Origin of the sequence: Verrucomicrobium sp. BvORR106, assembly GCF_000739655.1 — a bacterium.
Classification (GTDB): Bacteria; Verrucomicrobiota; Verrucomicrobiia; order Verrucomicrobiales; family Verrucomicrobiaceae; genus Verrucomicrobium.
Window position 1 is genome coordinate 1 of sequence record NZ_BATR01000125.1, and the last position, 57,671, is coordinate 57,671.

48 protein-coding genes and 1 pseudogene (1 of these 49 running past the window's edge) are annotated in these 57,671 nt (G+C 60.5%); 23 read left to right on the forward strand and 26 right to left on the reverse strand.

Annotated features, from left to right (window positions below; all coding sequences use genetic code 11):
• Positions 1 to 77: 77 nt before the first annotated feature.
• Positions 78 to 977 (reverse strand): LysR substrate-binding domain-containing protein, encoded by a 900-nt coding sequence (locus BV106_RS23455; RefSeq protein WP_265596009.1) that lies wholly within the window; start codon positions 975 to 977, stop codon positions 78 to 80.
• 101 nt (positions 978 to 1,078) lie between these two features.
• Between BV106_RS23455 and BV106_RS36145 the strand changes: the two genes are divergently transcribed.
• Entirely contained in the window at positions 1,079 to 1,570 is a 492-nt protein-coding gene (locus BV106_RS36145) for a cupin domain-containing protein (RefSeq protein ID WP_051946237.1), read from the forward strand.
• Between the two features lie 29 nt (positions 1,571 to 1,599).
• Here BV106_RS36145 and BV106_RS23465 read toward each other — a convergent pair whose 3' ends face one another.
• Positions 1,600 to 1,920, reverse strand: a complete 321-nt coding sequence (locus BV106_RS23465) for a hypothetical protein (RefSeq protein WP_038168865.1) — start codon at positions 1,918 to 1,920, stop codon at positions 1,600 to 1,602.
• 223 nt (positions 1,921 to 2,143) lie between these two features.
• Here BV106_RS23465 and BV106_RS23470 point away from each other — a divergent pair.
• Positions 2,144 to 3,108 (forward strand): annotated as a pseudogene (locus BV106_RS23470) (crosslink repair DNA glycosylase YcaQ family protein).
• Positions 3,109 to 3,120: 12 nt separating this feature from the next.
• Here the strand turns inward: BV106_RS23470 and BV106_RS23475 are convergent.
• The 11 genes from BV106_RS23475 to BV106_RS23525 all read right to left on the reverse strand — a co-directional run bounded on the left by BV106_RS23475 (position 3,121) and on the right by BV106_RS23525 (position 17,370).
• A complete protein-coding gene (locus tag BV106_RS23475) occupies positions 3,121 to 3,366 on the reverse strand; it encodes a CDGSH iron-sulfur domain-containing protein (RefSeq protein ID WP_038168867.1) in 246 nt (81 codons plus the stop codon).
• A 32-nt stretch (positions 3,367 to 3,398) separates the two neighbouring features.
• A complete protein-coding gene (locus BV106_RS23480) occupies positions 3,399 to 4,835 on the reverse strand; it encodes a DUF1501 domain-containing protein (protein WP_038168869.1) in 1,437 nt (478 codons plus the stop codon).
• A gap of 107 nt (positions 4,836 to 4,942) precedes the next feature.
• Positions 4,943 to 6,001 (reverse strand): cellulase family glycosylhydrolase, encoded by a 1,059-nt coding sequence (locus BV106_RS23485; RefSeq protein ID WP_038168871.1) that lies wholly within the window; start codon positions 5,999 to 6,001, stop codon positions 4,943 to 4,945.
• Between the two features lie 569 nt (positions 6,002 to 6,570).
• A complete protein-coding gene (locus BV106_RS23490; protein WP_038168873.1) occupies positions 6,571 to 7,347 on the reverse strand; it encodes a sterol desaturase family protein in 777 nt (258 codons plus the stop codon).
• A 60-nt stretch (positions 7,348 to 7,407) separates the two neighbouring features.
• On the reverse strand, positions 7,408 to 10,311 hold the full coding sequence (locus BV106_RS23495; RefSeq protein WP_265596010.1) for a PSD1 and planctomycete cytochrome C domain-containing protein: 2,904 nt from the start codon (positions 10,309 to 10,311) through the stop codon (positions 7,408 to 7,410).
• Positions 10,312 to 10,353: 42 nt separating this feature from the next.
• Complete coding sequence (locus tag BV106_RS23500) at positions 10,354 to 12,063, reverse strand: LamG-like jellyroll fold domain-containing protein (RefSeq protein WP_038168877.1); 1,710 nt, start codon at positions 12,061 to 12,063, stop codon at positions 10,354 to 10,356.
• A 6-nt stretch (positions 12,064 to 12,069) separates the two neighbouring features.
• Entirely contained in the window at positions 12,070 to 12,621 is a 552-nt protein-coding gene (locus tag BV106_RS23505; RefSeq protein ID WP_038168879.1) for a sigma-70 family RNA polymerase sigma factor, read from the reverse strand.
• A gap of 193 nt (positions 12,622 to 12,814) precedes the next feature.
• Positions 12,815 to 13,459 carry an NUDIX domain-containing protein gene (locus BV106_RS23510; protein ID WP_038168881.1) on the reverse strand — a complete coding sequence of 215 codons (645 nt, stop codon included), beginning with the start codon at positions 13,457 to 13,459 and terminating at the stop codon, positions 12,815 to 12,817.
• 759 nt (positions 13,460 to 14,218) lie between these two features.
• Positions 14,219 to 15,904: a LamG-like jellyroll fold domain-containing protein gene (locus tag BV106_RS23515; protein ID WP_051946238.1), complete on the reverse strand. Its 1,686-nt coding sequence runs from the start codon at positions 15,902 to 15,904 to the stop codon at positions 14,219 to 14,221.
• Complete coding sequence (locus BV106_RS23520; protein WP_038168882.1) at positions 15,901 to 16,434, reverse strand: sigma-70 family RNA polymerase sigma factor; 534 nt, start codon at positions 16,432 to 16,434, stop codon at positions 15,901 to 15,903. Before BV106_RS23520 ends, BV106_RS23515 begins: the two co-directional genes overlap by 4 nt.
• 159 nt (positions 16,435 to 16,593) lie before the next feature.
• Positions 16,594 to 17,370, reverse strand: a complete 777-nt coding sequence (locus BV106_RS23525) for a ParA family protein (RefSeq protein WP_029190507.1) — start codon at positions 17,368 to 17,370, stop codon at positions 16,594 to 16,596.
• A gap of 60 nt (positions 17,371 to 17,430) precedes the next feature.
• Between BV106_RS23525 and BV106_RS36150 the strand changes: the two genes are divergently transcribed.
• From BV106_RS36150 to BV106_RS23545, 3 genes are all read left to right on the forward strand, one after another.
• On the forward strand, positions 17,431 to 20,709 hold the full coding sequence (locus BV106_RS36150; protein WP_051946239.1) for a DEAD/DEAH box helicase: 3,279 nt from the start codon (positions 17,431 to 17,433) through the stop codon (positions 20,707 to 20,709).
• Positions 20,710 to 21,324: 615 nt separating this feature from the next.
• Positions 21,325 to 22,131 carry a hypothetical protein gene (locus BV106_RS23535; RefSeq protein ID WP_265596011.1) on the forward strand — a complete coding sequence of 269 codons (807 nt, stop codon included), beginning with the start codon at positions 21,325 to 21,327 and terminating at the stop codon, positions 22,129 to 22,131.
• Positions 22,132 to 23,044: 913 nt separating this feature from the next.
• Complete coding sequence (locus BV106_RS23545) at positions 23,045 to 23,572, forward strand: hypothetical protein (RefSeq protein ID WP_038168892.1); 528 nt, start codon at positions 23,045 to 23,047, stop codon at positions 23,570 to 23,572.
• 306 nt (positions 23,573 to 23,878) lie between these two features.
• On the opposite strand, the gene BV106_RS23550 is transcribed toward BV106_RS23545, so the two are convergent.
• On the reverse strand, positions 23,879 to 24,124 hold the full coding sequence (locus BV106_RS23550) for a hypothetical protein (protein WP_038168895.1): 246 nt from the start codon (positions 24,122 to 24,124) through the stop codon (positions 23,879 to 23,881).
• A 129-nt stretch (positions 24,125 to 24,253) separates the two neighbouring features.
• Between BV106_RS23550 and BV106_RS23555 the strand changes: the two genes are divergently transcribed.
• Together BV106_RS23555 and BV106_RS23560 are read left to right on the forward strand one after the other, a co-directional pair.
• Positions 24,254 to 24,625, forward strand: coding sequence for a hypothetical protein (locus BV106_RS23555; RefSeq protein WP_038168897.1), 372 nt, complete (start codon positions 24,254 to 24,256; stop codon positions 24,623 to 24,625).
• 234 nt (positions 24,626 to 24,859) lie between these two features.
• Complete coding sequence (locus BV106_RS23560) at positions 24,860 to 25,060, forward strand: hypothetical protein (RefSeq protein WP_038168898.1); 201 nt, start codon at positions 24,860 to 24,862, stop codon at positions 25,058 to 25,060.
• A gap of 37 nt (positions 25,061 to 25,097) precedes the next feature.
• Here the strand turns inward: BV106_RS23560 and BV106_RS23565 are convergent, their stop codons facing one another.
• Positions 25,098 to 25,796: a DUF3592 domain-containing protein gene (locus tag BV106_RS23565; RefSeq protein ID WP_038168900.1), complete on the reverse strand. Its 699-nt coding sequence runs from the start codon at positions 25,794 to 25,796 to the stop codon at positions 25,098 to 25,100.
• Positions 25,797 to 26,617: 821 nt separating this feature from the next.
• On the opposite strand from BV106_RS23565, the gene BV106_RS23570 reads away from it, so the two are divergent.
• From BV106_RS23570 to BV106_RS23600, 7 genes are all read left to right on the forward strand, one after another.
• Positions 26,618 to 26,869: a hypothetical protein gene (locus BV106_RS23570; RefSeq protein WP_265596012.1), complete on the forward strand. Its 252-nt coding sequence runs from the start codon at positions 26,618 to 26,620 to the stop codon at positions 26,867 to 26,869.
• Between the two features lie 151 nt (positions 26,870 to 27,020).
• A complete protein-coding gene (locus BV106_RS23575) occupies positions 27,021 to 27,851 on the forward strand; it encodes a GNAT family N-acetyltransferase (protein ID WP_038168970.1) in 831 nt (276 codons plus the stop codon).
• Between the two features lie 126 nt (positions 27,852 to 27,977).
• Positions 27,978 to 28,220, forward strand: a complete 243-nt coding sequence (locus BV106_RS23580) for a hypothetical protein (RefSeq protein WP_038168905.1) — start codon at positions 27,978 to 27,980, stop codon at positions 28,218 to 28,220.
• A 242-nt stretch (positions 28,221 to 28,462) separates the two neighbouring features.
• A complete protein-coding gene (locus BV106_RS23585; RefSeq protein ID WP_038168907.1) occupies positions 28,463 to 28,678 on the forward strand; it encodes a hypothetical protein in 216 nt (71 codons plus the stop codon).
• Between the two features lie 493 nt (positions 28,679 to 29,171).
• Complete coding sequence (locus tag BV106_RS23590) at positions 29,172 to 30,641, forward strand: ATPase domain-containing protein (RefSeq protein WP_038168909.1); 1,470 nt, start codon at positions 29,172 to 29,174, stop codon at positions 30,639 to 30,641.
• Positions 30,638 to 33,013 carry an ATP-binding protein gene (locus BV106_RS36155; RefSeq protein ID WP_051946240.1) on the forward strand — a complete coding sequence of 792 codons (2,376 nt, stop codon included), beginning with the start codon at positions 30,638 to 30,640 and terminating at the stop codon, positions 33,011 to 33,013. Before BV106_RS23590 ends, BV106_RS36155 begins: the two co-directional genes overlap by 4 nt.
• 231 nt (positions 33,014 to 33,244) lie before the next feature.
• Positions 33,245 to 36,925 carry a hypothetical protein gene (locus BV106_RS23600; protein WP_038168911.1) on the forward strand — a complete coding sequence of 1,227 codons (3,681 nt, stop codon included), beginning with the start codon at positions 33,245 to 33,247 and terminating at the stop codon, positions 36,923 to 36,925.
• 152 nt (positions 36,926 to 37,077) lie between these two features.
• Here the strand turns inward: BV106_RS23600 and BV106_RS23605 are convergent, their stop codons facing one another.
• The 4 genes from BV106_RS23605 to BV106_RS23620 form a co-directional block, all read right to left on the reverse strand.
• A complete protein-coding gene (locus BV106_RS23605) occupies positions 37,078 to 38,100 on the reverse strand; it encodes a TIM barrel protein (protein ID WP_038168913.1) in 1,023 nt (340 codons plus the stop codon).
• Positions 38,101 to 38,217: 117 nt separating this feature from the next.
• Entirely contained in the window at positions 38,218 to 39,120 is a 903-nt protein-coding gene (lsrF, locus tag BV106_RS23610; protein WP_009962019.1) for a 3-hydroxy-5-phosphonooxypentane-2,4-dione thiolase, read from the reverse strand.
• 110 nt (positions 39,121 to 39,230) lie between these two features.
• Positions 39,231 to 39,857, reverse strand: a complete 627-nt coding sequence (dhaL, locus tag BV106_RS38835) for a dihydroxyacetone kinase subunit DhaL (RefSeq protein ID WP_038168915.1) — start codon at positions 39,855 to 39,857, stop codon at positions 39,231 to 39,233.
• A gap of 221 nt (positions 39,858 to 40,078) precedes the next feature.
• Positions 40,079 to 40,960, reverse strand: coding sequence for an alpha/beta hydrolase-fold protein (locus BV106_RS23620; RefSeq protein WP_038168917.1), 882 nt, complete (start codon positions 40,958 to 40,960; stop codon positions 40,079 to 40,081).
• Between the two features lie 240 nt (positions 40,961 to 41,200).
• On the opposite strand from BV106_RS23620, the gene BV106_RS23625 reads away from it, so the two are divergent.
• Together BV106_RS23625 and BV106_RS23630 are read left to right on the forward strand one after the other, a co-directional pair.
• Positions 41,201 to 41,713 (forward strand): endonuclease V, encoded by a 513-nt coding sequence (locus BV106_RS23625; protein ID WP_038168918.1) that lies wholly within the window; start codon positions 41,201 to 41,203, stop codon positions 41,711 to 41,713.
• A gap of 305 nt (positions 41,714 to 42,018) precedes the next feature.
• Complete coding sequence (locus BV106_RS23630; RefSeq protein WP_081892171.1) at positions 42,019 to 42,678, forward strand: helix-turn-helix domain-containing protein; 660 nt, start codon at positions 42,019 to 42,021, stop codon at positions 42,676 to 42,678.
• On the opposite strand, the gene BV106_RS23635 is transcribed toward BV106_RS23630, so the two are convergent.
• The 7 genes from BV106_RS23635 to BV106_RS23665 form a co-directional block, all read right to left on the reverse strand.
• Positions 42,679 to 44,382 (reverse strand): alpha/beta fold hydrolase, encoded by a 1,704-nt coding sequence (locus BV106_RS23635; protein ID WP_051946241.1) that lies wholly within the window; start codon positions 44,380 to 44,382, stop codon positions 42,679 to 42,681.
• Positions 44,383 to 44,458: 76 nt separating this feature from the next.
• Positions 44,459 to 45,346 carry a PEP-CTERM sorting domain-containing protein gene (locus BV106_RS23640; RefSeq protein WP_038168921.1) on the reverse strand — a complete coding sequence of 296 codons (888 nt, stop codon included), beginning with the start codon at positions 45,344 to 45,346 and terminating at the stop codon, positions 44,459 to 44,461.
• A gap of 92 nt (positions 45,347 to 45,438) precedes the next feature.
• The gene (locus BV106_RS23645; RefSeq protein WP_081892173.1) at positions 45,439 to 46,287 is read right to left on the reverse strand and encodes a PEP-CTERM sorting domain-containing protein; all 849 of its coding nucleotides are present in this window, start codon (positions 46,285 to 46,287) and stop codon (positions 45,439 to 45,441) included.
• Between the two features lie 47 nt (positions 46,288 to 46,334).
• Positions 46,335 to 46,730, reverse strand: coding sequence for a YraN family protein (locus BV106_RS23650; RefSeq protein ID WP_051946242.1), 396 nt, complete (start codon positions 46,728 to 46,730; stop codon positions 46,335 to 46,337).
• Positions 46,717 to 47,421: a ribonuclease HII gene (locus tag BV106_RS23655; RefSeq protein ID WP_081892177.1), complete on the reverse strand. Its 705-nt coding sequence runs from the start codon at positions 47,419 to 47,421 to the stop codon at positions 46,717 to 46,719. Before BV106_RS23655 ends, BV106_RS23650 begins: the two co-directional genes overlap by 14 nt.
• The gene (locus BV106_RS23660; protein WP_038168925.1) at positions 47,418 to 48,452 is read right to left on the reverse strand and encodes a phosphodiester glycosidase family protein; all 1,035 of its coding nucleotides are present in this window, start codon (positions 48,450 to 48,452) and stop codon (positions 47,418 to 47,420) included. The genes BV106_RS23655 and BV106_RS23660 overlap by 4 nt, the downstream gene beginning before the upstream one ends.
• Entirely contained in the window at positions 48,449 to 50,467 is a 2,019-nt protein-coding gene (locus BV106_RS23665; protein WP_038168927.1) for an ATP-dependent helicase, read from the reverse strand. Before BV106_RS23665 ends, BV106_RS23660 begins: the two co-directional genes overlap by 4 nt.
• 185 nt (positions 50,468 to 50,652) lie before the next feature.
• Here BV106_RS23665 and BV106_RS23670 point away from each other — a divergent pair, with 185 nt between their 5' ends.
• The 7 genes from BV106_RS23670 to BV106_RS23705 all read left to right on the forward strand — a co-directional run.
• Positions 50,653 to 51,807: an ABC transporter substrate-binding protein gene (locus tag BV106_RS23670; RefSeq protein WP_051946243.1), complete on the forward strand. Its 1,155-nt coding sequence runs from the start codon at positions 50,653 to 50,655 to the stop codon at positions 51,805 to 51,807.
• Between the two features lie 70 nt (positions 51,808 to 51,877).
• The gene (locus BV106_RS23675; RefSeq protein WP_038168930.1) at positions 51,878 to 52,801 is read left to right on the forward strand and encodes a branched-chain amino acid ABC transporter permease; all 924 of its coding nucleotides are present in this window, start codon (positions 51,878 to 51,880) and stop codon (positions 52,799 to 52,801) included.
• A gap of 11 nt (positions 52,802 to 52,812) precedes the next feature.
• Positions 52,813 to 53,790 carry a branched-chain amino acid ABC transporter permease gene (locus BV106_RS23680; protein WP_038168932.1) on the forward strand — a complete coding sequence of 326 codons (978 nt, stop codon included), beginning with the start codon at positions 52,813 to 52,815 and terminating at the stop codon, positions 53,788 to 53,790.
• A complete protein-coding gene (locus tag BV106_RS23685; protein WP_038168934.1) occupies positions 53,787 to 54,575 on the forward strand; it encodes an ABC transporter ATP-binding protein in 789 nt (262 codons plus the stop codon). Before BV106_RS23680 ends, BV106_RS23685 begins: the two co-directional genes overlap by 4 nt.
• Positions 54,568 to 55,275: an ABC transporter ATP-binding protein gene (locus tag BV106_RS23690; RefSeq protein ID WP_029190501.1), complete on the forward strand. Its 708-nt coding sequence runs from the start codon at positions 54,568 to 54,570 to the stop codon at positions 55,273 to 55,275. Before BV106_RS23685 ends, BV106_RS23690 begins: the two co-directional genes overlap by 8 nt.
• A gap of 543 nt (positions 55,276 to 55,818) precedes the next feature.
• Positions 55,819 to 57,360, forward strand: a complete 1,542-nt coding sequence (locus BV106_RS37585) for an RNA-directed DNA polymerase (protein ID WP_265596013.1) — start codon at positions 55,819 to 55,821, stop codon at positions 57,358 to 57,360.
• Between the two features lie 66 nt (positions 57,361 to 57,426).
• Positions 57,427 to 57,671 carry the beginning of a hypothetical protein gene (locus BV106_RS23705; protein WP_038168940.1) on the forward strand. It continues 1,120 nt past the right edge of the window, so 245 of the gene's 1,365 nt are visible here — the first part of the coding sequence; it begins with the start codon at positions 57,427 to 57,429; the stop codon falls past the right edge of the window.

Here is a 57,671-nt window from a genome sequence, read left to right on the forward strand (position 1 = left end):
AGCTCGGTATTCGACGGCGGAGTCGCATGACTGACGCACTAAAGTGCTGGACTACTTTGCCGCTCTCGCAGCAGCAATCACTCCTTCGGTTTCTCCGCGAACCGTTGGAGCACTTCGACAAAGGCCGCCAGAGCTCCGCTGAGTTTGCCTTTGCGCACCGCGAACCCTACAGGGATGGTGCAGGGCTCGGGGCCAATGGGCAGGTACTTCACCCGGCCGCGCCCTTGGGCTGCGGCCACCTTGGGAGCAAAGGCCATTCCCAGTCCGGACTCTACGGCGGTCAACATGCTGGTCGCTCCGTCCACATCGATCGCCACCTTGGGCCGGATACCCGTCTGACGCACCACGCCGGAGAGCCAGTGGTGATAGTCGGGGTAGCCCCTCCGGGCGAAGCGCACCAGCGGTTGCTGGAGCGCCTCTTTCAGAGAGATCTGGCGTCGCGAGGCTAGGGGAGAATGCAGGGGGACAAAGACGCCCAGAGGCAGGTCGAAGAGGTGCTCAAACGTCGCCCCGCTGTCCGGTTTGAGCACCGGGTCCACCCCCAGCAGAACATCCATCGTGCCTGCCAACAAGGCCGCCAACAGTTCATCTGAGGCGGCATCATGCAGAAGCGTACGAACTCCGGGAGTGGTCTTGCGGAAGGCCTTCAGGGCCTTGGGCAGGAGTTCGATGGTGGGATTGGGCGAGTAGCCGATGCGCAGGTCGCCCTTCATTCCGCCGGGTTCAGACTGGACGCGTTGCACCGCCTCATCGGCCAGCTTTAAGACGGCCCGGGCATCCTTGAGGAAGACCGCCCCCTTGGGAGTGAGCACCACGCGCTGGGGACTGCGCTCCAGCAGCACCACGCCCAGTTCCTCTTCGAGATCACGGATCTGCCGGCTCAGCGGAGGTTGGGAAACGTGCAACCGCTCCGCTGCCCGGGTGATATTGAGCTCCTCTGCCACGGCCACGAAGTACCTCAGGTGACGCAGTTCCATGGTCGCCATCATACCCAAAAGGCATGATGCACCAACGCAAAACGGTATTTTTCTCCATCGAGATCCGCTGGGACAATGGAGGTGTCACAACTTGATCCACCATGACATCCAACAGCGACTCCACCATGCATCTGAGCCCCCCTCTACCCGCGACCTCCGCCGTCATCCGTACTCGTTCCCGCCGCACGCTGCGTGCGCTGGGAGATGAGGTGCAGCTTCACCTGACGGGGGCCGATACGGACGGTCAGTACTCCATGTTCACCGTCATCACCGCGCCTAGTGGCGGGCCGCCTCCCCATGTCCACGACAACGAAGACGAGTGGTTCCATGTGATCGAGGGCAAGGTGGGCTTCTTCAGCGGCGGGACTTGGACGGAAGTCGGCCCCGGCGGTTCCGCCTACCTGCCTCGCGGCGTAGTGCACACCTTCAAGAATCTGGGAGACGCCCCTTCCCGGATGCTGGTGCACACCGCACCCGCTGGATTTGAGGACTTCTTTGCTGAGCTGGCAGACGTCTGCGCTGGTGCCGAAGCTCCGGACATGGAGCAAGTCGTGGCCGTCTCAGCACGGCACGGCATTCACTATGTGCAGTAGGGACCCCTGCGATAGGCAGGCGGCTGACGCTAGTCGTCCCTGCCAGCTTCCTCGGCACAATCTTGGCAATGCTCCGTGCCGTCTTCACGGCTGATGATCTGGGCCACGGGCAGGCGGTCTCCGCATCCGTCACAGGTGCGGAAGTAGCGTCGATCAGCCACGGCCATCATCCGGGCCCGCTCCACGGCCGTGGCCAGGGAGAGCTTGGGCAGGGCTGCAGCCAATGACCAGCGGGAGAAGGGGGCGTCGCCATCCTCATCCTGCGGCTCCTCCACTTTGACCTCGATCATGATGCGGGCGGGTGTCACGCGAACGCGCACATAGTTCTGGATGAGCTGAGCCTCGGTCATTCGCGGAAAGTTTCATCGGCTTGGTCCGCCTTGCAAGGGTGGGCGTAGGTGGTATAATGAACACTCCCTATCTGCCGTGACTGCGCCCCTCTCGCTCTCCCTCTCAAACGCCCGTCGCTTCCACTGCAGGGCCGTACTGCTCGGCGCCATGGTGCCCGATGTGGCGACAGCCCTGCGGCATCACGGCTTCGTCCAGATCGACCCCATCAATGTCTGTGGCCGCATGCAGGATCTCATCCTACGCAACCGCGTGCAGGGCTACCGGGAGGGGGATCTCTTTCGCTTCCTTCACGGTTCTGAGAAAGCTCCGCTGCCGTCTGAAGAAAGGCTGGCGTTCGAGCATCATCTGCCCCATAGCCACATCCTCGTGGCCCTGCCGCTGGAAGCCTGGCCGTATCTGCTGGCGACCATGCGTCATCGCACGGGTACGGACAGCACTTGGTCCGGGAAACTGGATGATCGTGAATCCAAGCTGGCCGAGAGGATCCTCGCCGAGATGGCGGAGCGGGGTGCTCTTGCCTCCGACGATGTTGACGATGATCAACGCTCCCACCACGGCTGGGGCAGCCAGGCCACGCTGGCCAAGGCCACTCTGCAGAAGCTCTTCTTCCATGGTCGCGTCATGATCGCCCGGCGCGAGGGTATCCGTCGCCTCTATGACCTTACAGAACGGGTCATCCCGTCGTCAGTCCTGAGCCAGTCCGAGCCGGATGCGGTGGCGATCAGGCGCTGGTCTGTCCTGCAGAAGCTCCGGCAACGGCGGCTCGTGACGCTCACCAAGCAGGAAGTGCCAGTCGTGGAAGATCTGGTGCAACCCATCAAGGTGGAGGATGGCCCGCTCTGGTATTGCCTGCGGGAGGATTTACCCATCCTCGAAAGCCTGGACGAAGGGGATCGCCTTCCCACTTTGCTCGCTCCGCTGGATCCCCTGATCTATGACCGGAAGGTGACGCGGCAGCTCTGGACTTTGACTACACCTGGGAGGTGTACACGCCCGCCGTGAAGCGGGTACGAGGGTATTACGCCCTGCCACTGCTGTCCAATTTGGAGATCGCCGGGCATGTGGACCCGAAAGCCAACAGGCAGGAGCGCCGGCTGGAGGTGATGAACCGCACCGTTCGTCGTGGCCACAAAGCTTCGGGAGCCGTCAAAGAGCTGGCGAAGTTTCTCGGACTGAAAACCTCGTAGGCAGGTGAGCAGCTACCCGCCCGCGAGATCCGCATGCGATCCATCGCAGTAAGGCGGGTTTTTGGTGCGCTTGCAGTTGCACAGGTTCACCAACGTGGGCTTGTCCACCACGATCTTCTTGGGAGGCAGGCCGGTCCCCTTGTGACTGCCATCGCAGAAGGGCTGGTGACCGGAGAGGCCGCAGGAGCACCACCAATGCACGCCGGGCTCCAGCTCGACGGTGCAGGGCTTGGTGTCACAGATGCGGGGTACTTCCACGAACCCAGCTTACCTCAAAATGGGAGAAGCGTCTAGGCTATGAGTTCCTTGATGACGCTGCCTCCGAACTGCGAAAGCTGCTTGAACCGTCCCGCGTGGAAGTAGGTGAGCTTGTTGTCGTCCAGCCCCAGGAGCCGCAGCAGCGTCACGTGAAGGTCACGCACATGGTGCACACAATCCACAGCCTGGGCTCCGGTTTCGTCCGTGGCTCCGATCGTGTGCCCGGCCCGCACCCCGCCGCCCGCCATCCAGACGGTCATGGCCTTGGGGTTGTGATCGCGTCCATACGCGGTGCCGCCGCGAACGCCGTTGTCCGGGCTGCGGCCGAACTCGCCGCACCACACCACCAGGGTATCCTCCAGCAGGCCCCGCTGTTTCAGGTCTGCCAGCAGGCCCGCGATGGGACGGTCCACGGCCCGGATCAGATTGCCATGCGCCCGCTCGATGTAGTCATGGGAATCCCAAGTGCCGGCATACACTTGCACAAAGCGCACCCCTTGCTCCACCAGCTTGCGGGCCAGGAGACACTTGCGGCCAAAGGCGTCCGTGGGACCACTGCCGATTCCGTACATGTCCTGTGTCTGCGCATTCTCCTTGCTGATGTCCAGCACGCCCGGCACGTGCATCTGCATGCGAAACGCCAACTCGTAGTTCTCCATGCGGGCGGCCAGGTCATCGTGCCAGGGATGTTCCGCCTGATGCCGCTGGTTCATCGACTCCAGCAGATCCAGATTGGCGCGTTGATGCTCTGCCGTGATGCCCGGTGCGGGCTGGAGATCCAGAATGGGGGAACCGCGGGCGCGCAAGGGCGTGCCTTGGAAGCTGGCTGGCAGATAACCGTTGCTCCAGTTGGCCGAGCCACCCTGAGGATAGGAAACCTCCGGCAGCACGATGAACCCGGGTAGGTCCTGGTTCACCGAGCCCAGGCCATACGTCACCCAGCCGCCGATGCCCGGATCACCGCCAAAGCGGTTGCCCGTGTTCATCTGGTACATGGCCGTCGGGTGGTTCACGGAGTCAACTTGACAGCCGCGGTAGAAGCACAAGTCGTCTGCGTGATGTCGCAGGTGCTCCCACTGGTCGCACATGTCGGCACCGCTCTCGCCGTACTTGGCGAAGCCGAACGGGCTCTGTACGTAGTATCTTTTCCCGCCGGACATGGCCGACTGCTGCACATCGTTGCGCACGAATTCCTTCAAATGCAGCCGCTTGAGCGCGGGCTTGGGATCGAAGGTGTCGATGTGGGACGGGCCGCCCTCCATCATCAGAAAGATGCAGCGTTTCGCCCGGGCGGGCACATGGGCTGCTTTGGGCGCGAGCGGTGTCGCCGCGGAGGTTTCTCCCGCAAGAGCCTGCGTCAGGGCCACGCTGCCAATGCTCGCCCCAAGGCTGTAGACAAACTCCCGACGCGTTGGGGCCCAGACTGCCCGGTGACCGGCGCAGGAGAAGGGAGTGGGCGGGGTGGACATGGCAGATACCAGCGGGGCGGCGTCAGGACACGAGGGAAACGACGCCGCTGAGCCAATCTGGACAGGAAATGGATAAAGCCGTGGATTTCCGCCCCCGGTATCAGCGCCTAGGGCGTTCCTTGGGCGGTTTTGACCGTGGTGGCCATTTGGGTGATGGCTTGTTTCTCCACTTCGTCCAACTGGCTGAAGAGCGGTCCGTCCCGCAGATCGAAGGACCGTCGGGGGCGGCCATCCGGGGCCTTGCGGACGTCCCCTTGGTGAAAGCACCATCCGCCCGCACCTGCCCGCACGGCGCCGTGCAGATCAGTGAGGAAGTCATTCACCTCCGGGGAGAATCCGTAGCCCCGGCGGAACGGCTCCTGATGCATCACTGGCAGCTCTTTCCCAAGCTTGAGCGTCGCGGCCCGCCATTCCTTTGTCCGCGCTTCGGTCTCGGCAGGGGAGTTGGCGCCACGAGGGCGATGCGGACTGAGGAAGTCCACCTTCACCTGTTGGGAATAGGCCTGGAGATCGTCTGGGGAGAAGTCGCCAGCAAACGAGGCGGTGAGCAGTCGGTCCGGGTCGATGGATCGTGAAATTCTCGCCAATGCCTCCAGCTCATCGTAGCTACAGAAACGCTTATCAGTCAGGTTGCGTTCGTTACTGAGGTCCAGGTACCAGTTCTTCCAGTCTTTGAGTTCACTCACCAGCGTGCGAACTGCTTCCCCATGCGCCTCGTGTTTCTGCAGCTTGGCGGGTCCAGTCACGCTGTTGCCCCGGGAGAGGCTCACGTCCACGGCCATGCCCCGGGCGTCGCAGTCGGTCAGGAGCGCTTTCAGCCGATCCAGATACGGCTGCCGAGCTTTGCCCGTCTTGGGATGCACGGCGGAGATGTCGTTGTCGAACGATGCCCACGTGGCCCACATCCGGATCCAATTGAACCCGAGGCGTTGCAATTCATCAAGGTCCGACTTCCAGGTGCTGTCCGGAGCTCCCAGTGCTGCGTAGTAGCTACAGCCAAGCAGGAAGGCGGGCTTGCCATTGAGCGTGAACTGCGGCCCCGCGATGCCCAAGCTGGTCTTTGGAGTGAAGGCCGGGGCGGCCGGGCCGTCGCAGCCCGCCAATCCCAGGAGAGAGGTTCCAGAAAGGGCAAGAAAGTCGCGACGGGTGGGGGACGGCGTGGACATGCGTGGGTGGTGGGACGAATACAAAAGGCCCAAGGAATGTCGAAGGAAAGAATGAGTGTGGTGATCGACACGTCCTGAAATGCATCCCCAAGTTGGAGACAGGCGAACGCCGTCGTCAGGCCGCCGCAACTCTTGCGGAGGAGCAGTTTCTTACACACCATACCCAACGTAGACTCCCTGGAAGTGAGTCTATGTTGGGCTTGTAGCCGCATCCTCTTCGAGAAAGAAACACAGGCCTCAAATGTCCTGTGCCTGAGAAGTCCTGGAGCGCACGCATCCTGCGTGCTGTTTGCGGCATCTTGCCGCGAACGTCCGTCAGCGCATGACATCAGGTCCAACCGACGTGGAGGTGTTGATAGCGGTGGGCCGATAGCGGATGCTGTCGGCCTTCCCACCTGATCATCCTCATTGGAGGTACCCAGGGTCTCCGTCCACTTCGTGGCCTTTGCCCCTGGGCTGGGCCCTGCGGGCCTTTCAGGCCCAAATGCTCTGAGGGGACCTAATGAGTGTTGAGCCAGAGTCGGTTCCTTGGCAACTATCCCAAAACGCGCGAGGTTGGTCGCTTCTCCTCAGGCTGCCCGGCTGCGGCCTGTCACTTCCTTGAACCGCTCCTCGTACTTCTCGTGGTTCGTCCCCATGAGGCGGTCCCAGACGTTGAAATACAACCCATAGTTCCCGCGGTAGTACTCATGGTGCATGACATGATTCGTCGGGGTGTTCATGAACCGGCCAAACCACGTATCCAGCCACCAGCGGGGATAGAACTCAAACCCGGTGTGCCCAGCGACATTGAAGGCAATCTGCCATACCAGAAAGATGAAAAAGGCGAGGGGATGCACGGGCATCACCAGCACCGAGAGCGGGAAGATGCCCACCTGGATGGTGGCCTCCAGCGGGCCAAAGGAGTATGCGGCCCAGGGCGAGGGATTGTTGGACTGGTGGTGCACCCGGTGAAACCAGCGGTAGAGCCGCCGATGATGCATGAGCCGGTGCGTCCAGTAGAAGTAGGCGTCGTGCAGGATGATGATGCAGAAGATGCTGGCCACGAACCAGCCCCACCCAAACTTGGGGATACGGCCGTACATGTGCGTCCACCCCTGCTTGGCCATCCAGATGGTGAGCGTGCCCACGATGCCGTAGATGAGCACCGTCAGCAACGAGTAACCCATCTCACGGCGCACATCTGCCGAAGTGGGAAGGCGGGCAATGATCTTGCGGTGAAACCAGCGCCGCCGGAACAGCACATACGCCAAGAGCCAGGCGAAGCCGGCGAAAAGGAGATAACGAATCCCGTTCTCCATGGCGATGCCAGTGATGGCCTTGAAAAAGTCATGCGGGGTCTTCATGGCAACGGAGAATGGGGAACCGGCGCTCTGATTTGGCCCCACCTCAGCGAAGCCCCCCTCTTAATACACGAACGCGAATTCGTTGGAATTAAAGAGCACCAAGGCCACTTCTGCAAGCCCGCGCATCTTTGCAGTCATCTCGCCAGGGACGAGGTCGGGCTGGTAGTCCGCAGAGACATGCAGCCGCTCGGTGAAGGTGAACTTCTCCCCGGTGTTTTCTTCCACCGCCTCTCGAACCACCTCAGTGGGGAGCGTCTGTCTGGGCAGAGTCAGCCCCTCATGCTGCCGGGTCATGGTCTCCCAGTGGCCCAGACATTTCTGCTGCTCCAGCTCGGTGGGAGGGCGACCACAGGTATGCAGAAAGAGCGCCGTGATGGCCTCGGCCTCCGTCACTCCGTTCTGGTGAACTCGACGCGCCAGTTGCAGGGCGCGATCAAACGTGGCGGCACTGTTGAAGAGGCTGAACACCTGCGGCGTGACATTGGAGGCATCCCTGCCTTCACAGGAGAACTCCGGCGTGGGCTCGTTGAACACCTCCATGAAGGGGTCCCGCAAACCGTGCAGCTTGAGCACATAGATGGAGCGACGATGCCGCTGGGCGGGCAGGGGATTCGGCTGCCAGGCTGGGGCGAAGGTGCCCATCACCTGTCGCGGCTGCAGCGCGGCCTCCAGATTGATCTCTGGCCTCGCAGGGATGCCGCCGAGCGTGGGATTCAGCTCTCCAGATGCGAGCAGCATGGCGTCCCGAACCTCCTCGGCGGTTAGCCGCCGCGGCTGGAAGGCAGCGTAGCTCACGCCATGAGGGTCCCGCTCTTTGAGCATCTCAGGATTCGGATGCCCGGCACTGCGTCGGTAGGCCCCACTCATCATGATCACGCGATGCATCGCTTTGATCGACCATCCTTCTTTCACGAGGCGATTCGCCAGCCAGTCCAGAAGTTCGGGATGCGTCGGTTTCTTCCCGGTGGCACCGAAGTTGTTGGGATTCCCCGCGATAGGGCGACCAAAGTGCCACTGCCAGAGGCGGTTCACGATGCTGCGGGTCGTGAGGGGATTGTCTGCGGAGGCGATCCAATCCGCCAGCGCCAGTCGCCGCCCTTCAATGGCTTCTGGAATGACGGCGCTGCGTCCTCCCAGGGCACTCAGCGTACCGGGTTTCACTGGCGTCTTGGGCGAGAAGGGATCTCCACCTGCCAAGATCGCGGTGTTCTCAAGTTCGCCATCCTCCAGCCGGGCCGCCGGCACCCGCAGCGGGGCATTCACAGACTTCAATGCGGGCGTCCTGCCGGCATAGACGGCGAAGGCATAGGGAGCGTACCGCTCCATCTCCCAGCGCAGGCGTTCCAGCCCTTTCCGGGCAATGCGTTCATGACCGTAGTCCTCCACGCTGAATCCGAAGTTCTTCGGCGGATATTCAGCCTCCGGCACGCCTTGTTGCTGCAAGGCATTGCGGGCGGCGTCGAAGAGGCCGACAAACTCCCTGCGGGCGTTTGCCTTCGCTCCCGGCTGGCGGGTCCGGATCTTCGCCAGGGTGGCATCCCAGGCACTGCGCTCCAGGTTTTTTTCCTTGAACCAGGCTTCGGCCGCCTTGAGCGAGACTTCATCGAGACGGCGCAGACTGGCCAGATGCTCTGCCCGGCGCATCTCCAGATATTTGATTTCCTCAAACCCGCTGGTGTTCTCCGCCGGAAGGAAGGGGGCCTCCCGCTCAGAGAGCTGGGTGGTGGCAAAGCAGGCCTGCATGGCGTAGTAGTCCTGCGTGGGCACCGGATCGAACTTGTGGTCATGGCACCTCGCGCATTGCAGGGTGTGCCCCAGGAAGGCCTGCCCCACGATGTCCGTCACGTCATCCAGGAAGCGTTGACGCGCCACCTTGGGCACCTCCATGCCGGTCAGCTCCCAGGGGCCCATGCGCAGGAATCCGGTGGCGATGAGTCTCTCTGATTCAGGTGTCTTGGTCCGGTCTGGTGGGAGTTCATCGCCAGCGATTTGCTCCCGGATGAACTGGTCATACGGTTTGTCCTCGTTGAACGCCCGGATGACGTAGTCACGATACCGCCAGGTGTTGCCACGTTCGTAGTCGTTGGCAAAGCCCGACGAGTCCGCATAGCGCACCACGTCCAGCCAGTGACGTGCCCAGTGCTCCCCGTAGTGGGGGCTGGCCAGAAGCCGATCCACGAGTTTGGCAAATGCCTCCTCCTCGGAGGCAGGGTCTGCCAGGTATTGCGCCACCTCCTGCGGTGTCGGTGGCAGTCCGGTGAGGTCAAACGTCGCCCTGCGGATCAGCGTCCTCCGGTCCGCCAGAGGTCCCGCTTCCACCCCGAGTTCCTTCATCTTGGCACCGATGAGGCGATCAATGGGATTTCCGTTCTCTTGGGGTTCGTCTTTCCCTCCTGCGCGAAGTGGCGCGTATGCCCACAGGTCCTCTGTCTTGTAGAGCCGGTTTGTCCAGTCATGGGACAGACCGCCGCTGGTGGGGACCTTCATGCCTGCCTCACCGGTCACGGCAGACTTAGGTGCGCGGGCGTGATCCTCGGTGATTTCCACGATCCTTTTGGCATCCGGCCAGAGGCCGCCCTCCAGAATCCAGCGCTTGATGACCTCCACCTGCGCCTCAGAGAGCTTGTCGTTCTCCTTGGGTGGCATGGCCAGGCTGGAATCGGTGCGTGTCACCGCGATGTAGAGCACGCTCTCGTCCGGCTTCCCGGGCACGACGGGGTTCTTCTCGCTGTCGCCACCGGAGAAGAACCGCTCCGGCGTCCGCATGTCGAACCCACCCTTGAACTTCTTGGGGTCATCACCATGGCAGGCGAGGCACTTCTCCTTGAAGAGCGGAAGCACCTTCAGCACAAAGTGTTTTTCTGCCTCCGGTTCTGCCGCTAGCGATGCGCCTCCGGCGGAGACTGTCGCCGCCGTCATCAGCGCCCAGAAGTGCTTGTGAGCCCGCATCGAGGAAATAATCAACCCTAAATCACCCTGTCAGAAATCCAAAATGAAGGCACCTGCCTACTCCGGCTTGGAGGCTTCGTAGATCTTCTTCAGTTCATCTCCGGCGAGCGCAATCTGGTAGATGGCAAACTCGTCCATGCAACCATTGAGGTTACGCACGGGGAACTGGTGATCCTGGAGGGGCAGGCCCCAGTTGCCCAGTTCACAGGCACCATAAACGATCTTGCGCCCGGGCTGGTAGAGCGGGGAAACCTCCCGGCTCACCTCCTTGCCATCTACAAACTGGATGGCCTCACCGCTGCAGTTGTCGTAGGTGACCGCGAGCTGGTGCCAGCGGCCGATGTTGGAGCGGTTGAACACGACCGGCGAGTAGTGCACCTGGTTGCGCTTCACCTCGGGGTGCTCGTCGTCCGGGTAGGCGATGGAGAACATCATCTTCCCGTCCTGGGTGATCTGCCAGTGGGGCTCGCCAGCATCATAGCCGTCGGTCAGCAGTAGGGCGTTGAACTTGCGGTCCAGCCCGTCCACCTTCACCCAGCAGGTGAGCGTGAGCGCCTCATATTCGCCATCGATGCGGAGCCGCACCCGATCCCCGGGACGCTTGAACTCCAAAGCATCCTTCATGGGCCAGCGGCCCTGGGTCCAGCGGGCTCCCACCACGCCGCCATTGCGGTCAGGATTGCACGGGTTGCAGCCGTTGCCGATCATGCGCTGCCACTTGCCCTGGCGCTCGAAGGGGAAATAGACCACCAGACGTTCATCGCCGCACATGTCCTTCTTCCACGTAGCCCAAGCATCATACCGCGCCTTGGCGCGCGTGGCGGTGATCGCGTCCAGGCGCTCCAGGCCCATGAAGTCATCCGGGCGTACGCCGGGCAGCGGGGCGACCTTGTTGCCTTCCTTGTAGAGGCCCATGCCCTCTTTCAGGCTGATCAGTTCTTGATTGTTGGGGTGGGCTTCCACCTCGCCTTCGAAGACGTGCACTTCGGAGCTCAGGTCTTCCGGATTCACTTGCACGCCAAACTCCGTGCCCAGATCCACGAGCTTCATGCCCGGGGCATGGAGCAGAAAGCCGCGAGCCGGCGGAGGTACGCGCACGCGCACTTTTCCAGAGTGGCAGATCGCCTCCCACGGGGAGACGATTTCCAACTCCGCATCGCCCTCCATGAGGAGCGTGGCTCCGCTGAAGAATTCCACTTGGGCAAAGCCGCAGGCCAGTTTCAGCATGCCAGAGTTCACCGTGTCCCCGGTGCGGCGGCTGTTGTCGTCATCCAGCCATTCTGCATTCACCACATGGGTGAGGATCGCACAGCCGCGATTCGTCTCCTCCTGCACCAGATCCTTGCTCAGCGCGTGGCGACCACCCCAGAGGAAGGTGCCGGCAGAGAGCAGCACGGCCAGTGACGCGGCCGCGGCCCAGGAGATCCAGTACTTCTTGCTGCGAGACTTCGCGTCCTGACCCGGGAAGGGCATGACCGCCGCTTCGCCTTCGCCATCATGATCTGGCAGGCCTTCCGGACTCCATGCCTTGAGGTCGGCCGTGACGCTGGCGTTCTCCCGCAGCACCTGTTCCAGGTTCACCTCCTCCCGCAGCATCCGCCGTACTTCGCTGCAATCGCGAAGCATCGTCTGCAAGAGGTCAAAATCAGCCGGAGTGATGCTGCCGCTGAGCCATTCACCGATGAGGCGGCTGGCCTCGGGGAGTTTCCCGGGGTTGCACCCTCCACCGGTGCCGTTGTTGCTGTTGCTGTTTTCAGAGGTCGCCATGGTGGATCAGGTCGCAGCCTCCGCCTGCATCTGTTTCTCCGCGCATTGCAGCAGGGCTGCCCGCATGCGCTGGATGGTTTTGTAGAAAGCCTGGGCGCTTTTGCCCGCCTGCGCGGCCACCTCGTGGAACTTCACCCCCGGCTGGTAGGCCAGTTGCAGGAGCTCCTTCTGGCGGGAATCGAGCTTCTCCAGGCACTTGCCCAGAGCAGAGCGGTGGCGCTCCAGGGAGTCCACTTCCTCCAGACTCTCCTCGGCCAGCAGATCCAGGATGTCGTCGTTGAAGACCAGCCGGTCCCGGGACTGTTTCCGCAGGTGCTTCAGCGCCTCAAACCGGGCAATCGCCGCTGCCCAAGCCATGAAATTCGTGTCTGGATCGAACTGCGAGAACTTCCGCCAAGCCACGAGACTGGTCTCCTGCATCACCTCGTCCACGTCATCCCAATCGCGAACAAGCGTCCGCAGGAAGCCCCGCAACCGCCCCTCGTGGTGCACAAAAAGGCGAACGAACGTCTCGTAGTGTTCGGGCGGGGCAGGGGCGGCGGAGGCGTCAGAGGACATGCGCAGTTGCAGGGTTACCGCAGCGGGTGCGGGAATTGGACGGAGATCTAAACTTCAAACCTCAAATACGAACGATCAAGGTAGCCCCGAACTTCCAAGCATCGGAGAGACACGCGTCAGGGAGTCCATCCCACGCATCGCTTTGAACCCGGAACCTCAAGACCTCCTTGAGGTTTGAATTTTGAACCTTTCGCTACGCCTTGCGCTCCATCAGATGGCGCACACAGATGGCCGACCAGGTCTCGAGATTCTCAATCACCGCGACCAGCTCGTCCAGACTGAGGAACTGCAGGTCCTGGATGGCGTCTTCGTTGGAGGTCACTTGATCGCTCTCCAGATCAAAGAGGTGCACCACGCCGAGGTGGACCTGGCCGACCTCATTGGAGTCGTCATTGATCAGGCCGATGACCTGCTGGGTGTGAGTGCCCGTGAGCACCAGTTCTTCTTCAATCTCGCGCTCCACGCCGTTGAGGTAGGTCGTCTTGGCCAGGGAGTCTTCGCGTTCGTCATGCGGGTTGATGTGGCCGCCGATGCCGATGCTGCGCTTTGCTACGAGGCGTTTTTCACCCGACTTGCCGCCCCGGGTGTAAATGAGGTACTTGCCCTGATGGTGGAAGATCGCGTACGGGATGATTTGCTTGTGAGTGGGGTCCAGTTCCGCGGCGGGGCGGGGAAGGAAGAAGTTCGCCCCCGGAGCCAGGATGGCCTCAAGGTAGCGGTCCACCTCCGGCTGAAAGCCCTGGAATGCACCCAGTTCATCGAACAGCGCGCGGGGGATCACGAGGACGTGTTCGACAGTGGCGGGCGTAGCAGCGGGGGAGGAGGCAGGCGCGGACATGGGCCCGTTCCTACGCGGACCCGGGGCAGGGAGCAAGGGGAATTCAAATTCAGTGGGCAGTGGCCAAAGTAGCTGAGATGGCCCAATCTGCGCTACGCGATCTCCACTCTCCTGCCGGCCCCTTGGACTACTCCTTGACTGAAGTCACCAAGTGACAACCACCGTTTCGCAGCAGGGTTGGAGTACCGTCCCGCATGCGGGCCCAATGCCATCAGGGAGACGGACAGTCTTGCCGGGTTGGCGGCCCGAGGGCGAAGACATGGCGCGATGGCGCATCCGCCACACCGGTGGTGGAAATGCCACCTCAGAAGGGCCGAAGGTCCGGCGTAATACCAGCCTCGGGCAACGCCCGAGGAATCGATGACCCATTAACCCTTGAGGGCTGAAGGCCCGGCCTCATCAAGCCTGCCCACGACGAGCATCCCTCAATGACCCCGGGTCTACAGTCCTCAACATCTAAAACCAACGCCAACCTTGGGCATTGCCCAAGGCTGCCATCACGCCTGGCTTTTAGCCCTCAGATCCTTCTCAAAAGGGACGTCATCTGCCTCGCCACTTTTTCCCTGATGGCATTGGTCCCGCATGCGGGACAGAACTCCAACCCCGGTGCGAACTTACTCCAAAAGTCGGGACACGCACTGCTCTGCTCCTGTCGTGTTAACTCCGTTCCGTCGCAGAGCCACCCTGCCGATTAACCATCGGCGGCACGGCAGATTAACCATCTGCGCTACAAATCTTCAGGTCTGACGTCTGGTGTCTTCAATTCGGCTTCCCGATCTCAAAGATCCGCTCGATCTCCTTCGCGCTCAGAGCTTCCTTGAACATCAAAAACTCGTCCATCCGGCCGTTGAAGCTGCGCACCTCGGTTCGGGGCTTGTTGCCTTCTGGAAGGCCCCAGTTGCCCAGCTCGCCGCTGCCGATCCGGATGCGAGTTTCAGGATCCACTTTGGCTTCCTTCAATTCACTGACTTGCCGGCCATTCACGAAGTGGCGCATCAGTCCGGTGCGTCTGTCGAATGTCGAGGCCACATGGAACCAGAGGCCCAGATTTTCCGGGCCAAAGAGCACCGGGGAATTCAGCACATGTTGGCTGCCGCCTTTCTCCAAGTGCACGCCCAGAGCCACCGCGCCGGACCGGATGATCTGCCAGTGGGGATTGCCCCGCGTCCAGGTATCCGTGAGGAAGAGGCTGTTGAAGTTCCGGTCCACCCCGCCCACCTGCACCCAGGCTGCCAGCGTAATGGCGTCGTACTCGCCCGCCACAGCCAGTCGCACCCGGTCGCCGGGTGATTTGAAGTCTAGCGCCTGCTTGCCCCGCCAGCGCCCTTGGGTCCATTGAGCTCCCACGACGGAGCCGTTGGTAAACTCGGGTGCATCGGGCTGCTGGTTCCGCAGGGTGCGATCCCACGCATTGAGCGGCTCAAAGGTGTAGCCCACGAGCAGGCGGGGATCTTCCAGAAACTTCTGGAGGCCCACACGCCATTCCAGCTTGCGACGTTCGTCCGCATCCTGAGACTGCGCATGCAGCGAGGCGATATCCGCGAAGGCCTGGGTGTCCGCACCTGTGATCCCTGCACCATCCTCTGCGTTCCAGCGGGCCCCAGTCTTGAGGTTCAGCTTGTCATCGCCAGCTCCGGGGTACACCTCCACCTCACCGTCGAAGACATGCACGTCCGACTTGCCAGAGTCACTCACCTTGAGGCCAAACTCAGTCCCCAAGTCCACCACCTTGGCATCTGGCGTCATCAGCTTGAACCCGCGAGCGTGGGGCGGTACATGCACCCGCATCTGGCCGAACCGGCACTTGGCCTCGTTCACGGAGACGATCTCCAATTCGCTGTTGCCCTCCAGCGTCACCGAAGCGCCGCTGTAGAATTCCAATCGCGCTAGGCCACTCTGCAGCTTGACCTTCCCGGCTGGCACGGACATGCCTACCTGCCAGGCGCCGCCGTCGCTGGCCCACTGTGCGCCCACCACATCCACGAGCACTGCGCAGCCTTCATCAGTCACCTCGGCCTGGGCCAACGGACCATCACCCCGGTGGAGTCGAGGAGTGAGAAAGAGCAGACCCAACGTGCAGGCGCAAAGCACCAGCGAGGCTGCGAGAGCCAGTTTGGCGGAGGCGGGCCAGGCCCTTCTGAGAGCTCCTGGGGTGCGTGATGCCCCTAGGCCGCTCGCGTTCAGGTGCGCGCGCAATCCCTGTGGAGAGTCGCCTTCTTGATCGCCGGATTCCTGGGATTCGTCCGCGAGTCGGCAGAGCGTCGCCCCCATGCCCAGCCGTTGCACCAGGTACCGGCGGGCGAGCTCGCTTCCCAGCAGCATGGTCTCCAGCGCCTTCCGGTCCGGCTCGGCGAGCTGATGCTCCTCCAGATCGTGGAGCCACGCGTTCAGCTTGACCGTGTCCTCGTCAGAGAGGCGGTTGTGATCTCTTTCCTCGTGGCTCATGACAAGGCCTCCTCCTTCGACAGGGAATTCGTCACACAGTCATGCAGCACCTGCTTGATCCGCATGAGCGCCTTGTAGGCCGCCTGGAGCGATCGACCGCTCACCATCGCCGCCCGCTCCACGCCGCTGCCGCGCTCATAGCGGGTCAGGATCATGCGCCGGTCCCTTTCATTCAGCTTTTGCAGGCATTGGGCCAGGCAGATCTGCATGGCAGACGTTTCTTCCTGCATGTTTTCCGCCGTGTGAGCCACCGCCTCCAGTACCTCGTCATTGAAGACCACTTTTGATCTCGCATACTTCTGCCGGGCCTGACGCACCTTCCACCAGGCGATGCGCATCGCCCAGGCCAGAAAATCCGTGCCCGGTGTGAACTCCTGGAACTTGTCGTAAATGGTCAGGCAGGTCTCTTGCAGGATGTCCTCCGCATCATGGCGGTGCGGCACCAGCGTGTAGATGTATGCAAAGATCTGCCGCTCATGCCGCATCAACAGCGGCACCAGAGCGCGGTGGGGATCTGAGGCTGGGTCCATGAGGATGGATAGCACCGAGTGGCACGTTTTGGACGCAAAAGGTGCTGAAGCCTCAGGTAAATGTTAAAAGGCGACAGGTAAGCGGTAAAGTCCGGGTGCCTTGACACCCACGACTACGCTTACCACTCCATTGAATTACTGAATTACCGGTTTACCGAATCACCGAGAATCCCCGTGTCGGCGGAGGAACTCCTCGGCCAGGGACAGGTAGGCCTGGGCACCGCGACCGTTTGGTTCGTACTCGATGATCGACTTGCCAAAGCTCGGGGCCTCACCCAGACGGATCGTACGCGGGATGATGGTGTCATACACCACCTGGGAGAAGTAGTTCCGCACATCGGAGACCACCTGCTGGGAGAGGTTCATCCGGGAGTCGAACATCGTCATCACGATGCCCTCCAGCGCCAGGGCTGGGTTGGCCCCGCTTTCGCGGATCTGCTGGACGATCTGCACGATTTTGGAAAGCCCTTCCAGGCCGAAGTACTCGCACTGGATCGGCACCAGCAGTTCGTCCGCCGCCGCGAGAGCGCCCGTCATGAGCACCCCCAGGGAGGGCGGGCAGTCCATGATCGCGTAGTCAAAGTGGCCGCTGTAGCGCAGGGGCTTCATCACATCCCGCAAACGCGTGAGGTGATGGCCGGTCTGGGCCAGCTCCACTTCGCACCCGGCCAGTTCCTGGTGGGAGCGGATGATGGAAAGATTCGGCAGACGGGTGCTGCGGATCACCTGGGTGGGATTCACGTCGCTCACCAGACAGGGGTACAAGCTGCCCCCTTCCTCTTGAGCGATCCCCAGACCGCTGGTTGTATTGGCCTGTGGGTCAAGGTCAATGAGCAGCACGCGCAGCCCTCTTGCTGCCAAACAGGCAGACAAATTCAGAGACGTGGTGGTCTTTCCCACACCTCCCTTTTGGTTCGCGATCGCAACTATCCTCATACGCAGCTTGACGGGCGCATTCCATCATCACAAACCTGCATGACAGCAAGATAAATCCCCATGCAGGTGACGGAAAAGTGGCTCGGCGAAATCGGAGGCTGGCAGGCAATGAAGTCTGCCAGGGAATACGTGCGGACTGGTGGCGTGGCGGAAGCCACCCATCAAGGCCAGGTCTATCAGGGCCTGGTAGGGCAGGGGGGCCGGCGATACAAAGCCACCCTGACCGTGAAGGATGCGCGGACGGTGGACTGTCGGTGTGCTTGCAGTGATGCCCAGAGGGGGCTCATCTGCGCCCACGGACTGGCCGTCGCGCTTCAAGCGATCACCGGAGGTCCAGTCGCCTCTGCGAGTTCGTCGGTCGGCGATGCTCGTTCCGGTGCCGCAGGATCGAGTCGACCGGGTCCGGGTGGTTCGGCCAATCCTGCTTTTCATGCCGCGACCGGGAAAAGTGCCGATGCTGTTCAGAAGATCGCCTTGGATCTTAACACGATCCCTGCGGGAAAATTCACCGTCTCCATCCCGCTGTCCCACCTCGGTCAGTTGCCAAGGGGAACCGTCCCGGTGTACCTCGATTTCCAACCTGGCGGCGAGACCAAGGAGCTGGAAATCGCCCAATGGCTTTTCACGCGAGGACTAAAATGTCAGTCCATGCCGCTCCGACTTCCTGCAGCAGATCTAGGAGAGCTCTTCATCACGTTGAAGGGGCATCCTCGAGTCCAAAACGGACTGCCCGCAATGAGCGCTAAATCTTCAGGCGGTGTGCAAACATCACTGAAAGCACTGATCATCAATGATTTGCATCTATCTGATGAAATTGTGCGTGTTAATGTATCACAAAGTATTGTTTTTCAGGTATTAAGCACTGCTTTAACCGTGCAAAGTGTCGGAGCGGTGTCAACGGTGGTCGATGCAGGCACTGGTACGATTATGCTTCCCGACGGTCCTCATGTGAGTAACTTGCGGCCGTTTCTGGACGAGCTTTTTACGCGCCGGAAGGTGGAGCGCAGTCCCCGTTGGGTGGCGGCAAACCTCGGAACGCTCGGGGAAATTCTGGATGTCGAAAGCCCGGCGGCGCCTCTCGCGAAGGTGCGGGTGGTGCCGGCGGATCCTGTCTTTGGGCTGCGACTCGATGGTTCATTGCGGCGCGTGGAGGCATCCTTAACGGTTCATCCTGTGCCTCAGGCGAGCCACCCCGTGACGCTCGGTGTGGACTTCGGTCGGGAGTGGCGTGAGACGGATCTCTATCCCATTCCAGATCCTTCAGGTGACCCGCTGCGGTTCCGGCATCGGAATCTTCTGCGGGAACAGGGGGCTTGGCAGCGACTGGAGTCGGCAGGCTTCCGCATGGACCATCAGGGCGTGCTGGCGATCAATGGCGAGTCGGAAGTGTTGCGCTTCGTGGCCACCGAGTTGCCGCGCCTGAAGTCGCTCTTCGAGATCCATGAGGGTGACGGCTGGCGCAATGCCACACGCGGTCTGGCGACCATCCGCCCCCAGATGCGCACCAAGGAGGATCCTCGCGACTCGTCCGCCGGTGATTCTCGTCAGGGCACGGGCATGGACTGGCTCAGCCTGGAAGTGGCCTATGAGGCCGCCGACGGTTTCCGCATCGCCCGGCAGGAGGTCCTTCGCCTCATTCGCAGTGGCAAGCGGGATGTTCGTGCTCAAGATGGCCGTCGTTACCTCCTGGACATCGAGGGCTGCGAGGAATTGGAAGAGACTCTCCAGGATGTGGAGTCGCGCTTTGGCCAGGGTGGCCAGACCATCGCGGTCAGGTCGCGCCAGCTCGGCGTGCTCAGTGACTTCCTGCCTACGGGCAAATCCGCGGTGCCGCAGAAGGCGCGGGCGTTGGAACTTCCTGAGATTAAGGCGTTACTTACAGATCTTGGAAACACCTTGCGACCCTATCAGCTTGAGGGTGTTCAGTGGCTTGAGCAACACACCCGTTCAGGGGCGGCAGGGCTCTTAGCGGACGAGATGGGCTTGGGTAAGACGGTGCAGACCTTGGCCCTGCTTCGCATCATTCGCGCCCGGGTTAACGCAGCAGGAGGAAAAGGGCAGGGGGGTGAGCCGGTTGGGCCTGCCCTCGTGGTGTGTCCCACCTCGCTTTTGTCGAACTGGTCAGAGGAAGCGGCCCGCTTCACGCCGGAGCTCAAGACCCACGTTTCTCATGATGTGGGTCGCAAAGAGAAGCTGGGAAATCTTGCCGATTACGACGTGGTATTCACATCTTATGCTCTGATTATCAGAGATTTGGAGTATTACGTAAACCTAAAATTTTCCGTCGTTGTATTGGATGAAGCTAGCTACATCCGCAACCCTGATACGGCCGCGGCCAAGGCGCTCTGTCAGCTCAAGGCGGAGGCCAGATTTGCGCTTACGGGCACCCCGGTGGAGAACTCCATCAAGGATCTCTGGTCCATCTTCGCCTTCATGCTGCCGCGGTACCTGCCGGTGCTGGAGGATTTCCAGTCCCGGTTCGTGAAACCACTCAGTCAGGCAGAGGGGCGGACCACCCAGTCGCGCGCCATCATGGAGCGCCTGCGCCGACTCATTCGGCCGTACTTGTTCCGGCGCACCAAGCGTGAGGTGGCCAAGGATCTTCCGGAGAAGATCGAGAAGGTGGTCTGGTGTGAACTCACCCGGGAGCAGAACGAGGTGTACCAGCGCCTGCTGGAGGAAGGGCGTGAGGAGATCCGCTCGGCTCGCAAGCGGACTGGTCAAGGCTCGGCGCGCATGACCATGTTCACCGTGCTCCTGCGTCTCCGCCAAGTTTGCAACGACCTCCGGCTCCTCAAGCTGGGTGATCATTTCAAGGGTCAACCGGGCGGCAAATGGCCGATGCTGGAAGAATTGCTGCAAGAAATTATTGACGGCGGAGGCAAAGCATTGATATTCAGTCAGTTCGTTGGAATGTTACGTTTGGTGCGTGATAAAGTTCAGAGCTTGGAGATCGCTCACAGCTACCTGGACGGCGGCACTCAGGACCGTGGTGGTCAGGTGTCAGCGTTCCAGTCGGACCCTGAACGGAAGCTTTTCCTCATCAGCCTCAAGGCAGGCGGCTACGGCCTCAACCTGACGGCGGCAGACCATGTGCTCCTGGTGGATCCCTGGTGGAATCCGGCCGTTGAGGCCCAGGCTATTGACCGGGCGCACCGTATCGGTCAGGGCAGGCCGGTGACGGCGTACCGTCTGGCCACGAGAGGGACCGTGGAGGAGAAGATCCTCAAGCTCCAGGAGAAGAAGCGTTCCATCATGGACATGACTTTGGAGGATGATCCGACTGTGATGGCCGGGGTGTCGGATTCGGAGCTGGAAGAGATGCTCATGGGCGCCTGATGCCAGCCGCATCGTGATGGATTGTCTCAGTGTTGCGTCTCGCAGTTTCACCAAGACTGCGGGCGCAGCCTCGGTCTGCGCCGGTTGCCACGGGTCGCTGGCGCGATTCTGAGAACAGTCTTCACGTGAGGCGGTCCGAATCGGCCAGAAGCTTTGTGAGCCCAGCGCCGGACGGCGTCAAAACCTTGAAATCCCGAGGCCTCAAAATCAGGCGTTTATACCAAATGTTGCACGTGGAACACTGCCTCACAAAGTGACCTGGATGAGCCTCAGACCTGCGAATTGGCCAAGTATCGGCTATAGCCGACTATAGCCGGAAACTGTCAGAACTGAGTGCAGATTGGGTGTTTAGAGGCCATTTGAGGCCTTCGGCGGGGAATGCTTATAACTAGATACAATGTAAGTAATGTAAAATAGACTAGTGTCGGTATCGGAGTTGAAAGCTGTTCCTTGCATGCTTGGAGCGGCCCCCTATTTTTGATCCACCGCTGAATGTGGTCAGCTAGTTTTCACTGGCGGCCGTCCGTGCTCCAACAAGGGTGGTTTTTTATGACTTCGGAAATTGAAATCGCTTGTTCCTTTCTAGGCCTCACTCTTCGGCCGCCCGTCGAAGGCATGAGCATCGACGATCTCATTCTCCCGTTGAAACCCAAAACTTGGGAAGAGGCTGACCAACTAGAGCCCACTGAACTCCTCTACCGTACTACGCCCGTAAAGGTCTGCCACTACATGAGTTGCGAGCGGTTTGTGCAACTCTTGAGATCGCAGCGATTGGTGTTTACACCGCAGACACAGCAGGACAAAGATCCGGCAGATGGAGGGTGGCCAAACGCGAATCATGAGGAGGCAACGGGCTTGAACAAAGAGTACTATGAAAAATTTCCGATGGTCCGGAATTTCGCCATGCTCGCCAAAGAAAGCGAGATTGATCGGCGATTAACATACCTCCACTGCTGGTTCGAGGGAGCCTATGAGTCCAAGACAATGTGGTCTGAATTTGCGGGTGATGGTACCGGGGTCTTGCTTTGCGCGACCACCTCCGAGCTTGTCCAGGCTCTGTCCCCTTTCAGTGCTGATTACCGATTCGCGATCGACCAAGTGAAATACGTAGATGAGGATGTTCCGCTGTTGGAATTCGTTGGCGGGCTTGCTGGTCGGAGAAAGTTTCCGAAGTTTGAGCACGAGAGCGAGATTCGCCTTATGGCTACACGACTGCCTCCAGTCGATCTCGCCAGTCTCCCTACAATACTCAAGGCGCCGATCAGATTGCAGGATTGCATCAGGGCCGTCTTCTTGGGACCGGCAATGTACAAGCCCCGGCGAGAAGTTCTGAAAAAGTGGATCAGGCGTGTGCTTCCGAAGGCTAATGTTTTGGATTCTAACTTCACGGGAAGTTTTTATTCCGAGGGCCTCAATTTTTGATTGAGTTTTAGTGGCACTGGGAAGTTGTGGGGACGCTGTTAGCGCAGCCTGGCTTTGGTGAGCCCCGTCACACTCACCGAGCACAGTCTGCAACATCGTTGCGAATTCACAGGCACAATATGCCTTCGATTCCATGGCGAAATCGGGCACCATCCGCCGCATGATCGGCGGACTTATGTTGTACTCAGGCAAGATGCCGTCAGCCCGTTGAAGCGGGCTGCGCTCCGTCTGGATGTGGTCCAAACCACAATCAGAGTCGGAAGCTTGGCACGCAAGCCCCCCTCCTCCGCTCTGGATTAACGAGGGCGGAGCATGAGCGGAAATAGCCGGACGGCTCCCCTTCTCTATTTGGTGACCTGCTGCCTCGGATTGTGCGGCGGAATCACCCGCCGTGCCCTGCCAACTCCCCGTCGAGGGGCGCGGCGTCAAGACTTTGGCGGTGGAATCCGTTCGATGGATGATCGGACAACCGCCCGCTGCATCAACCCCGCTGACCTTCAGGGTGCGGTGCAGCGTCAAATTTCCCTGAGATGCCAGTCCGCCCACGATGGCGGCAAGAGCCTTGGAAACTGCCAGTGCGCTCCCCGCCGTGCTGGTCGCACCCCATGCGGGGCCAATCAACTCAACAACCAAAACTAAAGCCGTGGTAATCAAGCCAAGGCGGAAATTCAACGTGTTGAAAACGCTGGAGTTCCCCCAACAAGCAGAACCCGGTCAGATGGTCAGCATGTACCAGCTCAGTGGCGAGGGTGACCAGGACGACGACGCGAGTTCCTCGGAAAGCCCCTACCCTATGACCTTGCCAATTCAAAAAGGGGGCTCCCAAGCGCCCCTAGACAAAATTTCACAATTCCTCTAAAAGTGAGCCACTCGCTTCGTATCCACCCGCGTCACCTAAGCCACTGTACGACCAATGCTTAAGCACATCACTCTCGCCACTGTCGCCCTCCTGTCATCGGTGAGTCTTTCAGTCGCCACTGATGCGGCAGGCTATACCGAGCACCTGGGATCGCTCATGGAGGGAGGTCGTGGTGCACTTCGAAAAATCGAAGGTAACGAAACCCTAACCACATTGGCTTCATTCAAACCCCCTGTTGACATTGTCATAGAGGGAAAGACCAATTCGGATAACCTGAGAATTACCTACGCAGGAAGGTTCATTTTCAACTGGGAGATCACACGTACCCAGCTTCGAGTAAGTGGCGGGCCTGCTGACGGAAAGCACAAAGCGGGCGCTGGAGTCATTCCGACGAACAAATTTGTCACTATCCGCTGGGTAGTAACCCCCAAGAAGCAGACCTTATTCGTCGATGGCCAGCCTCGCTACGAGCACGAAGGCGATTACTCAACCATTGAGTCTCCTGTGAGCATTTCCACCTACAATGCCGCAGTCACTATCAAGTCAATAAGAGTGAAGCAACTCCCTCCTGGAACTGAATAGCGCTTGGCACGCAAATGGTCCGTATGGCGTCATGCCCCTTCGCGTTGACGTAGGTGGTAGCCTCGGCAATGGAAGGTCTCCACAATAGCCCGTCTCGCCGTGGTTCTGCGGCGGTGTGGCGGACCGATGGAGCGCATTGGCATCCGAGAACAATTGGAACCCGCTGCCGCGCTTCGATCATTCTCAGCTCATTTTCAAAACCAAGTGGGCCAGATTACCTCAGGTGAAATTCATCCCGGGTGCTGCCTACACCAAAAAACTGTGTGCCCGTTCGGTTGGTCCAGCGGGCTCAGGATGTCGATAGACTCATTTGCCCGGCCACATCGCCCCCATCTGGTGCCCCCGCACAAACAAAGCGACCCCCTGTAGCATAAAGAGGAGCCGCAGGAGGATCATGAACAGGTTTCTAGGCAGGTGCAGATCCGGGGTATCGCGAACCAGGAAGAACAGGGCCAGGCCGGAACTGACGAGCAAGACAACCCCGAGAATCTGCAGCGTAGTTCCCCAAGCCTTCATCGAGGCCAATTTGGCATCTTTTTCCGAAGCTGACATCCTTTTTGGCTGCCTGGAATCGCTAGTTCATGCCAGCCCGACGTTGCCGTGGGCATGCGGCGGATTCTCAAGCATGCAGTCAGAACCGCAGCTTGCATCCTGAAACATCTTGGCTGTCTATGGTCTCCCATGTCCTTGTACGAGTACCGCATCGTCTTCAAGAATGGCGAGGAGCGTCGCTTCCAGGCGGAGAAGCACCAAGACAATGGCCAGAAGTTGATCCTTCAGGCCTCAGCGCGGGACGAGATTCCGTTTTCGCTTGATGAGGTGGAGGAGTACTCTTGGAAGCTTCGTGCTGAACCCCACGAACTCTACTTGGAAGACAACAGCTACCTGGAGGTTCTTGCCGACGACTACGTGTGGACCGATGATTTTGTCGTCTTCTACATTAACGGAGAAGAGGTGTTTCGCATCGAAGAATCCAAGGTTGGTTGCGTGGGTCCTCTAGTCTATATGAGATCCCACGCGAACAGTTTACCCCGAGTTCGAGAACTGAGTTGAGCCGTCCTCATCAGATGCTCGAGAGGATCGCTTGGCTCGTTGAGACTGGAGAGCGACGCTGCCACCCACTCTGCATCCAGAAGCAGGGCAATCTCGGGCAAGTCCATACACATAAAGGAGAGCGGTAGGTGCAAAATTGGGTCGATATATGCACTTATGCGCATTATTTTCGAGTGCAGCGGCACGTGCTGTGGTGATATCACCCGATCCCGTGCAAAGGCACCGACTCCCCGCATGAAGTTTTATCTCATCGTCACCCACTCCAAAGGTCCAGAAATTGTCGAAGGGATCGGGTGTGAATCCACGGTCCGGAGCCTGCGGATCCTGGTGCGGGGTGAGAAGAAGCGGGAGTTTGACCGTGAAGACGTCTTTACGTGGAAGGAGTGCGCGAGCCGGTTCGAGGCAGAAGAGACCCAACGCGTGATGGGGCTCTAGGCGATCCCCTTGGAGTGATGGGAGCTGATCGGCCTTCTCACCGCGACAGTCCCGTGGCTGGGGTGACGGCCTTCCGCCTCAGGTAATGAAACCAGCCATAGGCCACGCCGAGGAGGCTGATGACGCCCCCGGAAATCAGCAGCCAGGGGATGTCCTGCAACTCCACGGTGGACGGGCGAATGGCGAACAGGCAGAATCCCAGGATGGTCATGCTGGTGGCGACGCCATAGCCGAAGAGTTGGAGTCCTCGCGACCGGGTCTGCCAAAGCGACCGCTGTTGCAGTTGATGAGCTGAATCTGGTCGGGCGTAGTTCCTCCAGAGCAAGCCCCAGACGCACAGGGAGAAGGCTATGCTCCACTTGGGCCAGCCGTATTCCACCAGGGCGAACTCGGGATGGTGCGAGTCATAATAGATCGGGATCGTATCTCCCGGACGCAGCGCGCCTCCCAACTCCCCTGCCCCCGATTCATAGCCGTGACGGCTGAACCAACCGGCCCGAACACGATCCGATTCATACTCCCGGCCCTCCACCTCATAGCGGTAGCGAATGTCTGACTTGGAATTGCCGTGATGAGAGACCTTGGCTGATGCCAGCACCTTGCCATGCGTCAGGCCATCGCGGGCACGAAACAGGTGCCAGCTGGAGACGACAAACTCCAGGGGCATCATGAAAAGCAGCACGCCAAACAACGGGCCGAAAATGAGCAGCCCGATCCACCAGGAGAGTTTCCTCACCCTGCAACTCTGGACTGGGACAGGTGAAGGTCAACTGGGTAAGTTCCAAGGAGGAACGGCAGGCTTATCTCAACTCCCCCTGCACTTTCTTTGCCGCGCCCAACTTTGAGCAGCAAAGGGAGCCCGCCTTTCGCGGTGGCTGCCAAATGGCCTCCCCGCAATTGAGGGGGGTGCGCAGTGGGGAGATCTTCATAGCATGCAAAAAGGGAACGGTAAGGTCGCTCATTCCGCGTAGCGGCCTTACGGTTTCCAGGACTGCTAGCGGTCCGGGCGCCTTGGGAGGGTTGGAGTCTCTCCCAAGGCGTTTAAGGATTGGCCTTCAGTGCATCAATCGATAACGAATTGACAAGCGATGGTGCAGCTTTAACCCAGGGATGCCTGCATGGGTGGTCGGTTGGATCTTGATCCCACCCGCAAGGCATTGCATGAAGTTCATTTCTGGATTCAAGGGTTAAGGAAGGATAGTCTTGCTCACTTTTCTTAGCCAGTGTGGCACTCCCGTTTCATCATGCGTGAGGTACTCTTGATGACTTGGGCAGAAGATCCCAAGAGTCGATAGCGCTCCACATTCCACCTATGGTTGGCCCTTCCAGAGGTCTGCCCTATCCAGGCCGTTCACCCCTGCTCCGGCGAGGTGTGAACGGGACAAAACGGCTGCGCATGCAACCAGAGAGGTTTCTGTCTCTCCCGCCTCTCTTCTAATCTGCCTATTTTGCGATTGTTTTGGACCCTAAACGTGGTACAACCTTAGATGTATATCAGGGCAACGCCTGACCACTGCAGGTAGTCGTTGTCCCGACGGGAGAACGACGATGAATGGGGTGGCGGGATCTTCAGCGACGAAGCGGGTGTACGTGGTGGTCACGACCTCCAAGGGTGCCGAGATCATCGAAGCCTGTGCGATCGTGGAAGATGGACTGTCTTTTGTTTTCCAGCGTCAGGGGGAAGTCTGGCGGGAGTACAGCCGGCGGGATGTTCTCTTCTGGGATGAGTGTGCGGCTATGCCGGATGCCGTGCAGATGGTGGCAGAACTGAGAGGCGGCACCGTGAGCGCTAAAACGTGCCCCGTTTAGCCTGCTGTTACGCCGGAGGTTGCCAACCGTTCTGGAACGATTATTCCCGCTCGCGGTACAGGCAGAACTAGGATAAGGTGCGGCGCAACCGCCTGCGAACGTCCACTTGTCGTTCACCATGTCGCACTCCAAGTCTGTCGCTATCGTGACCATGAGTCCGTCTCAGGTCCCGTACGCGATGCATCTAGCGGCCGCGGAGGGGTGGAATCCCGGGCTGCATGATGCGACCTCTTTCCATGCTGCGGATCCCGAAGGATTCCTAATGGCGGAGCTAGAAGGTGAGCCAGTGGGGTGCATCTCGGCTGTCTCTTATCCGGGCGGTTTCGGCTTCATCGGCCTCTACATTGTGGAGCCGGAGTTCCGTGGCCGCGGCATTGGTCGGGCGCTATGGCGACAGGCCATGCAGCGCCTGAATGGGGTCAACATCGGTCTAGATGGCGTGGTGGCCATGCAGGAAGCGTACGCCAGATCGGGATTCAAACTGGCCTATCGCAACATCCGCTACGCTGCCTCCCACCTCCCCTCGCCCGGTCCATTGCCGGCTGGCGTCCGCCTGGTGCCCGCAGCGGAGGTGCCCTTCGAAGATCTGCGGGCCTATGATCGGCGATTCTTCCCGGCAGATCGGGAAGCTTTTCTCCGCAAATGGATCCGCCAGCCAAGTGGGTGGGCTGTAGCCGCCCTTGGAGCTGATGGCCTCCAAGGCATGGGCGTTATCCGGTCATGTCGGGAAGGGCACAAAGTGGGCCCGCTGTTTGCCGACAATCCGGAAATGGCAAAAATCCTCTTGCTGACTCTGGCCAGTCGGCGGAATGCAGACGCTCGGGTCATCCTGGACGTGCCGGCGGTGAATCCCGCAGCCATCTCCCTGGCGCAGGAGGTGGGAATGGAGGTGATCTTTGAGACCGCCCGCATGTACACTGGGGATCCACCTTTGGTGGATCTGGAGGGGACATTTGGGGTCACCACCTTCGAACTGGGTTGACGAAGCGGGCGATGCACTTAAGAAGTACGCTTCGCCGAGTGGGTATCATTAGGCTTGATCTTTATTGATTCCTAGGGTATTTTGTCTTCAGTTGTGCATTATCCTCCATAAGTAATAATTACCAGCATGGCGCGTTTTGTGGTGGTAACATTCGACGGTGGATATCACGAATTCACGGCTGAGACCGTGGATCCTTACGGGCCGCAACTCTTGTTCAAGGAGAACGACGCCCTGCTAAAGAGCTTCTCCAAGACCGAGGTGATCTGCTGGGACACCGATCTGACCAAGCCTCCGCTGGGTGGGATGGGACCCACCTGGAGCAAGCTGCGTCCCCTGCCCGGCTACGCGGAGCCGAAAGATCCGGAGTGAGTCGGCCCGCTTCGCGGGAGACACCAGACTGTTAGATGCCAGACGCCAGGCAGCAGACCTGAGATCAAGGGCCAACGCGGCACCCAACCCCCAGATTGGCAATCTGTGGTACCGCCGGTTTTGCAATCGGGCATCGACTCTGCCCAAGCGAGTCTGGTGGAAGTTGCCTGATACTGATGATCAGCCAGCATTTAAGTTGCGCATGAAAACAATTATGATTTATAGTGGCACCTCGATTTGCCATGAAGTTCATACTGGTTGTCACCAATTCGAAGGGTCCTGTGATTTTCAGGGGGCGCAAGGGTACGAATACCCGGGGCGAATTGACCTTCTACTCTGCGGATGGACGGACGAGTTTTGAGACCACCGATGTCCTGCTCTGGCAAGAGTGCGCTACGGCAGCTGCCGCCGATCAGGTGGTGGAAGCCCTTGGACTGGGCGACGAGGTGCCGGGCTAGTTTTCCTTAGGGTGTGGAGGCAAAAATGCCCAGGGCATTCCTCCCCATCGGAGTGCTTCCAAGTTGCTGTCCAGAGGGGTGAGCAGACCCCTTGCTGTTGGTAATCAACAGGTAGGAGATCTCATGGCCGACCCGCAATTCAGGTTGCGCGCATACGGCCACTGCTCGGAAGGGCGCGATTCAGGAAACATAGCGCCCACGGTATGACTCCTCCCCCCCATGCACCGGTTCCCACCAAGACGAATGCGTCCTCTCCCCCTTAGGCCCAGTATTCACACGCGCCTCGCCCGAAGCGAGTTCTGGCTCGGTCCTCGAGGCTGAGTTTTGCGGCGTGTGCCTGAGGATGCGAAGCAGCCAGCCCTCCCCGGCCAGTTTGCAGGGTTACGTGGCCACTCCGGCGACCGATCCATCCACTCAACCCCTCACTCCCATGACAGCTCTCACTGACAGTGATCCAAAATCTCTTTCTCAAACATCCACCTCACGTTGCGAAATGGGAGTGGAGGGTCTTGATGTGGTCCTCTGCGGGGGACTGCCTCCCCACCGCCTCTACCTGGTAAAAGGTGACCCCGGTGTGGGCAAGACGACGCTTGCCCTGCAGTTCCTCATGAAGGGGGCCAGCCAGGGTGAGAAGGTGCTGTACATCAGCCTTTCTGAGACCAAGAACGAGATCCTGGCCGTGGCAGACTCCCACGGCTGGGACTTGTCGGCGGTGAATCTCTATGAACTGTCCTCCATCGAGGAAAAGATCCGGGGGGACAGTGAGAGCACGTTCTTTCACCCTTCCGAAGTGGAGCTCAACCGCACGATCGGGGCCCTGATCGAGGAGGTGGAGCGCATCTCCCCCTCCCGGGTGGTCTTCGACTCCCTGTCCGAGATGCGCATGCTGGCGGAGACGCCCCTTCGGTACCGACGGCAGATCCTGCAACTGAAGAGCTACTTCGCCGGACGCCACTGCACCGTGTTGCTGCTGGACGACCGCACCTCTGGCACCCAAGATCTCCAAGTGGAAAGTGTGGCCCACGGGGTGATCAGCATCGAGGCTTCCTCCCCCAGCTACGGCGTAACGCGGCGGCAGCTCAATGTGCTAAAGATTCGCGGCTCCAAGTACCTGGAAGGCAGTCATGATCTTGTGCTGCGCCGCGGGGGCATGGTCGTCTTTCCGCGCTTGATCGCGGATGGCTCGCATCGTGAATTTGACAGGGTGAACTTCCCCAGCGGCATTTCCGAGCTGGATACCCTGCTGGGCGGTGGCCTGGGGCGTGGCACCAGCACCATGATCATGGGCCCTCCCGGCACGGGGAAATCCACCGTCGCCATCAAGTTCGCACTGGCGTCTGCCGAGCGCGGAGAGAAGGCGATGCTCTTCATTTTTGACGAGACGAGGGGCACCTTGCTCGACCGGGCCTCGCAGCTCGGGATGGACCTGGAACCGCACATCGAGCAGGGCATGCTGGAAATCGTGTCGGTGGATCCAGCGGAAATCTCTCCCGGAGAGATGGGCCACCGCATTCGCGAGGCCGTGACACGCAATAGGGTGAGGCTGATCGTGATCGACAGCATCAATGGCTACATCAACGCCATGCCCGCCGAGCGGCACCTCAATCTTCAGTTGCATGAGTTGCTCGCCTATCTGAATCAACTGGGCGTGGTGACCATCATGGTGCTGGCCCAGCAGGGGTTGATTGGTTCAATGAAATCTGCCGTGGATCTCACGTATCTGGCGGATACCGTGCTGCTCCTGCGCTTCTTTGAAGCCTACGGCCGGGTGAAGCAGGCCGTGTCCGTGATCAAAAAGCGCAGCGGCACGCATGAGCGGACCATTCGCGAGATGCAAATCACTGCGGACGGGATCACCGTGGGCCAGCCATTGTACAACATGCAGGGGGTATTGACGGGGGTGCCGGAGTTTGTGAAAGGCGCAGAGATTGAGGAAACCGAGAACTCCCTGCTCCAGTCATGAGTGACACCACCCACGGACCGGCCCCCTTTGCCAGTGGCGGCACGGATCCTCCACCCATGCTGCCGTCGGCTACTCCCGCCCTGCCGGCCGCCATGGCCGCCAGCCGCATCCTGTTGCTGGCACCCACCAGCAACGATGCACGGCTCACTGCGGGCTTTCTCTCCGCCGCGGGGTTGGACGCCTTCATCTGCTACAGCAGCGAAGGCCTGGCCGAGGCAATGCGGGTGGGGTGTGCGGCCGTGCTCGTGGCCGAGGAGGCTCTGCACACCGAGTGTGTGAACCTTCTGGTGCAGGAGCTTCATGCGCAGCCCTCCTGGTCAGACCTGCCCATCCTCATCCTGACCGGGAATGGCGAGGCCACCCGCTATCGCCAGCGCTACCTGGACCTGATCGGCCCGGTGGGCAACGTGTCCATCATGGAGCGTCCGGTGCGGCCCACGACGCTCGTCAACAGCTGCAAGGTGGCCCTGCGCTCGCGGTTGCGCCAGTATCAGGTGCGGGACCTGCTGGAGGAGCGGCAGGCGGTGGTCGCCAGTATTAGCGATGGCTTCGTCACCTTTGATACCAACTGGCGCTGCACCTTCCTCAATGAAAAGGTGGAGGTGCTCGCCGGACGGAAGAAGGAGGAGCTGATCGGGCGGTGCATCTGGGAGGTGTTTCCTGAAGCCCAGGACCTGCCTATCTACCAGGCGGTGCAGTTCGCCATGCTCCAGCAGCAGAATCTGGATTTTGAGCAGTATCACGCCACGCTGAACCGCTGGCTGGAGGTGCGGTTCTACCCCTCCACCCGGGGTATCTCCGTCTTCATCTCAGATGTCACCGAACGCCGCCGCGCCCAGGATGAACTGCGGGAGAGCAAGGCACGCCTTGAGTTTGCCCTGAACGCCGCCCAGATGGGTGACTGGGATTTCAACCTGGCCGACAACACCTCGCACCGATCCCTGCGGCACGATCAGGCCTTCGGCTACACTGAGCCAGTCAAGGAATGGGGGCTGGAGACTTTCATTGAGCACGTGCACCCCGACGACCGCGAGGAGGTATCGAGGAAATTCTTTGCCGCGATCGTGAGCAATGAACCCTGGCGTTTCGAGTGCCGCGTCGTCTGGCCGGACGGCAGCGTCCACTGGATCGCCATGCACGGCGGGCTCTACCACGATGCGAGCGGCAGATTCCCCCGCATGATCGGCATCGTCATGGATATCACAGCGCGGAAGGATGCCGAGGTGGCCCTGCTGCAACAAACGGATGCCCTGCGAGAGGCGGACCGGAAGAAGGACGAGTTCCTGGCCATGCTCTCCCATGAACTGCGCAATCCCCTGGCGGCCGTGTCTCATGCGGCCACGCTGATCAAGGGGGCGTTCGGGTCGGATGATCTCCACTGGGCCGCTGGCGTGATTGATCGACAGACCCGGCAACTGGCCCACCTCATCGATGATCTCCTGGACGTGTCGCGTATCACGACCGGGAAGATCCACCTGAGGAAGGAGATCATCGATACCGCTGTGATTCTGGAGCACGCATGTGAATCCGCCGGGCCTCTGGTGAGGGAACGCGGACACCACCTCACTCGGAGTTGCCCGCCGGGAGAACTCTGGTTGGAAGCGGATGCCACCCGCATCGAGCAGGTGGTGCTCAACCTCCTCACGAACGCGGCCAAGTACACGCCCAACGGGGGCCAGATCGAGCTCTCGGCACAGAAGCAGGGAGCAGAGGTGGTCATCCAAGTGAGAGACAACGGCACCGGCATCGTGCCCGAGCGACTGCCGGAGATGTTCCAGCTCTTCACCCAAGGGGAGCGCTCGATCGCCCGCAGTGAAGGTGGCCTTGGCATCGGGTTGACGATCGTACAGAAGATCGCTGAGATGCATGGCGGCCATGTGGAGGCAGAGAGCCCCGGTCCCCACCAGGGCAGCACTTTCACCGTGCATCTGCCCCTGGTCGATTCCCCTTCCCCAGTGGCTGTGAAACCGCGTACTCCAGCTTCTGTAGAGCCGTCCCTCCACCGTATCCTCGTGGTGGATGACAATGTGCACTCCGCACAGGGGCTGGCCCGACTGCTCAATCGGGCGGGGCACGAGACCACGGTGGCGCATGATGGGAACCAAGCTTTGACGATTGCAGAGGAGTGGGCACCGCATGCCGTGGTGCTCGATATCGGGCTGCCCGGGATGGACGGCTACGAGGTCGCAAGACGCATGCGTGACTTCGAAGGGTGCCGCCATGCCTTGATCATCGCCGTGACCGGCTACGGTCAGGAGGAAGACCGCCAGCGCTCACACGAGGCCGGATTTGATCATCACCTGGTGAAGCCGGTGGGGATTGCGGAACTGAAGGCCATCCTGGGTCAGGCAACGGCCCCTGCGCATGGCTGACTGCCGGATCGATAAACTACGGGACGAAACCATTCCCACACACCAGGGTGGTATCGATCTCTTCCTGCAATCTGTCCTGCCCAAGGTTTGGCCAACAGGCTTGCAATCGATGCAGGCATTCGCCTAACATCGCCACTCCCTCTCTGAAAAAAACTGGCAGCAGACGAAGCGCGGATTTCGTGGTCCGTGCAGTTCGGCGGCAGCCATGGGCAATCCCCCTCCCAAACTCTCATGAAGCGCGCAATCCCCCGTTGCCTGGCCACAACCTTCCCTCCGCGGCTGCTGTCTGGCCTTCTCATTTGGACGCTGCTGGCTGGAGCCGTTGTTTCCCAGTCCCCTCCCGCTGGTGATGACATCACCACGGGCACCCGCCCCGCCGCCTTACAGTTTGAACCGGTCACATCCCGCGTCCCCGGCATGATCCGCTGGATGTGGGACCCGAAACAGACGGTGCCGCGGATTGAGGAGGCTATGTGGCTGACAGACGGCAGCCGGATGTACGCACGCAGCGACAAGCAGCAACATCGGGTTCAGATCTGGGAGCCCGTGGCGGTGGATCCTGCCTCACCCGCCAGGCTCGACCTCAAGGGCTACCTCCCGCTTGGGGACACCTGGGCAGCCTCCCTGGACGGGCAATGGATCTTTGGCGAGCGTCGGGGCCTTCAAGGCAACACGATGGCTCTCTATCGCACGGGTACTTGGGAAGGCATGTGGGAGGCCCGGAACAACGTCGTGGGAAACCTGGAGCAGGCTGTTTTCACCCGGGATGGAAGGCACCTGATACTTGTGACCAAGCACCAGAAGTCCGTCCAGGTGCATGCCATAGATCCCGCGAGTGGCCGGCGGGTGCGCCACCTGGACCGGGCCCTTCCTGCGCAGGGCGAAGGTTGGAAGGGATCCGAGTTCCGTGTCTGCGTCACAAGAGATGCCGTCTTGCTGCCCCCGTTCTACCGAGACGACCTGACGCTTTCCCGCTGGAGTCCGGCAGATGGCAAACACGTGCCCGTCTCCAAGCCGATGAGTGACAATTCGAAGCTCAAGATGACCCTTTCCTCCAACGAACGCTGGCTCGTTCTTTGGAACTCCGCGGGGTATCGGACGATGGAGCTTGAGGGGGGCCTCTATGGCCGCGGTTTTAGCGGCAAGGCTGAGGATGCGTACATTCAGAATGTGCAGGTCTCTCCTGATGCCACGACTCTGGTGGTCTCAGGCGGGTGCAAACACCAGGTCATTCGCCTGACAGATCAACAGCTGCTGACTCATTCCACCACGGAATGTTTGTGCGGGCTCTTTGCCGCAGATGGACGCACATTTTGGAATACCTGTCGGCCGTTGACGCCCATCAGTACCAGAACCTGGCAGCGGGCCGACAAGACGCAGTCTCCGCCCCAGCGGGCGATCGAACAGGTGGGCTTCAGTCCAGATGGCAACTATCTCGCGAGCCGTTATGCGAAGCAGATCGACTTGTGGAGGCTGGATGGCCAGTCCCTTGCACCATCCGCCATCTTGACTGGACCAAGGGATGCGGAACTAGGGCCCTTTGCCTGGGACAGGAACACCAACCGCATCATTGGCGGAGATCTTTGCGCCTTTCTCCAATGGGAGATGCCCAAGGCCCTGAACGCGGGGTCCATCCGCGTGCCCGTGCAGGGCACACAGCTCTTTGAAACATTTGCCACGGCCGAGGAACAGCGGAGAGACGGACCGGCCTTTGCCTCCTCCCAGCAACTGACCGTGTCCCCTTCCACCGGAGATTGTCTGATCTCGCTCAACCACCATCACGAATACACCGAAATCCGGCATCCTGACCGGCCCACGGTGGGCCGCTCGATCAAGGTGGGCACGCCGCAAGAACACCCCACGCACGAGGCTGTTTTCAGCACAGACGGCAGCGAACTCTTCTACCTGGGGGATGAGCAACCGGTATACAACCAGCTGCTGGCTTATCATCTGGCGGATGAGAAACTCCGCATCTCCGCCGCAAAACTGCCCGCCGGCAGCCTGGTCGGGTTCGATCCTCAACAACGCCAGGTGGTTCTTTTCGGCCCGTACAGGGCCTCGGGCCTGATGCTGGTGGACGCCGCCAAACTGGAGTTGAAGCTCAGATATCATCCGCCGGACAAATGTTCGTGGTCCAAGCCTGCTGCCCTCAGTCCGGATGGTCGCAGATTCGTGTGCGGCTTCCAGGATGAGACCGGATCACAGGCCGCCTATCCCACGCAGTTCATCGTCGCCGACATCGACACCGGCAAGATCCTGGCCGTCGTGCGGCACGCAGACCCGTTGGTGGAAGATTGCGCCTTCTCGCCTGACGGTACCAAGCTGGCCTTTGCCCACGGGAGCGGCAATGTCTCCTTGTGGAGTGTGGATGAGATGCTGAAGAATTGTCCCGCCCCGTCAGGGTTGACCCTGCGTCGTTTTGAGCCCGGGCAGAGCCTGGAGCCGCCGCGTGCGTCCCCGAAGCCTCAAGAGCCCTGGAAGACGGGGCCCCTCACGGAAATCCGCCAACCTGTCAGTGGCGGTGATACGCTTCAAATCACGGCCGACGGAGCAGTCTTCTTGCCGGAGAACCGGGCCTCCATCGGCCAGGTGCTGATCAACGGCGAGCCTTTGCAGGTGAAGGGACATCGCTACCGGCAGATCGCAGGCACGAGCGGCACCTCCTATCTGCATGTGCAGACGGAACTGCGGTCAGCCATGCCCAAGGTGCGGCACCATCGCGAACTGCAGATACCCTCCACCGGCGGGGCCTCAGTGTGCGATGCGATTGACAACCTGGGGCTCACCCCCGTGTCCTTCGACCTCAGCATCGTTGCAGCCATGGGTGGGGACCTTGCAGACTTGCGTGATTCCTCGAATCGCCCACCAGGCGGCCAGGGCAAGTATGTCAACCTTCCCGAAAACGCCGTCCTGGGCACCCAGATCGAGAGCGGCGGAGTGAGCCGCCTGACCGCCCTGGCCCTTGCCACCGCTGACCCGGAGCAAAAGCCCGTGCTAACCTGGGATGCTGCCCGCAAGGCTATCCTGTGCACGTGGACGGTGCATCTGGAACCGTTTGAGCGCTGCCACCTGCGGTACGGTTTCCTGCAACGGCATGCCAAACTCTCGGATGAACTCCTGGTCACCCTGCCAAAGATGGTCCTTCAGCCGTGGTCAACCGGCATGGACACCTTCCATATCCGAAAGTTGAACATGGAGGAAAAATCCGTGTTCATGGGGAGCAGACGCCCGACCGATGGCACTAGGAAAGATGCCTTGGGTTATGGATGGCGAACTCATGCCCGCACCATGGACGGGATGTGGTGCGAAGTAGGGGCGTCCCAGCTTCTGGGGTTGTGGTTCGATGGAGAACCTTCCTCCTATGGCATGGTCTTGAACTACGAGTCCGGTGCCCCAGCGGCCACCAGTCCGACCGGCATGGAAAAGGTGGTGGAATGCTCCTCCGCAGCAGGCCCCATGCGTGCCGCCCGGCGGGTGAGATTCAATCCGCAAACGGCGAGTCTCCAGACGGTGGACACTCTCTACAGCGCTGCCCAGGAGCCTGTGACGGCCAAAACGGATCTGACCGTGCTCACCACTGGCCGGATCAGCGCCGTACTGGATGCCCGGGGGAACAAACTTGATGTCACCAAGCCCATCGCAGCCTCCCAACACGGCAACCGGTTTGCGGTCGTGTTCGAAAACGAACGGGAGCCCGCCGTCCTCGTGGCGTTGGCAGACCCTGATGGAAAGCTACGCCCCACCCTGCATCTGGCCGCCGGGAACGGCCTCTTCATCCGCTATGAAACCACCCTGAAACCCAACGAGAAAGTCCCGTTGGTTCATGCCGCAACTCAGCGCCGTCTCGCGGATTCCCTGTCGATTGAGGAGGTTTTTGCAGCCTGGGACAGCGCTGCCCTGTTGGTGCCGTAGGGCTAGTCGGCATCGGTGATGCTCGCGTGCGACAGCTCCACCATGGTGACGTCTGAAACCACAGGTTCCAGCCTCAAATCATAAACCCCGCCTGGCACCAGACCAGACGGGGTTTATGAAACAAACTAACGATGGAGTCCCATCAAGGCGGATCAGCTCCAGCCGTGGGCTTCGCGCACCTTGATCATGGCGGCCAGGATCTTGTTCCAGGTGTCCTGGGTTTCCAGGACGGCGTTCGGGAACATGCAGCCATCCCAGCAGATGTGCTGGATGCCGCGGGAGGCGGCGTCCTTGAGCCAGTAGCCAGCGGCCTGGGTGATGTCGAGCTTGCCGTTCGGATCATCAGCCTGGCAGTGGCGGCCGGTCTTGTCGTGGGAGCCGGTGCCGTGCACGGTGCCGTCGTTCTGGGCGACGTGGAAGTCGATGGTCCACGGGCGCAGAGCGTCGGTCATCTTCGTGTAGGCGGCTTCAAACTCGGCCTGGCTGTAGCCTTCCTTGAGGAGGGCGTGCTCGGGGGCGTTGTACCCGAGGAGGTAGAGGTAGGTGTGGGCAAGGTCAGCCTGGAAGCCGACGGTGCCGGGCATGCCAGTCTGCTCCAGCAGGTCCAGCATGTCCTTCCAGGAGTGCATGCCTGCCCAGCAGATTTCGCCCTCAGCGGCGAGACGCTCGCCATTGGCGGCGGCGACCACACCCGCTTCGCGGAAGGTCTCGGCGATCTTCTTCGTGCTGGCGACCGGATCGGCCACCCAGGCACCGGGGCCACCGGCGGAGTCGATGCGGATCACGCCGTACTGGCGGACGCCATGCTCATTGAGGATCTTGGCGATGCGGCAGGCCTTTTTGACTGCGAGCACGAACTTGGCGCGCTGGTCCGGGGTGCCCATGGCGGAGTCACCCACGGTGCCCGGCCAGACCGGAGCCACCAGAGAGCCCACATTGAGATTCTTGCTGGCGATGAGGTCCGCCATGCGCTTGATGTCATCCACACTGCCGTCGGGGTCCGTGTGGGGGTGGAAGAGGAAGAGGTCCACGCCCTCGAACTTCTGCCCGTTCACTTCCGCATTGGCGGTGAGTTCGAGCATGCGCTCCAGGCTGATGGGCGGGTGGTCCGTGCCGGGCTCTTTGCCGACGAGGCCGGGCCACATCGCGTTGTGCAGTTTGGGTAGAGTAGCCATGATTCGGTAACGGGACTGTGCGATTCGAATGATGTTTTGACGAAACAGGAATGGTGCAACGTCCGGGTTGCGCGTGGCAAGCCTTTCTGTTGCACCATTCAGGAAACGAGGCGGATCTTACTTCACGCCCTGGGCCTTGAGCTCGTTGTAGAACTCATAACCCTGCTCGGCGGTGAGGCCTTCATGCACCACGCCGCGGACGGCGCGCATCATGGCCACAGGAGCGTCGGACTGGAAGATGTTGCGGCCCATGTCCACACCGGAAGCACCCTGCTGGATGGCGTTGTAGCTCATCTTCAGCGCGTCCAGTTCCGGAAGCTTCTTGCCGCCGGCGATGACGAGCGGCACGGGGCAGCAGCTCGTGATGGTGTCGAACTCTTCTTCCGTGTAGTAGCACTTCACCATGTGGCAGCCAAGCTCCGCCATGATGCGGGTGGCAAGGCGGAAGTACTGGGCGGTACGGGCCATCTGCTTGCCCACGGCCACCACGCCCATGACGCCGATACCGTAGCGGTTCGCGCCATCGATGAGGTCGGTCATGTTCTTGATGGTCTGGCGCTCATGCTCGCTGCCGATGAAGACCTGCACGGCCAACACGGAGGCGTTGAGACGCACGGCTTCCTCGATGGAGCAGGCGATGCTCTCATTGGAGAGGAGGTCAGGCTGGGCCATGCTGGTGCCGCCGGAGGCGCGAAGGGCGATCGCCTTCTGCGTGGTAGCGGGGATGACGCTGCGCTGAATGCCGCGGGTGAGCATGAGGCAGTCTGCATACGGCTCAAGCGGGAGGATCGTCTGGTCCACACGCTCCAGACCCGTGGTGGGGCCCTGGAAGTAGCCGTGGTCGAAGGCCAGCATCACCGTGCGGCCGTCCTTGGGGTTGAACACGCGGCTCAGGCGGTTCTTCAAACCCCAGTCGTACTGGTGGGAACCTTTGAGGAAGAAGCCAGGGGCGGCCTGGGGAGTGTCGGTGAAGTACTCTTTTTCCTTTTTCTCTGCTTTGGTGCCGTCAAGGTCTGCCATGGTCTTGTAGTTAGTAGGGTCGGTTGGGTTGGGGTCTGATGAAAACGGACGTTGGAGGAAGTTCCCATCGCACTGAAAGTGCGATTTAGGACAAATCGGCCCAAAAAAGTTTAAGCAGCGATGTATTCTTTCATCGCGCCGACGATGACGGTGAAGGACATCGCCCCGGCGTCTGGGAAGCCGATGGCACCCTCGCCGAGGGTCTTGGCGCGGCCGAACTTGGCCACCATGGCTTTGCTGGCTTCGAGGCCTTCCAGCGCGGCAATTTCCACGGCCGTCACGGCGTCGATGAGGGAGGCTCCGGCCACTTCCTGCGCCTTAACTGCGGCAGGCTCCAGGGAGTCCACAATGGTCTTGTCACCCACGGCGGCACCGCCGCGCGACTTCACGCCATCCAGGCCTGCCTGGAGCAGGAGCGCCAGACCGGCGGCGTCGAATTCTTCTTTGCCGGCCAGAGCCTTGCCGCCATTGCGGAACATGGTGCCAAAGATCGCGCCGGAGGCACCGCCCATGCTGCTCATCATGGCCATGCCCACGCTGGAGAAGGCTTTTTCGACGGACTCGCCGCTTAGCTTCTCTTTGGCAGCGTTCATGCCGCGCTGCATGCCCAGACCATGGTCACCGTCACCCAGATTGCGGTCCGCCTCGGACAGCTCGGGCTCGGCAGCAATGATGCGATCCGCCACGAGGGTCAGCATCGCTTTGACTTCGTCTTTATTAAGTGTGGTCTTGGGCATGGTGGCGCGGATAGAAGGCGGGGTGGTGGGTATTGTCAAATACGCAAACGCGGGACACGCAGCATGACTCAGATTCGGGGCAATCAGAAGCAAAAACGCGTGCGTAGCCCCTTCAATAACCGCTCTTGCCCATTTTAGGACTTTCCTGCCACCGACCAACCCAGATTCTTTCGGTTCGCAAAGACCATTTCCCAGCTGGGGGGCAGCCCGGATGGCCGCGATCAAGGGGCGGTGGCCAAGTCGATGAGCTGGTCCACCACCGGGCCCAGCCATCCTGTGTCCCAGCGATGTTTCACCTGAAGGTTGGGGAGATAGGCATGTAGGACCTGATGCTGGTCGAGCAATGCGTGCATGCCTGTCCCATGCGCCTTCCAATCCGGCCCTACGCCCAGAACCAAACGTCGGCGATTCTTCCATGCGTCGGGGGCTTGCTCAATCAGCCGTGGCGGCAGGACGGCCAGAAAAGTTTCCTTGGTCCCAAACACGTCCTTGATGCCGATGGGCCCCCACTCCTTGCCGTGATTCTCGCCATTCAACAGGAACGGGGCGTCCCAGGTGGCGGCATAGCCGAAGAGGTCCGGATGCCGCAGCAGCAAGACTGAGGCCCCCCACCCTGATTTGCTGAAACCCAGGAGCCAGCGATGTTCCAGGTCCGGGAGCGTGGGGTATCGCTGATCGATGTCGGGTACGAGCGTCTTCACCACGAAGTCCTCCTGGCGCACCTTCGGATCGGTGGCGTGGTTGCCATACCACGGCACGACCTTGAAGGAGGGAGCCACGCAGATGACTTGGTGCTTGTTGGCGAGGTTCAGCTTGCGCGCCTCATCGAGTCCATCGCCAAAGCGAAAGCTGCCCTCCGATTCCACAGGCAGGATGTAGAGCACCGGGTAGCGCTTTCCCGTGGCGAGAGGATCAGGGAGGATCACTCGTACCGGTGTGGGTCCTGATTGGAATTCGGAGGGCAATGCGTAGCTCCAGATGCCCGTGGTGGCGTCCTTTTGCGCGGGCTCTGAGGTGACCTGGGCGGATGCAGCGGAGGGCGTGGCGAGCCAGGCAGCGAGGAACAGGCTGAGGGATGAGATGGTGACAGCACGAGATCCCATGGTGGTGCAAGATTAATAACGTGAGGTGGGGCATCCGGTCTTGCACATCGTCGAAGTGGTACAGGAGGCGGGGGTTCCCAGCCCGGCTCAGTCGTGCTTCCCTTGACTCTCTTATCGCCTCAGCCACCCGGCATACCGCGGGGCCGGAGACCCCGCCTCCTTTATCGGCTGTTGGAATCGATCGAACAAGTAACCTCCTGTGAATTGAAGTGCGTTGCCTGCCGCTCCACAGTGGCGACCATGTCTCTTGTCGCTCCCATGTTCTGTCTGGACGTCCACTACGCTGATGCCAGCGCGACGGTGGCGGCGGTGGTGTTTGCCAGCTGGACGGACGCAGTAGCGATTAAGGAAACTACCCTCACCCTCCCAGTGGCTGCGGGCTATGAGCCCGGCGAGTTCTACAAACGGGAACTCCCCTGCCTGATGGCTGCCATTGAATCTCTGGACGAGATGCCTGGGCTGATCCTCATTGACGGTTACGTATGGCTGGGGGCGTCACGTCCCGGCTTGGGAGCTCGGCTGTATGAGGCTCTGGATGGAAAGGTGCCAGTCGTCGGCGTGGCCAAGACGGCATTCCAGGGACAGACAGAGGCGGTCGAAGTTTATCGGGGAGGGAGTCGGCGGCCGTTGTTTGTCACCGCAGCTGGAGTCTCCGCGCAGGAGATGGCAGAGCGTGTTTCCCAAATGCACGGCGAGTATCGGCTCCCTACGCTGATCAAGCGGGCGGATCAGCTATGTCGGGGGCGAGTGTGACCTGTCGCCGAAGGAAGAGGCTGCTCGAACGAGGCATGTTCGGCGGTCGGGAGGTCTGGAGTGTTTTGCGCTTATCCCTCCGCTCCCGAACCGACGGGGACCGTCGGACTACTCCCGCAGCGTCGCTTTGGGTGTAGTCCGGACGTGCCGTTCGGCTCAGTCGCCACGGGGGCTTGCGACCAATCTGCTGATTTGTGATCAGCAGGTCTCGGAGCTCCCGACCAAATCAAAACAGACCTTTCGGTCTATGGGCAAAATTCAAGAAATCAGCCACGCTTGCCGGGTTCTCCAGCAACCCGTTGCGCATGCCCCATCTCCGAGTCCTTCCCCCTGTCGCCGGCATTTCCATGGCTGAGCGTGTCAGAAACTTGCGGCACCGTCTCCGACTGGGGCGCCCGCAGCTGGCGGTCCGCCTGGGGGTATCCCGACAGTACATCACCAAGCTGGAGGCCGGAGCCATGCCTTCAAAACCCGTGCTGCTGCTCATGGAGCACCTTGAACGGGCGGCTTTGTCACCAGGGCCAGCATCTGCTCCCGCGGCAGAGCGCACCCCGGCCCAGGCGGTTCTTCGGTTGATTCCCCTGCTCAGTTTGAACCAGGCGGGAGCGCTCGTCTCCCCGGCGACCCCGAAGCCCGCAGCCGTGAAGCACCTGGCCTTCGTCACCGAGGATGTGCATTCATTCGCGCTGCGCTTGGAGGCTGGCTCGGAGATCCCTCAAGATCTTGAGAACAGCCTCGCCATCGTCTCCCCCTCAGCCCGCCTCCGGAACGGGGACTTCGTGGTCGTGAGACTCCGGGGAGATGCCGGTGGCCCGGCCCTGTTGCGAGTCTTCCATTCCCAGAGTGCGGACCAGTCCGCGACGCTCACTGCCCTGCGCCCCGAGATCCCACCCATGCATGTGACGCGGGAACAGATCCGCTGGATGGTCCCTGTGGTGGCGACCTTGCGGTATCCCCTCGGGTGATCACCGACTGACCTGACCCTGGCTGCTGCCCGCCTCACCTGTCTGGGGCGGCGTTTCCGCGGGCGGGGCTCCCACGTGTTTGCGCAGGATGCGGCGCACTTCCTGGATGCCTTGAGGGTTCTGATGGGCGCCGTGGTTCGAGGGGACAATCAGTTCCGACTCCGCGCCGTCCAGATGCGAGCTGGTGTAGGGCACCACCCCGTCACTGCAGGTAGGTGGACCGCCGCGACCGCGATTCCCGCAGATGGTGTGATACGGCACGCCCGGTGTCATGGGCAGGTCCATGGTGGCTTTCACAAAGGGGTTGGCCGGTGAGAGCGTGTCGATGCTGTTGGGCAGTCGTCCCATTTGCAGGGAGGTCTCGTCCAGCAGCAGTACATCCGTGATGGTGCCAGCCAGGGCAACAAGGTTCGCTGGTGCCTTGACCAGACGGGAGCCGAGGCGGCCCACCCAGCCCATGGCCAGCTTGCTGCCCCGGTGCGGGGCGGAGATGAAGATCGCGCGGTCAACGTCCTGGCGATGGCTGAAGATGAGCGTATTGGCCACTAGGGCCCGATCCTCCGCAGAGAGGCGCGTCTTCTCAGGCGGTACGCGGAAGAATTTGTTCCAGACGTCGTTGTGCGTGTCGATCAGCATGAGCCGGCCGATGACGCCGCCCATGCTGTGCCCCACATAGACCATCGGTTTGTGGTTGGGGTAGGTCTTGGCCGCCTTGTCGAACTCCTGCCGGAGCAGTTCTGCGCTGTAGGGGTAGGGATAGCCACTGGGGTAGCTGTACATCCAGACCTGGTACTTCTTCCGGATCACCGGGTCAGCCCGCAGGGCATTGAGCATGGGCGTCCAGGTCGCCGGGGTGTCCATGAGCCCATGCACCAGCACGAGCGGCACCCGCTGGGGATCGTAGGGACGCATGCGGATGAGCCGGGCCGTATCCGCATAGCGGCCGGGATCGATGAGCCGACGCAGGCCGAGGCGCTCCGGCTTCTCCCGTGTCAGCAGCACGGCGATCGGCGTGGTGTAGTCGGCCGCCAGATCAAAGGTGTGGCCAGCCACCTTCACATCATCCGTGTCGAGAGGATCGTAGAACTGGATCTCGCAGGTGTTGCCCTTGAACCGTGCCACCGCCGTGACGCCGTAGTAGATCCGGGCCCCCATGGTGATGGCCTCGCCAGGGTCCAGGTCTGCGCTCTTGCTGATCGCCACCAGCGTGGCCCCCACCCCGGCACGGGTGACGCGTTCCTTGAGGTACTTTCCTCCCACCTCAAGCTGATCGTCCGGGAGAAACTCGTACAGCGAGGGATTCCAGTTGGGCCGTGAAATGCTGGTGTGGCTGAGCGTGAAGTCGCCAAACTTGGCAGGCTGGGACCAGGGATCCATCTTGTGCATCCGGATGACGGCAAACACTCGCTGGAGGGCGTAGTTGTACACGCGGAGCGCCTCCTTGTCCCCGGCATCCCGCTGCAGACGATCCTGGCTGTCCTTGAGCACGCTGAGGCAGCGCTGGATGGCGCGCTGGGGGTCTTTCTTCGCGCAGCGGTGGGCTTCGTCGAGAGCCTCGTTCGCGCTCTTGATGCGCACATCCACCTTCGTGGAGTCCGTCAGCCGGGCACGCGTCTCACGGAGGGCCGCGATGGGGGTGCAAGACGGGCCGGAGAGAAGAATCCCAGCGAGAATCAGGACGAGAAACTGACGGCAAGGGGGCATGCGCGCCAAGCTTACGTTGAGAGGCAGGGCGGCACAAACCCGGCGTTAGGCAATTGTGCGCCCGGCCGCATCTTCTTCAAGCTGTCTTCAGGCGACGGCGACGCAGAGCCAGGATGGCGGAGGCTCCCAAGACCAAGACCACACTGCCAGGTTCCGGCACGGGAGTGATGATTCCCAGAATCTCCTGACGGTAGCCGGATACGAGCGAATCGATGCTGACCTGTTCGTCACCACCGGGAAGTGTGATAGTGCCCGCCACGGAATGCACCCCTACCAGCTCCAGGACACCATTGTTGATGATGAAGGTCGGAGCCCCGGAGTCCCCGGACTGGAAAAAGGTGTCGTACAGCACGTCCGCGTCATAGATCGCAGTGGCGGACCAGCCGTTCACCACGGAGACGCTCCGCTCCGCCACCCCCAGGATGCCATCATCCAGATCCAGCACGTTCGTGCCGACGCGGAAGTTTTGGTACGAACCCTGGCCGGAATTGCCCACCACAAAGACGTCTTCCCCTTCCAGGATGTTGGGGTTCGCCAGCGGGTTGAAGATTTCGTACGTCGTGATGTTGCTGCTGATGGAGGAGGTCAGGCGGCCGATCCAGATGTCGCTCAGGCCCTGGTCTGTCATGAGCTGGATGCCAAAGGAGGTGTCCACCGTGTAGTCCTCGAACCCACCCGAAAGGCTGTCACTCAGGTAGAAGCGCACGTTGTCCGTACCTGCCACGGGATGGTAGTGCCCTACGGAGATGAAGTACTCGTCGGAGATCATCGTGACCCACCGACCATCGGAGGTCTGTCCCACTCCGCTCCAGTCGTACCCGGCCCCGATGAAGTTGGCGCTGCCGTTCAGGCGCTCATTGGCGTTGGCGTCATAGCTCGCCACCTGGAGAGCGGCCGACAGCGTACCCAGCGTGCACCAGAGGCCGCACGCGAGGGTGAGGGCTGATTTGGCCAAGAAACGCATGAGTCAGGGCGGCTTGGGGCTGCGCTATGATATTTCCAATCAACGCAAAAATATCATTTAACCCTGACAATGCCAGACAATACTTGGGAATATCAGACCGGGAGGCGCTTCCGCCGCACCCCCATCGACCCCAGGGCCAGCAGGAGAAATGCCATCTTCCCCGGCTCTGGAACCGTCGAAAACGGGATGCCCGCTGCCGTCAGGCTGGCCAGATAGAGGGCAAGGAGGTCATCCACAGAAGTCGTGCCCCCTACCCCATAGTGCGTGCCCAGCAGGACAAGCTGGCCGTTGTAGATCGTGAAGGTGGGGCTGCCGGAGTCTCCCGATTCCAAGAGGGCCTCGCCGAGGGTTGGGTCCTGATCCCAGACCAAGCCCTTCTTAAAGACACCGGGAGCAACTTCCACATCCAACAGGCCTTCGGAGATATTGGTGCCGATCCTTGGTGACCCGCCACTGCCGTGTCCGTAAACCAGGAGAGAGAGCCCTTCGAAGTCGTCATAGTCCGAGGAATCGAAGATCGCGTACGAGGCGATCGAGGGCGAGACGGTGGTGGTGAGGCGACCGATCCTCAAGTCCCCCAAGGCGTCCGATACCTCACCCGTGGGAGCAAACGAAAAGCTGGTGTCCACCGTATAGGTCAAAATGGTGCCATCCGCCGCTCTGAAGGAAATCGACAATCCGATCGGGTAATGTCCCGAGTACACAAAGTACTGGTCACTGATCATCGTGATGGACTTCTGCGGCTCACCCGTGCTCCAGCCCACGCCGGAGAAGTCGTAACCGGCACCTACAAAACCCGCGCTGGAGTTGACCACAGGAGTTGTGGGATACCCCGACGCAAACCGGTCATGCAGCGCCGGGTCATACCCGACGATGGTGACAGCCTGCGCCGCAACAGCAATGCACAAGTAGATAAAGGAAATAACAACGTGACGGACCATGCGATTTCTCAGGGGTTTTTATCTGAGAAACCATAACTGTCCCCTTGCTAATCCGCCACCCTAAACGCGCCTTCCAGTACGGAAATCTTGGGTTTTTCCCCTTCAGAAAGAATGACTTCCACAATATCGCATCGAGTCTTAATGGATTCTTTCTCTTTGAGTAGTCGCATCCACGCCTGCGCCCCACGGAGAATAAGTTTTTCCTTTACGGAGTCCACCGCGGCAGCAGGGCGGCCATAGTCAGTGCTGGTGCGCGTCTTCACCTCCACGAAGGTCAGCACCTCGCCATGGCGGCATACGATGTCCACCTCCCCACCCTTCGGGCCGCGGAAGTTCCGGTAGAGCACTTTCCGTCCATTCTTGGCCAGCCACTTGGCGGCGAGGTGCTCGCCCCAGTCTCCGATGACTCTGGACTCGACGCGTTGACCCTTAGAGGTCGTCAAACACAAACGTGAGTTGAGAGACGGGCGCGAAAGAGCGGCGATGCAACGGGCAAGGACCGTGCCGGCGGAGCGCTTCCAGGTGCTCAGGCGTGCCATATCCCTTGTGTTGATCGAAGCCATATTCTGGGTAGTCCAATGCCGCGCGGCGCATGAGGCGGTCCCGGGCCACCTTCGCGATGACGCTGGCCGCCGCAATAGAGAGGCTCAGGGCATCCCCCTTGACCAGCGCGCGATGCGGCACAGGAAAGTCGGGCACGGGTGTCCCGTCAATCAAAACCGCCTGTGGCAGGGTGGACAAACCCTGTACGGCCCGGCGCATGCCCATGCGGGTGGCCTGGAGGATGTTGATGCGGTCGATCTCGTCCACCTCGACCATCACGTGGCACCACACCACATCGGTGCGCCCCATCAGCTCATCATAGATGCGCTCGCGCCGCAGCTCATTGAGCTGCTTGGAATCATGCAACTCTGCGTGCGTGAAATCGTCCGGCAGGATCACGGCCGCCACACTCACCGGTCCGGCCAGAGGCCCCCGCCCTGCCTCGTCCACCCCAGCCACCAGTTGGTGACCTTCCTGGCGCAGCTCCAACTCATAGCGGAAGGTGGGGCGCGCCGATCCCAGCAACGCCTTCCCCTTCGCCACCGCTTTCTTGCGGGCTGCGGCTGAGCGTTTGGCGGGAGACTTCTTCACGGGGCGGTGACAGTGGCGTTGTTCGCAGCAGCCGCGGGCCGCGCGACGATGTAGACGGGCGAGCGCTGCAATTCGAGCATTTGCGAACCGAAGTCAATGAGCGTGTTAAACGCGGTAAAGTGCCGGGCCGCCCCATGAAGTCGGAGGGAATACTGCAACGCCCGTCCCCCGTCCAACAGGGTGGCATGCTGGACATTGAGCCGCTGCGCCAGGGCGGTGACCTCGGAGACGTTCATCACGCCCCCGGTGCCGGAGAGGATGAAGACGATGTTCCCGTTCTGCTTCATCCCTGCGAGGGCCCGGTAGGTGACGCGATTGCCGTCAAAGTACCGGGTGCTGGGCAGGTCCACGTAGGAGAAGACCGTGTGGTTCTTCATCAGGGAGGGATACCCCTGGGAAGCCTCCTGCAGGACACCCGGCGCCTCTTCAAAGAGGGACTTGGGGCCGAACCAGGGCTTGCCCGCTTTGACAAAGAAGTAGCCCGTCCAGGCTGGGAAGGTCGAATTCCGCTGTGTGCCCTCATGCACCACCAGACCCAGGGGCTTGCCCGCGGGATCGCGGAAATTGGCCGTGATCGCAAATGAGGCCCGCTCGGTGTCGAGCCGCTCCTTCGCGGTCGTCAGGGCAAAGCCGTCCTTGAAGCTGGTCTGGAACTGATAGCTGGCCGGATTGATCTCGATGACATTCACGGTCTCGCGCACGAGGAAGCCTGCGAGACGTTGCCCCCAGGTCCGGGCCTCGCGACGCAGCACCAGCGTGCGCCAGGTGATGCCGGTGTCCTCATCCCGCCGTACGAGGGCGCGATCCATCTCTGCCACGGTGAGGGCGGAGACCGGTTTCCATGAACCGCCGCCCAGGCGCACTTCCAATGGCGCGCGGGAATCGCGAAAGGCCAGGAACACCATCGTGCTCCGCAGGTTGAAGACATAGTCCACCGCCAGCACCGCCACCAGCCCCAGCACCATCAGGAGGCCCAGGATCCGCCATGCACAGCCACGTTTCTTCTTCAGGGGTTTTCCGCCGGACCTCACGCGAACACACTTCGCACGTTCCAGGTCTCCATCAAGTCTTTGGGCAGTTCTTGAAGGAATCGGGAGGGACGCTGCAGCACCTCGCCATCGCGCGCCTGGTAGTTGATCACCGGATAGGTCAGGTACAGCTCGTCCTTCGCCCGGGTGACCGTGACGTAGAAGAGACGGCGCTCCTCCTCCAGCCCCATCTCGCCGGATTCCTCAATGACACGGTTGTTGGGGAACATGCCCTCCGCCAGCCACACGGCAAAGACGGCCTGCCACTCCAGCCCCTTGGCCTGGTGCGCAGTCGTCAGCGTGACCGCCTCGGAGTCGCGGTTGTTCGCATTCGGCTGCTCGTCCGTGTCCACCCCACTCACGAGCGCGAGCTGGCTGAGGAATTCGGACACGTCCTTGAACCGGGTGCTGTAGTTGCTGAGCTGCTCCAGGTCCTGCTTGCGCTGGTCGGCGTTCTTGAACTTGGTGCGCATGTAGTCCTCATACACGCCCTCCATGACGCTGCGGATCATGGCCGATGGCGCAACAGGCTGGCCATCGGGATCCAGCAGCTCCTCCAGGGTGAAGGAGGTTTGCTCCCAGATTTTGGCCGCCTTCTTGGGCGCAGGCAGCTTGCGGAGACACTCGCCAAAGTCGCCCTGCGTGACCGGGCCGGCCACCGCGGCGCTTTGCAGCCAGTGGGCCCACATCTTCCCCGCGCTGGCCGTGCCCACCCCGGGAATAAGACGCACCAGTCGCATGAAGGAGACCTCGTCCTGGCGGTTCACGGCGAACTTCATGAACGCGGCCACGTCTTTCACATGCGCCTGCTCGAAGAATCGCAAACCGCTCGTGATCTGGAATGGGATGCCCCGGTTGGTCAGCTCCATCTGGATTTCCAGCGAGTGATAGTGAGCCCGGTAGATCACGGCCATCTCGTTGAACTCCATGCCTTCATCCCGCAGTTCCAGGATACGCTGGGCCACGAACGAAGCCTGGGCGCTGGCATTGTCCAGCGGCACCAGGGCAGGCAGCACCTCCTTGCCCACGCGGGCTGGCATGAGCGCCTTGCGGAACTGGCCCTGGTTCACCTCAATGGCCCGGTTCGCCAGATGCAGCACCTCGGGCACGCTGCGGTAGTTCACCTCGATCTTGTACACCCGCGCGTTCGGATAGCGCTGGGGGAACTCCAGGATGTTCTTCAGGTTCGCCCCGCGCCAGGAGTAGATGGACTGGGCGTCATCCCCCACCACCATGAGGTTCCCCTCGGGCCCGGCCAGCAGCTCGATCAGCTCGCTCTGAAGCAGGTTGGTATCCTGATACTCGTCCACCAGGATGAAGCGGAAGGTCCGGCGATAGCGATCCAGCAGATCCTCATTCTCACGGAAGAGCCGGAGCGTCATCGTGAGCAGATCGTCGAAGTCCACGTTGTTCGTATCCAGCTTCTTTGCCGTGTAGAGCTCGCGGAGCTTCTCGATGCCCTGCACCACCCGCTCAAAGTACGGGTACTTGCCTTTCACCACTTGGGCGATGGTAGAGCTGGTATTGTCTGCCAGGGAGAAGATCTCCCCCAGCACCTCCGGCTTGGGGAAGCGGTAGGTCGTGGTGTCCACGCCGCTGCTGGTGACCACCGTCTCCATGAGGTCCTTCTGGTCCTCCCGGTCCATGATGGAAAAGCCCTGCCGCAGCCCCAGGCGGTCGCCGTGCTTCCTCAGCAGGCGGTTGCCGATGGAGTGGAAGGTGCCGCCCCAGAGCCGGTTCGTCTCGATCGGCAGCAGATTCTGCACCCGGTCCAGCATCTCGCGGGAGGCCTTGTTGGTGAAGGTCACCAGCAGGATGTTTTCCGGGGCAATGCCATTGTCCAGCAGGTAGGCCACCCGGTAGGTCAGCACCCGGGTCTTGCCGCTGCCTGCGCCCGCAATCACCAGGGACTGCCCCGCTGGAGCCGTCACGGCCGCGAACTGCTGTTCATTCAGCTCCGCACGGTAATCGATACGATGAGGAGCCGGGGTGCCATGAAGCGTGTAGTCGCGGGCCATTAGAGGGGGGCAAAAAGAATCGGGGACAGGAACAAAACCGACCCCGATCAAACCACCATTCCGCCGCGAGGCAACCTCTGTGGGAAAGATTCCTTTTTCCTACAATTTCCCACATCGCAAATGAAGTGGAGTACGTACGGCTTTTCCCCTTGCCCGTGGAACGGCGGCTGCTAAACAGTCCCTCCATGCAAATCCGCAACCGTGCTTTTCTCCTCCTTGGATTGTTTGGCGTCGTCACCGCCGGTCTGACTGGCTGTAAAAAGGGCGGCGACGCTGCTGCTGATGCCGACACCATCGTGATCGGTGAGGTGGCAGCCCTCACGGGCGGTACGGCCACCTTTGGCCAGTCCTCCCATGCTGGCACGCAGATGGCGATTGACGAGGTCAACGCTGCTGGCGGGGTGCTGGGCAAGAAGATCAAGCTCGTGACCGAGGACGACCAGTCCAAGCAGGGTGAGGCCGGTATTGTGGCCAAGAAGCTCGTGAGCCGTGAGAAGGTCGTGGCCCTCCTGGGTGAAGTGGCCTCCGGCCGCTCCCTGGAAATGGCCCCCATCGCCCAGAAGGCGGGCATTCCCATGATCTCCCCTGCCTCCACGAACCCCAAGGTGACGGAGACCGGTGACTTCATCTTCCGCGTGTGTTTCATTGATCCCTTCCAGGGCACGGTGATGGCCAAGTTCGCCCTCGCCCGTGGCTGGAAGAAGGTGGCCGTGATGACGGATGTCACCCAGGACTACAGCGTGGGGCTCTCCCAGTACTTCAAAGAATACTTCACGAAGAACGGCGGCACCATCGTGGGCGAGCAGAGCTACGCCTCCGGGGACAAGGACTTCAAGGCCCAGTTGACCTCGGTCAAGGAAGGCGCGCCCGATGCGATCCTCGCCTCCGGTTACTACAATGAAGTGGGCCTCATGTCCACGCAGGCCAAGGAACTCGGCATCCAGGCCCCCTTGCTGGGTGGCGATGGCTGGGACTCCCCTTCCCTCGTGCAGGTGGCAGGCAAATCCATTGAGGGCTCCTTCTTCTCCAACCACTTCTCCAACGAGGACACCGCTCCCCGGATCCAGGAGTTCGTCACCAAGTACAAGGCCAAGCACGGCACCATCCCTGACGCCATGGCGGCTCTGGGCTATGACTCCGCCATGATCCTCGTGGACGCCATCAAGCGTGCGGGCACGACCGAAGGCAAGGCCCTGCGTGACGCGATCGCCGCCACCAAGGACTTCGAAGGCATCACCGGCAAGATCTCCCTGGACGCCAAGCGCGACGCCAACAAGCCGGCGGTCGTCCTCACGATCAAGGACGGCAAGTTCGTCTACGTCGAAACGGTCGCTCCCTGATCCTCCCGCCGACCTCTCGTTAACTCATCTGACCTGACACCGCAGCCCCACCCTTAATCGAGAGCGCACCTTGGATCAGTTCGTTCAGCAACTCCTTAACGGCCTGTTCCTCGGTGCCATCTACGCGTTGATCGCGTTGGGGTACACGATGGTGTACGGGGTCCTGCGGTTCATCAACTTCGCGCACGGGGATGTCTTCATGCTCGGGGCCTTTGGCGGACTCTATGTCCACAAGGCCCTCGCGCCCCTGCTGAATGCCCTGCCCTGGCCGCTCGCGCTCGCGGTGGTGATGCTCGCCTCCATGGCGATCTGTGCGGCCCTCGGTATCGCGATTGAATACTTCGCCTACCGGCCGCTGCGCAATCGCCCGCGGCTCAACGTCCTGATCACGGCCATCGGGGTCTCGCTCTTCATTGAGTACACCGGTCAGCTCGTCTTCGGGGCCACGCAGCAGCCGTTCCCGGCGATCATCCCCCGGCAGAACATCAGCGGTCTGGGTGGTCTGACGGTGACCATGACGCAGGTCATCGTCGTGGTGGTCACCACCGCCCTCCTCATCGGCTTGCGTTACATCGTCATGCGCACCCGGCTGGGGCTGGCCATGCGCGCCCTTTCCTTGAACCCCACCGCGGCCGCCCTCATGGGGGTGAATACCAGTGTGGTCATCTCCTTCACCTTTGGCCTCGGCTCCGCGCTCGCGGCCGCTGGCGGCATCCTGTACGCTTCGCTCTATCCCTCGGTGGATCCCTTCATGGGCATTCAGCCGGGCATCAAGGCCTTCGTGGCGGCCGTGCTGGGTGGCATTGGCAACATTCCCGGAGCGGCCCTCGGCGGCATGATCATCGGCGTGGTGGAGACCCTCGTCACCGGCTACAGCCAGAAGCTGGGCATCCCCTCGGGCTACAAGGAGGGCGTTGCCTTCATCATCTTGATTCTCATTCTGCTCTTCAAGCCTTCGGGGCTCCTGGGCAAGGTGGAACGTGAAAAGGTCTGAATCTGGTCACGATGCAACTTCTCCTCAAGTATCGCACTCAAGCGTTTCTCCTGCTGGCCCTGCTGGTCAGCTTTGTGGTCTCTCAGGCCTCGGACAATATTGATGGCTATGTCCTCCAGATCATGCTGGTGGCAGGCATCAATATCATCCTGGCCGTGAGCCTGAACCTGGTGAACGGGCACACAGGCCAGTTCTCCCTCGGGCACGCCGGTTTCATGGGCGTGGGGGCCTATATGTCGGCCGCTGTTTCTGTGGAGATGGGGCCTTCCATCCTTGGGCTCCTCGGCGGTCCCAGCACCCTGTCCCACGGCGTGACCTTCGTCATCGCCCTCCTGGTGGGCGGCCTCTGCGCAGCCGTGTGCGGCTGGATGGTGGGCGTGCCTTCCCTCCGTCTCCGGGGCGATTACCTGGCCATTGTCACCCTCGGGTTCAATGAGATTATCCGGGTGGTCTTCCAGAACACCTCCAGCAGCGGGCCTTTCGGCGGCGCGCTGGGCATGCGGGGCATCCCTGACTACAGCACCTTCTTCTGGGTCTTTGGCATCGCCGCCATCTGCATCTACGTGGTGGCCAGCATGGTGAACTCCACCTACGGCCGCGGTTTCCTGGCGGTGCGGGATGATGAAGTGGCCAGCGAGTCCATGGGGGTGAACACCGTGCGCTACAAGGTGGTGGCCTTTGTCCTGGGTGCCTTCTTCGCAGGCCTCGCCGGTGGACTCTACGCCCACCTCTTCGGCGCGATCGATCCCAAGGGCTTCGGTTTCCTGAAGTCGGTGGACATCATCATCATGGTCATCCTCGGCGGCATGGGCAGCACCCTCGGCGTCGTGGTGGCCGCGATCGGCCTGACCACGCTCAATGAGCAACTCCGCGATGCGGAAAAGTTCCGCATGATCGTGTTCTCGATCCTGCTTATCGTCATGATGATTGTCCGGCCCCAGGGCCTTCTGCCTGTCACCTTTGAGAAGAAAAGGAGGAAGTCCGCATGAGTTCAGTCCTTGAGCTCAATGACGTCTCGATCCAGTTCGGCGGTCTGCGCGCGGTCGGGGGCCTGACGTTCTCCATCCAGCCGGGTGAACTCGTCGGGCTCATCGGCCCCAATGGCGCCGGGAAGACGACGGTGTTCAATCTCATCACCGGGGTCTATCAGCCCACGAGCGGCAGCATCAAATTCGGCGGTGTCTCCGTGCCGGGGCACAAGCCCCACCAGATCACGAAGCTGGGCATTGCCCGTACCTTCCAGAACATCCGCCTGTTCTCCTCGCTGTCGGTCTTTGACAACGTGCGCACGGCCAAGATGATGCACCTGCGTCACGGCATTGCCCATTCCCTCTTCCGCGGACCGGCGTTCCTGGATGAGGAGGCGATGATCGAGAACGAGGTCTTCGACCTGCTCGATATCTTCGATCTGGGCAAGGAGGCATCCACGCCCTGCAAGTCCCTTTGCTATGGCGATCAGCGCCGCCTGGAGATCGTCCGCGCCCTGGCCACCAAGCCCAAGCTCCTGCTGCTGGATGAGCCCGCCGCCGGGATGAACCCCACGGAGAAAGAGGAGCTCATGCACCTCATCCAGTTCATCAAAGACAAATTCCAAATCAGCGTGCTGCTCGTGGAGCACGACATGAAGGTCGTCATGGGCATCTGCCAGCGCATCGCCGTGCTTGAGTACGGGGTGAAGATCGCTGAAGGCACGCCCGCAGAAATTCAAAACAACCCGAAAGTCATCGCCGCCTACCTGGGCACCGAGGATGGAAAGGGCCCGCTCGATGCTTGAAGTCAACCAACTCGAAGTCTCCTACGGAACGATCAAGGCTCTGCACGGGGTGTCCCTGAAGGTGCCGGAGAAGTCCATCGTCACGCTCATTGGGGCCAACGGCGCGGGCAAGTCCACCACCCTGCGCGCCATCTCCGGACTCATCCGCGCTGGTGGCGGCCAGGTGAAGTACGACGGGAAGGAAATCACCAACCAGTCCCCTCACGCCGTAGTCTCCAAGGGCCTCTGCCATGTGCCGGAAGGCCGCATGGTCTTCGCCAACCTGACGGTGGAGGAGAATCTCAGGATGGGCGCGTATCTCCGTCGGGACAAAGCCGGCATCAAGGAGGACGTGGACTACGCCTTCACCATGTTCCCCCGGCTCAAGGAGCGCATCTCCCAGCTCGCCGGCACCCTCTCCGGCGGTGAGCAGCAGATGCTCGCCATCGCCCGGGCCCTCATGAGCAAGCCCAAGTGCCTCATGCTGGACGAGCCCTCCCTCGGCATCGCCCCCATGCTCGTCCGCGCCATCTTCGACCAGATCGTCAAGATCAACAAAGAGCGCGGCTTGACGATTCTGCTTGTGGAACAGAACGCCAACCTGGCGTTGGCCATCTCCCACTACGGTTATGTGTTGGAGACTGGGAAAGTGATCTTGGAAGATTCTGCGGCCGCGCTGAGGCAGAATCCGCAGGTGCGCGAGGCTTATTTGGGGGATTAGAGTCGGTTGGGTGGTCGCTGGCCGACGCTCTGAAAGGCGGGATAGCGGGTGCTTAAGCATACTCTCCCGTATGACACAAGTCCGCTTTGCGCCTAGCTCCCTGCCTCGCGGCGAGATAGCTCGTTGGTGAGGCAGCGAAATCACCAAGTTCACTGGGGAGTCTCGTTCAACCTTAGCCTGCAACCAACCAGCGCCTGAAAACTTCAAATAGAGGTCAACTGGCGGCAATCCTGATCGATTTATTAGACGATAGAGGTATTCCCGCCATAGGTTCCTGCCGCGAAACCTACAGCGCTTCAGTCTTCTCCCAAGTCACAATCCTCCGCATCTAGGGACCAAGGCGCTGTCGGCCGTTGCACGGAACAGGCAACGCGAGAAAGACTGATTGAAAAAAATTGGATAAACACTAGGCAAAACAATATACTGTCTCTGAGTGTAGATGCGATAGCTTGAAGCGGATTCAGCTACCAGACGAGGAATTGGAGATATATTCAGAGTAGGAGATTAACTACAGTGGCCTCGAAGCAACTAGACCCAGAACACGTGTCCCACCCGTCAATCAGTTGGGCATTGCAGCACATTGCGAGGTATGGGGATACAGATGTATTCCCGATAGCATTTGAATACCAAGCATTTCAATCGATTTGGCCCACTTTGCTTGACGCACTTCACAAGGTCAATATAGCGGAACATGAACTCGGTGCGGCTATCCGAATGATGGTGCCTAAGCATGTAGGAGGTTATCGATCGGCAACACAAACAGATCCGGTCGATTCACTCCTGCTACTTGCAATGGTGTATGAAATGGCACCACAGATAGAAGGCTTTCGCATCCCTGTCGATATAAAAATATCTTGCGCCTACCGCCTCGAAATCGAATCTAATGGTCAGTTCTTCAGTAAGGATTCGGGATGGGGGGATTTTCAAGAAAAATCAAAAGAATTGGTCGACGATTTTCTGTGTACCCATGTTGTTTGCACCGATGTGAGCGACTTTTACAATCAAATCAGTCATCATCGAGTTCAGAATTCGCTGGGAAGCGCGCAGGTTGCTGAAAATCGCAGTCACGTCCTTGAAAGATTTCTCAGCAATCTCAATGCACTGCATCATTCCCGAGGCATCCCCGTTGGTCCGACATCCAGCATATTGCTGGCTGAATGCGCATTGGCAGATGTGGATAACTATTTGATGCGCCGTCAATTCAAGCACACTCGATACGTGGATGATTTTCGCATTTTTTGCGATTCCGAAGAGGAGGCAGTAAAAGCACTGCATGAACTGAGCGACTACCTTTTTAAATCACATCGACTGTCTCTACAGCCCTCAAAAACGCGAGTGCTTTCTCACGATGAATTCAAATCCCGCGAGCTTCATGATCCTGAAAAGATGGAACAGGATAAAAAGACGCGCTTCATTTCCAACATGATTGAAGAATGGGGATTTGGCCCATACGGGGCGCCCCAAGCGAACATTGACGAAGTAGAGCAAGATGCCATTCGAGAGTCGATTGTGGAACTGTTTGATGAGTTGTTACAACTTCCTGTGCTGCCTCTTGGCCTCACCCGCTACGTGCTTCGCAGAGCAGGAGCCATTCGCTCCAGGGCAATTTTACAACGCAGCTTAGACAATGTGGATAAACTTATTCCAGCATTGAGAGATCTAATCATCTATTGGTGTAAGGTAGCTGACAAGAAGAGGCCAGAACAGATTGGTGAGCGCCTAAAATGGATCATTCAAGACTCGAAATTTCGATCGCTTCCTTACGTCCAGTATTGGATCTTGTCAGCATTCGAGTCAAATCCGACCCTTTGCGATTCGACAACGGCCATAGCACTGGCCGAGGACAGCGATCCACAGATTCGAGACCGCATGGCAGCGTTATTGGCAAGAAAGCATGGTATCGTTGATTGGGTTCGCAGTAGGAAAGAGACCTGGCTTAACACATCAGCATGGGGGCAGCGAGCCATCATTTGGTCCTCCTCTGCGCTTCCTAAAAATGAGCGGATGCACTGGCTTAAGTCGATTGCGAACTACCCGGTTCTTTCAATCCGCTCTGTTGCGAAAGCATCGATGGCAATGAAGTGACAAACGTCGAGGCTCAACCCAGATTCACGACTCAATGGCTATCAGACGCTCATTAATCAAGGAAGAATGAATCACAATATAAAAAAGTTCATTATCATAGGGTCGAGCTCCTTAGCGGGCATTTCAGGGCGCAACTTAACTTGCATCCGCTGGGATAAACTGACTCCTAAGATAAATCTGCGCGATTTTGACGTCGTCATAATCTCAACGCTTGCATTTGGCACCTCCGATCAGCCGAATGTCGACTGGGCAACGTTCTTTCACATTCTAAATCCAACTATTGCGCGAGACGTGTCCGCTCATGGAGGTGT

Excerpts from the sequence above, each read along its gene's own strand:
- BV106_RS23455 (WP_265596009.1), bottom strand. The coding sequence starts at position 977 with ATGGAACTGCGTCACCTGAGGTACTTCGTGGCCGTGGCAGAGGAGCTC.
- BV106_RS36145 (WP_051946237.1), top strand. The coding sequence starts at position 1,079 with ATGACATCCAACAGCGACTCCACCATGCATCTGAGCCCCCCTCTACCC.
- BV106_RS23465 (WP_038168865.1), bottom strand. The coding sequence starts at position 1,920 with ATGACCGAGGCTCAGCTCATCCAGAACTATGTGCGCGTTCGCGTGACA.
- BV106_RS23480 (WP_038168869.1), bottom strand. The coding sequence starts at position 4,835 with ATGTCCACCCCGCCCACTCCCTTCTCCTGCGCCGGTCACCGGGCAGTC.
- BV106_RS23485 (WP_038168871.1), bottom strand. The coding sequence starts at position 6,001 with ATGTCCACGCCGTCCCCCACCCGTCGCGACTTTCTTGCCCTTTCTGGA.
- BV106_RS23490 (WP_038168873.1), bottom strand. The coding sequence starts at position 7,347 with ATGAAGACCCCGCATGACTTTTTCAAGGCCATCACTGGCATCGCCATG.
- BV106_RS23500 (WP_038168877.1), bottom strand. The coding sequence starts at position 12,063 with ATGGCGACCTCTGAAAACAGCAACAGCAACAACGGCACCGGTGGAGGG.
- BV106_RS23505 (WP_038168879.1), bottom strand. The coding sequence starts at position 12,621 with ATGTCCTCTGACGCCTCCGCCGCCCCTGCCCCGCCCGAACACTACGAG.
- BV106_RS23510 (WP_038168881.1), bottom strand. The coding sequence starts at position 13,459 with ATGTCCGCGCCTGCCTCCTCCCCCGCTGCTACGCCCGCCACTGTCGAA.
- BV106_RS23515 (WP_051946238.1), bottom strand. The coding sequence starts at position 15,904 with ATGAGCCACGAGGAAAGAGATCACAACCGCCTCTCTGACGAGGACACG.
- BV106_RS23520 (WP_038168882.1), bottom strand. The coding sequence starts at position 16,434 with ATGGACCCAGCCTCAGATCCCCACCGCGCTCTGGTGCCGCTGTTGATG.
- BV106_RS23525 (WP_029190507.1), bottom strand. The coding sequence starts at position 17,370 with ATGAGGATAGTTGCGATCGCGAACCAAAAGGGAGGTGTGGGAAAGACC.
- BV106_RS36150 (WP_051946239.1), top strand. The coding sequence starts at position 17,431 with ATGCAGGTGACGGAAAAGTGGCTCGGCGAAATCGGAGGCTGGCAGGCA.
- BV106_RS23535 (WP_265596011.1), top strand. The coding sequence starts at position 21,325 with ATGAGCATCGACGATCTCATTCTCCCGTTGAAACCCAAAACTTGGGAA.
- BV106_RS23545 (WP_038168892.1), top strand. The coding sequence starts at position 23,045 with ATGCTTAAGCACATCACTCTCGCCACTGTCGCCCTCCTGTCATCGGTG.
- BV106_RS23550 (WP_038168895.1), bottom strand. The coding sequence starts at position 24,124 with ATGTCAGCTTCGGAAAAAGATGCCAAATTGGCCTCGATGAAGGCTTGG.
- BV106_RS23555 (WP_038168897.1), top strand. The coding sequence starts at position 24,254 with ATGTCCTTGTACGAGTACCGCATCGTCTTCAAGAATGGCGAGGAGCGT.
- BV106_RS23560 (WP_038168898.1), top strand. The coding sequence starts at position 24,860 with ATGAAGTTTTATCTCATCGTCACCCACTCCAAAGGTCCAGAAATTGTC.
- BV106_RS23575 (WP_038168970.1), top strand. The coding sequence starts at position 27,021 with ATGAGTCCGTCTCAGGTCCCGTACGCGATGCATCTAGCGGCCGCGGAG.
- BV106_RS23580 (WP_038168905.1), top strand. The coding sequence starts at position 27,978 with ATGGCGCGTTTTGTGGTGGTAACATTCGACGGTGGATATCACGAATTC.
- BV106_RS23585 (WP_038168907.1), top strand. The coding sequence starts at position 28,463 with ATGAAGTTCATACTGGTTGTCACCAATTCGAAGGGTCCTGTGATTTTC.
- BV106_RS23590 (WP_038168909.1), top strand. The coding sequence starts at position 29,172 with ATGGGAGTGGAGGGTCTTGATGTGGTCCTCTGCGGGGGACTGCCTCCC.
- BV106_RS36155 (WP_051946240.1), top strand. The coding sequence starts at position 30,638 with ATGAGTGACACCACCCACGGACCGGCCCCCTTTGCCAGTGGCGGCACG.
- BV106_RS23600 (WP_038168911.1), top strand. The coding sequence starts at position 33,245 with ATGAAGCGCGCAATCCCCCGTTGCCTGGCCACAACCTTCCCTCCGCGG.
- BV106_RS23605 (WP_038168913.1), bottom strand. The coding sequence starts at position 38,100 with ATGGCTACTCTACCCAAACTGCACAACGCGATGTGGCCCGGCCTCGTC.
- lsrF (WP_009962019.1), bottom strand. The coding sequence starts at position 39,120 with ATGGCAGACCTTGACGGCACCAAAGCAGAGAAAAAGGAAAAAGAGTAC.
- dhaL (WP_038168915.1), bottom strand. The coding sequence starts at position 39,857 with ATGCCCAAGACCACACTTAATAAAGACGAAGTCAAAGCGATGCTGACC.
- BV106_RS23620 (WP_038168917.1), bottom strand. The coding sequence starts at position 40,960 with ATGGGATCTCGTGCTGTCACCATCTCATCCCTCAGCCTGTTCCTCGCT.
- BV106_RS23625 (WP_038168918.1), top strand. The coding sequence starts at position 41,201 with ATGTCTCTTGTCGCTCCCATGTTCTGTCTGGACGTCCACTACGCTGAT.
- BV106_RS23630 (WP_081892171.1), top strand. The coding sequence starts at position 42,019 with ATGCCCCATCTCCGAGTCCTTCCCCCTGTCGCCGGCATTTCCATGGCT.
- BV106_RS23635 (WP_051946241.1), bottom strand. The coding sequence starts at position 44,382 with ATGCCCCCTTGCCGTCAGTTTCTCGTCCTGATTCTCGCTGGGATTCTT.
- BV106_RS23640 (WP_038168921.1), bottom strand. The coding sequence starts at position 45,346 with ATGCGTTTCTTGGCCAAATCAGCCCTCACCCTCGCGTGCGGCCTCTGG.
- BV106_RS23645 (WP_081892173.1), bottom strand. The coding sequence starts at position 46,287 with ATGGTCCGTCACGTTGTTATTTCCTTTATCTACTTGTGCATTGCTGTT.
- BV106_RS23665 (WP_038168927.1), bottom strand. The coding sequence starts at position 50,467 with ATGGCCCGCGACTACACGCTTCATGGCACCCCGGCTCCTCATCGTATC.
- BV106_RS23670 (WP_051946243.1), top strand. The coding sequence starts at position 50,653 with ATGCAAATCCGCAACCGTGCTTTTCTCCTCCTTGGATTGTTTGGCGTC.
- BV106_RS23680 (WP_038168932.1), top strand. The coding sequence starts at position 52,813 with ATGCAACTTCTCCTCAAGTATCGCACTCAAGCGTTTCTCCTGCTGGCC.
- BV106_RS23685 (WP_038168934.1), top strand. The coding sequence starts at position 53,787 with ATGAGTTCAGTCCTTGAGCTCAATGACGTCTCGATCCAGTTCGGCGGT.
- BV106_RS23690 (WP_029190501.1), top strand. The coding sequence starts at position 54,568 with ATGCTTGAAGTCAACCAACTCGAAGTCTCCTACGGAACGATCAAGGCT.